General features: G+C 41.8%; 45 protein-coding genes, 11 pseudogenes and 1 other annotated feature (1 of these 57 running past the window's edge). Of the genes and pseudogenes, 27 read left to right on the plus strand and 29 right to left on the minus strand.

Features of this window, described 5'->3' with window-relative positions:
• On the minus strand, positions 1–368 hold a 368-nt coding region (locus H9W84_RS11410), incomplete at its 3' end, for a LysR family transcriptional regulator (protein WP_239743954.1).
• A 135-nt stretch (positions 369–503) separates the two neighbouring features.
• Here H9W84_RS11410 and H9W84_RS11415 point away from each other — a divergent pair.
• The 3 genes from H9W84_RS11415 (at position 504) to H9W84_RS11425 (ending at position 2,620) form a co-directional block, all read left to right on the plus strand.
• Positions 504–1,244, plus strand: coding sequence for an SDR family oxidoreductase (locus H9W84_RS11415; protein WP_239743911.1), 741 nt, complete (start codon positions 504–506; stop codon positions 1,242–1,244).
• A gap of 73 nt (positions 1,245–1,317) precedes the next feature.
• Positions 1,318–2,316, plus strand: a complete 999-nt coding sequence (locus tag H9W84_RS11420; RefSeq protein ID WP_239743913.1) for a zinc-binding alcohol dehydrogenase family protein — start codon at positions 1,318–1,320, stop codon at positions 2,314–2,316.
• A 19-nt stretch (positions 2,317–2,335) separates the two neighbouring features.
• Positions 2,336–2,620, plus strand: coding sequence for a putative quinol monooxygenase (locus H9W84_RS11425; protein ID WP_004281848.1), 285 nt, complete (start codon positions 2,336–2,338; stop codon positions 2,618–2,620).
• On the opposite strand, the pseudogene H9W84_RS11430 reads toward H9W84_RS11425, so the two are convergent.
• Positions 2,610–2,882, minus strand: a pseudogene (locus H9W84_RS11430) (recombination directionality factor); the annotation flags it as partial. The gene H9W84_RS11425 and the pseudogene H9W84_RS11430 sit on opposite strands and share 11 nt — an antisense overlap.
• Positions 2,883–2,932: 50 nt before the next feature.
• Here H9W84_RS11430 and H9W84_RS11435 point away from each other — a divergent pair.
• Positions 2,933–4,222, plus strand: a pseudogene (locus H9W84_RS11435) (IS256 family transposase).
• Between the two features lie 312 nt (positions 4,223–4,534).
• Positions 4,535–4,858: pseudogene (locus H9W84_RS11440) on the plus strand (IS66 family transposase); the annotation flags it as partial.
• A gap of 181 nt (positions 4,859–5,039) precedes the next feature.
• Here H9W84_RS11440 and cynS read toward each other — a convergent pair.
• Positions 5,040–5,489: a cyanase gene (cynS, locus tag H9W84_RS11445; RefSeq protein WP_065253174.1), complete on the minus strand. Its 450-nt coding sequence runs from the start codon at positions 5,487–5,489 to the stop codon at positions 5,040–5,042.
• Between the two features lie 483 nt (positions 5,490–5,972).
• Here cynS and H9W84_RS11450 point away from each other — a divergent pair, with 483 nt between their 5' ends.
• From H9W84_RS11450 to nirD, 3 genes are all read left to right on the plus strand, one after another.
• On the plus strand, positions 5,973–6,833 hold the full coding sequence (locus H9W84_RS11450; protein ID WP_076777066.1) for a formate/nitrite transporter family protein: 861 nt from the start codon (positions 5,973–5,975) through the stop codon (positions 6,831–6,833).
• A 195-nt stretch (positions 6,834–7,028) separates the two neighbouring features.
• Positions 7,029–9,596 (plus strand): nitrite reductase large subunit NirB, encoded by a 2,568-nt coding sequence (nirB, locus tag H9W84_RS11455; RefSeq protein ID WP_239743916.1) that lies wholly within the window; start codon positions 7,029–7,031, stop codon positions 9,594–9,596.
• Positions 9,597–9,666: 70 nt separating this feature from the next.
• Positions 9,667–9,987: a nitrite reductase small subunit NirD gene (nirD, locus tag H9W84_RS11460; protein WP_239743918.1), complete on the plus strand. Its 321-nt coding sequence runs from the start codon at positions 9,667–9,669 to the stop codon at positions 9,985–9,987.
• Positions 9,988–10,145: 158 nt separating this feature from the next.
• Here the strand turns inward: nirD and cobA are convergent, their stop codons facing one another.
• A complete protein-coding gene (gene cobA, locus H9W84_RS11465; protein WP_239743919.1) occupies positions 10,146–11,006 on the minus strand; it encodes a uroporphyrinogen-III C-methyltransferase in 861 nt (286 codons plus the stop codon).
• A 182-nt stretch (positions 11,007–11,188) separates the two neighbouring features.
• Positions 11,189–12,246, minus strand: a pseudogene (locus H9W84_RS11470) (IS3 family transposase).
• 500 nt (positions 12,247–12,746) lie between these two features.
• Here H9W84_RS11470 and H9W84_RS11475 point away from each other — a divergent pair.
• The 4 genes and pseudogenes from H9W84_RS11475 (at position 12,747) to H9W84_RS11490 (ending at position 18,108) form a co-directional block, all read left to right on the plus strand.
• Entirely contained in the window at positions 12,747–14,000 is a 1,254-nt protein-coding gene (locus H9W84_RS11475) for a cation:proton antiporter (RefSeq protein ID WP_065263969.1), read from the plus strand.
• A gap of 10 nt (positions 14,001–14,010) precedes the next feature.
• Complete coding sequence (locus tag H9W84_RS11480) at positions 14,011–14,973, plus strand: mechanosensitive ion channel family protein (protein ID WP_095356893.1); 963 nt, start codon at positions 14,011–14,013, stop codon at positions 14,971–14,973.
• A 148-nt stretch (positions 14,974–15,121) separates the two neighbouring features.
• A pseudogene (locus tag H9W84_RS11485) lies at positions 15,122–16,570 on the plus strand (DUF389 domain-containing protein); the annotation flags it as partial.
• Positions 16,571–16,885: 315 nt separating this feature from the next.
• Positions 16,886–18,108, plus strand: a protein-coding gene (locus H9W84_RS11490; RefSeq protein ID WP_156652133.1) for an IS3 family transposase whose coding sequence is annotated in 2 segments (ribosomal slippage) — positions 16,886–17,162 and positions 17,162–18,108 — 1,224 coding nt in all. Because the reading frame shifts where the segments join, the coding sequence is not laid out codon by codon here.
• Positions 17,161–17,277 (plus strand) — a sequence feature (AL1L pseudoknot). Its footprint overlaps the gene before it by 117 nt.
• Before the next feature lie 253 nt (positions 18,109–18,361).
• On the opposite strand, the gene H9W84_RS11495 is transcribed toward H9W84_RS11490, so the two are convergent.
• The 7 genes from H9W84_RS11495 to H9W84_RS11520 form a co-directional block, all read right to left on the minus strand.
• A complete protein-coding gene (locus H9W84_RS11495) occupies positions 18,362–19,039 on the minus strand; it encodes a response regulator (protein WP_060995274.1) in 678 nt (225 codons plus the stop codon).
• Between the two features lie 11 nt (positions 19,040–19,050).
• Complete coding sequence (locus H9W84_RS11500; RefSeq protein WP_239743921.1) at positions 19,051–21,801, minus strand: DUF4118 domain-containing protein; 2,751 nt, start codon at positions 21,799–21,801, stop codon at positions 19,051–19,053.
• A gap of 20 nt (positions 21,802–21,821) precedes the next feature.
• Positions 21,822–22,445: a potassium-transporting ATPase subunit KdpC gene (kdpC, locus tag H9W84_RS11505; RefSeq protein ID WP_219300742.1), complete on the minus strand. Its 624-nt coding sequence runs from the start codon at positions 22,443–22,445 to the stop codon at positions 21,822–21,824.
• A gap of 16 nt (positions 22,446–22,461) precedes the next feature.
• Positions 22,462–24,510 (minus strand): potassium-transporting ATPase subunit KdpB, encoded by a 2,049-nt coding sequence (gene kdpB, locus H9W84_RS11510; RefSeq protein ID WP_219300750.1) that lies wholly within the window; start codon positions 24,508–24,510, stop codon positions 22,462–22,464.
• A 115-nt stretch (positions 24,511–24,625) separates the two neighbouring features.
• The gene (kdpA, locus tag H9W84_RS11515; protein WP_050325953.1) at positions 24,626–26,335 is read right to left on the minus strand and encodes a potassium-transporting ATPase subunit KdpA; all 1,710 of its coding nucleotides are present in this window, start codon (positions 26,333–26,335) and stop codon (positions 24,626–24,628) included.
• Positions 26,335–26,415, minus strand: coding sequence for a K(+)-transporting ATPase subunit F (kdpF, locus tag H9W84_RS12225; protein WP_072092986.1), 81 nt, complete (start codon positions 26,413–26,415; stop codon positions 26,335–26,337). Before kdpF ends, kdpA begins: the two co-directional genes overlap by 1 nt.
• A gap of 362 nt (positions 26,416–26,777) precedes the next feature.
• Positions 26,778–28,007: a TerD family protein gene (locus H9W84_RS11520; protein ID WP_007117301.1), complete on the minus strand. Its 1,230-nt coding sequence runs from the start codon at positions 28,005–28,007 to the stop codon at positions 26,778–26,780.
• A 99-nt stretch (positions 28,008–28,106) separates the two neighbouring features.
• Here H9W84_RS11520 and H9W84_RS11525 point away from each other — a divergent pair.
• The 4 genes and pseudogenes from H9W84_RS11525 to H9W84_RS11540 all read left to right on the plus strand — a co-directional run bounded on the left by H9W84_RS11525 (position 28,107) and on the right by H9W84_RS11540 (position 33,000).
• A pseudogene (locus H9W84_RS11525) lies at positions 28,107–29,333 on the plus strand (IS3 family transposase).
• Between the two features lie 177 nt (positions 29,334–29,510).
• Positions 29,511–29,600: pseudogene (locus H9W84_RS11530) on the plus strand (IS5/IS1182 family transposase); the annotation flags it as partial.
• A gap of 267 nt (positions 29,601–29,867) precedes the next feature.
• Complete coding sequence (locus H9W84_RS11535; protein WP_239743922.1) at positions 29,868–31,586, plus strand: AMP-binding protein; 1,719 nt, start codon at positions 29,868–29,870, stop codon at positions 31,584–31,586.
• Between the two features lie 95 nt (positions 31,587–31,681).
• Positions 31,682–33,000, plus strand: a pseudogene (locus H9W84_RS11540) (IS256 family transposase).
• A gap of 189 nt (positions 33,001–33,189) precedes the next feature.
• On the opposite strand, the gene H9W84_RS11545 reads toward H9W84_RS11540, so the two are convergent.
• From H9W84_RS11545 to H9W84_RS11590, 9 genes and pseudogenes are all read right to left on the minus strand, one after another.
• Complete coding sequence (locus H9W84_RS11545) at positions 33,190–33,843, minus strand: 3'-5' exonuclease (RefSeq protein WP_239743924.1); 654 nt, start codon at positions 33,841–33,843, stop codon at positions 33,190–33,192.
• A 6-nt stretch (positions 33,844–33,849) separates the two neighbouring features.
• Positions 33,850–34,530, minus strand: a complete 681-nt coding sequence (locus H9W84_RS11550) for an SOS response-associated peptidase (protein WP_239743926.1) — start codon at positions 34,528–34,530, stop codon at positions 33,850–33,852.
• A gap of 20 nt (positions 34,531–34,550) precedes the next feature.
• Positions 34,551–35,870 (minus strand): Y-family DNA polymerase, encoded by a 1,320-nt coding sequence (locus H9W84_RS11555; RefSeq protein WP_239743928.1) that lies wholly within the window; start codon positions 35,868–35,870, stop codon positions 34,551–34,553.
• Between the two features lie 140 nt (positions 35,871–36,010).
• Positions 36,011–36,463, minus strand: coding sequence for a translesion error-prone DNA polymerase V autoproteolytic subunit (umuD, locus tag H9W84_RS11560; RefSeq protein ID WP_239743930.1), 453 nt, complete (start codon positions 36,461–36,463; stop codon positions 36,011–36,013).
• Between the two features lie 58 nt (positions 36,464–36,521).
• On the minus strand, positions 36,522–37,478 hold the full coding sequence (gene repM, locus H9W84_RS11565) for a replication initiation protein RepM (RefSeq protein WP_065252193.1): 957 nt from the start codon (positions 37,476–37,478) through the stop codon (positions 36,522–36,524).
• Positions 37,479–38,061: 583 nt separating this feature from the next.
• A pseudogene (locus H9W84_RS12160) lies at positions 38,062–40,284 on the minus strand (type I restriction endonuclease subunit R); the annotation flags it as partial.
• Between the two features lie 329 nt (positions 40,285–40,613).
• Positions 40,614–41,597: a PDDEXK nuclease domain-containing protein gene (locus H9W84_RS11580; protein WP_239743932.1), complete on the minus strand. Its 984-nt coding sequence runs from the start codon at positions 41,595–41,597 to the stop codon at positions 40,614–40,616.
• A 112-nt stretch (positions 41,598–41,709) separates the two neighbouring features.
• The gene (locus H9W84_RS11585) at positions 41,710–42,636 is read right to left on the minus strand and encodes a ParB/RepB/Spo0J family partition protein (RefSeq protein WP_239743935.1); all 927 of its coding nucleotides are present in this window, start codon (positions 42,634–42,636) and stop codon (positions 41,710–41,712) included.
• The gene (locus H9W84_RS11590) at positions 42,629–43,471 is read right to left on the minus strand and encodes a ParA family protein (protein WP_239743937.1); all 843 of its coding nucleotides are present in this window, start codon (positions 43,469–43,471) and stop codon (positions 42,629–42,631) included. The genes H9W84_RS11585 and H9W84_RS11590 overlap by 8 nt, the downstream gene beginning before the upstream one ends.
• Positions 43,472–43,714: 243 nt before the next feature.
• On the opposite strand from H9W84_RS11590, the gene H9W84_RS11595 reads away from it, so the two are divergent.
• From H9W84_RS11595 to H9W84_RS11610, 4 genes are all read left to right on the plus strand, one after another.
• Positions 43,715–43,906 carry an AAA family ATPase gene (locus H9W84_RS11595; protein WP_239743939.1) on the plus strand — a complete coding sequence of 64 codons (192 nt, stop codon included), beginning with the start codon at positions 43,715–43,717 and terminating at the stop codon, positions 43,904–43,906.
• A 279-nt stretch (positions 43,907–44,185) separates the two neighbouring features.
• Positions 44,186–44,791 carry a recombinase family protein gene (locus H9W84_RS11600; RefSeq protein ID WP_239743810.1) on the plus strand — a complete coding sequence of 202 codons (606 nt, stop codon included), beginning with the start codon at positions 44,186–44,188 and terminating at the stop codon, positions 44,789–44,791.
• Positions 44,792–44,895: 104 nt separating this feature from the next.
• Positions 44,896–45,213: a type II toxin-antitoxin system RelE/ParE family toxin gene (locus tag H9W84_RS11605; RefSeq protein WP_239743807.1), complete on the plus strand. Its 318-nt coding sequence runs from the start codon at positions 44,896–44,898 to the stop codon at positions 45,211–45,213.
• Complete coding sequence (locus H9W84_RS11610) at positions 45,204–45,533, plus strand: helix-turn-helix domain-containing protein (RefSeq protein WP_065263946.1); 330 nt, start codon at positions 45,204–45,206, stop codon at positions 45,531–45,533. Before H9W84_RS11605 ends, H9W84_RS11610 begins: the two co-directional genes overlap by 10 nt.
• A 24-nt stretch (positions 45,534–45,557) precedes the next feature.
• Here the strand turns inward: H9W84_RS11610 and tnpC (H9W84_RS11615) are convergent, their stop codons facing one another.
• From tnpC (H9W84_RS11615) to H9W84_RS11630, 4 genes are all read right to left on the minus strand, one after another.
• A complete protein-coding gene (tnpC, locus tag H9W84_RS11615) occupies positions 45,558–47,297 on the minus strand; it encodes an IS66 family transposase (protein WP_050325882.1) in 1,740 nt (579 codons plus the stop codon).
• Between the two features lie 79 nt (positions 47,298–47,376).
• A complete protein-coding gene (gene tnpB / locus H9W84_RS11620) occupies positions 47,377–47,748 on the minus strand; it encodes an IS66 family insertion sequence element accessory protein TnpB (protein ID WP_050325883.1) in 372 nt (123 codons plus the stop codon).
• A gap of 41 nt (positions 47,749–47,789) precedes the next feature.
• Complete coding sequence (locus H9W84_RS11625) at positions 47,790–48,167, minus strand: transposase (protein WP_239743825.1); 378 nt, start codon at positions 48,165–48,167, stop codon at positions 47,790–47,792.
• Between the two features lie 315 nt (positions 48,168–48,482).
• A complete protein-coding gene (locus tag H9W84_RS11630; RefSeq protein ID WP_239743941.1) occupies positions 48,483–48,746 on the minus strand; it encodes a hypothetical protein in 264 nt (87 codons plus the stop codon).
• Between the two features lie 59 nt (positions 48,747–48,805).
• On the opposite strand from H9W84_RS11630, the gene H9W84_RS11635 reads away from it, so the two are divergent.
• From H9W84_RS11635 to tnpC (H9W84_RS11645), 3 genes are all read left to right on the plus strand, one after another.
• Positions 48,806–49,183 (plus strand): transposase, encoded by a 378-nt coding sequence (locus tag H9W84_RS11635; protein ID WP_239743825.1) that lies wholly within the window; start codon positions 48,806–48,808, stop codon positions 49,181–49,183.
• 41 nt (positions 49,184–49,224) lie between these two features.
• Entirely contained in the window at positions 49,225–49,596 is a 372-nt protein-coding gene (gene tnpB, locus H9W84_RS11640) for an IS66 family insertion sequence element accessory protein TnpB (RefSeq protein WP_050325883.1), read from the plus strand.
• 79 nt (positions 49,597–49,675) lie between these two features.
• Complete coding sequence (tnpC, locus tag H9W84_RS11645) at positions 49,676–51,415, plus strand: IS66 family transposase (protein ID WP_050325882.1); 1,740 nt, start codon at positions 49,676–49,678, stop codon at positions 51,413–51,415.
• 26 nt (positions 51,416–51,441) lie between these two features.
• On the opposite strand, the pseudogene H9W84_RS12240 reads toward tnpC (H9W84_RS11645), so the two are convergent.
• The 3 genes and pseudogenes from H9W84_RS12240 to H9W84_RS11655 all read right to left on the minus strand — a co-directional run.
• Positions 51,442–51,585, minus strand: a pseudogene (locus H9W84_RS12240) (DDE-type integrase/transposase/recombinase); the annotation flags it as partial.
• A 51-nt stretch (positions 51,586–51,636) separates the two neighbouring features.
• Positions 51,637–51,960, minus strand: a pseudogene (locus H9W84_RS12245) (IS3 family transposase); the annotation flags it as partial.
• 45 nt (positions 51,961–52,005) lie between these two features.
• The gene (locus H9W84_RS11655) at positions 52,006–52,281 is read right to left on the minus strand and encodes a transposase (RefSeq protein WP_239743945.1); all 276 of its coding nucleotides are present in this window, start codon (positions 52,279–52,281) and stop codon (positions 52,006–52,008) included.
• Positions 52,282–52,389: 108 nt separating this feature from the next.
• On the opposite strand from H9W84_RS11655, the gene H9W84_RS11660 reads away from it, so the two are divergent.
• Positions 52,390–53,073, plus strand: a complete 684-nt coding sequence (locus H9W84_RS11660; RefSeq protein ID WP_060996395.1) for a DUF421 domain-containing protein — start codon at positions 52,390–52,392, stop codon at positions 53,071–53,073.
• 121 nt (positions 53,074–53,194) lie between these two features.
• Here H9W84_RS11660 and H9W84_RS11665 read toward each other — a convergent pair whose 3' ends face one another.
• On the minus strand, positions 53,195–53,896 hold the full coding sequence (locus tag H9W84_RS11665; protein WP_239743947.1) for an IS1 family transposase: 702 nt from the start codon (positions 53,894–53,896) through the stop codon (positions 53,195–53,197).
• A gap of 14 nt (positions 53,897–53,910) precedes the next feature.
• On the opposite strand from H9W84_RS11665, the gene H9W84_RS11670 reads away from it, so the two are divergent.
• From H9W84_RS11670 to H9W84_RS11680, 3 genes are all read left to right on the plus strand, one after another.
• On the plus strand, positions 53,911–55,518 hold the full coding sequence (locus tag H9W84_RS11670) for a cation:proton antiporter domain-containing protein (RefSeq protein WP_338106488.1): 1,608 nt from the start codon (positions 53,911–53,913) through the stop codon (positions 55,516–55,518).
• Positions 55,519–55,721: 203 nt separating this feature from the next.
• A complete protein-coding gene (locus tag H9W84_RS11675; protein ID WP_239743948.1) occupies positions 55,722–56,717 on the plus strand; it encodes a zinc-dependent alcohol dehydrogenase family protein in 996 nt (331 codons plus the stop codon).
• Positions 56,707–57,671: the 5' portion of a zinc-dependent alcohol dehydrogenase family protein gene (locus tag H9W84_RS11680; RefSeq protein ID WP_239743950.1), read on the plus strand. Its footprint extends 85 nt past the window's final position; the window shows 965 of its 1,050 coding nt (coding positions 1–965); the start codon lies at positions 56,707–56,709; its stop codon lies off the right edge, out of view. The genes H9W84_RS11675 and H9W84_RS11680 overlap by 11 nt, the downstream gene beginning before the upstream one ends.

Genomic DNA, 57,671 nt, shown 5'->3' on the forward strand with positions numbered 1-57,671 from the left:
ATATCTGGATAACGTGTGGCAAATTCTGCTAGTGTAGGTACTACCAATTTACGCCCTAACACAGACGACACAGTAAGACGCACAGTCCCACGCATTTCATCTCGTTTTTCCTTGGTGTCTTTTACAAGCAAAGCATCGATCGATCCCACCGCAAAACGTGCTTGCTTTGCCAGACGCTCACCATCAGCGGTAATTTTAATTTGTCGAGTACTCCTGTAGAACAGAATCTCTCCGCGCTGCTCTTCTAGCTCTTTTATTGCCCGTGTCACTACCTGTGGGGAAATACCCAGCTGAGTTGCTGCCTCTTTAAAATTTCGAGACTCTGCTGCGACACAAAAGATACGTATCATTTCCAATTTGTTCTGCATGTCCAATCCTGTGTTATGGTAATTATTCCGTAAATGGGAATTCTGAAAGATAATATTATTCATTTATTATACCTAACAAGGCTGTAATAATTAACCCATCAAATATGATTGACAAATAGGTTGAAGGTTACTTGTATGAATAATATAGAAAATAAAGTTGTTGTTATCACTGGTGCAAGTAGTGGTTTAGGTGAAGCTACTGCTCGCTTACTTGCTAAAAAAGGTGCAAAGGTTGTAATTGGTGCTAGACGTACTGAAAAATTAGAGGCTATTGTTCACGACATTCGTGCTGAAGGTGGTCAAGCTGAATTTATTGGTATGGATATAACCAAACCACAGGAAGTACAAGCACTTATTGAAAAGGCATTAAGCGCATTTGGTCAAATCGATGTATTGGTAAACAATGCTGGATTAATGTCTATTGCACCATTAAGTGAGCTAAAAGTTGATGAATGGGATCGTATGATCGACATTAATATTAAAGGTGTTCTTTATGGTATAGCCGCTACCCTACCTGTTTTCCAAAAACAAAACTTTGGACACTTTATTAATCTCGCATCTGTTGCAGGGATAAAAGTATTTAGTCCAGGCGGTACTGTTTATAGCGGTACTAAGTTTGCTGTAAGAGCCATCTCTGAAGGACTTCGTCATGAAGTTGGGGGAACAATTAGAACGACGACTATTGAGCCTGGTGCAGTTGAGTCAGAACTAAAATTCGGTTCTTCTCATAAAGAAAGTTCAGAGTTTGTTACTGATTTCTACAGACAAGCCATACCAGCTGACTCAGTCGCTCGAGCAATTGCTTATGCAATTGAACAGCCTGCGGATGTAGATATTAATGAAATTGTTTTGCGCCCAACGAGCCAAGAGTTTTAATTATTGAAAAACATAAAATGGGAGCACTTCGCTCCCATTTTTACTATATTTTTTTAAAGTTGAGGACAAATCTATGAAAGCCGTATCGTATGTTATAAATAACCATGATGATTTTAAAAATTCATTGGTAGATATTGAAAAAGCGAAGCCTACGCTTAAGGAGCGTGATGTACTGGTAAAAGTTCAGGCAATCTCTGTGAATCCAGTTGATACCAAAGTGAGAAAAAATTCGTCTGAAGCAAATAATCGTATTTTAGGTTGGGATGCCGTTGGGGAAATTATCGAAGTTGGCTCAAAAGTTACCTCGTTTAAAGTAGGAGATTCTGTTTGGTATGCTGGCGATTTAACCCGAGATGGTAGTAATGCTGAGTTTCAAGCAGTCGATGAACGAATTATCAGTCTTAAACCCATTACAGTATCTAATGCAGAAGCAGCAGCATTGCCATTAACTGCAATAACGGCATGGGAAATGCTTTTTGATCGGTTTCAAATTTCAGAAACAGACGTTGGCAGTATTTTAATTATTGGTGGTGCAGGCGGTGTAGGATCAATCGCTATCCAACTCCTAAAAGCAAAAACAAATCTGACCGTTATAGCAACAGCTTCACGTGAAGAAACGAAATCTTGGGTGGAATCACTGGGTGCCGACCATGTCATTGATCATAGCAAAGATTTAAATGCACAAATCGAGACACTAGGCATTGAAAAACCAAAATACGTCTTTTCTACCAATCATACAGACACCTATATCAAGCAAATAGTTTCTCTGATTGCACCCCAAGGTAAGCTTGGATTGATCGATGATCCACAAACATTTGATATTATGCCGTTTAAGACTAAATCTATTTCTATCCATTGGGAGTTGATGTTCACCCGTTCAATGTATGAAACCGATGATATTGAAAAGCAAGGTGAACTGTTGCAACAGGTTGCCCAATTAGTTGACCAGCAAAAAATTAGAAGTACGCTTAACCAAAATCTAGGCAAAATTAACGCTGCAAACTTGGAGAAGGCGCATAAGTTGCTTGAATCAGGCAAGTCAAAAGGCAAAATTGTACTAGAAAACTTCTAAACAAATTAATGGTGAAATAATGACTATTTCAGTAATTGCGAACTTTAAGGCAAAGTCAGATCAAAAAGAGACGTTAGAAGCGCTTTTAAAAAGTGTAATAGAGCCTACGCTTCACGAAGAAGGATGCTTGAAATATGAGCTTTATATTAGCGAAAATGACTCGAGTAGATATTTCTTCTTAGAAGAATGGCGTAGCAGAGAGGATTTAGATATCCATATAGCGTCTGATTATATTCAAAGTTTATTTGGTAATATCCAATCGCTCATTGAATCAAGTGATATTGTAGAAATCAAAAAAATATAGCCTTCCTGCTCTGTTCATCAATTTGCTTGGCCTGAGTAATGATATCATTCAGGCCAATACACTCCCGTAAAGTTAGATCCACGTAATACACAGGTTGGCGATAGCTTTGTGTGGTGCTTTTGCCTCCTAAAGTGAGTTGCAATGGTAGGCACGACATTAAGCCTCCTGAAGCTGCACAGTAGTAACTCAATCGTGCAGCCAAGGTTCGAATACTATTAAAGCCAGGGGTTCTAAAGATGAAGGTCCTAAATTCATGAGCCTTTCCCCGAAAATGTGTAACTGCTTATAATCCCCCTAACAAGAGAATAAGCAATGCAAGACCAAGAACTAAACCAACTAGCCACGCAAATGCTTAGCCAACTAAAAAGCATGGACGACTTCAGAGCCATGCACAAACTCATGTTACAGCAATTCATCAATAACAGCTTAGAAGCCGAAATGCGAAATGAGTGAGCATCTCGGCTACGACAAACATCATAAATCGGAACAACCCAACAAACGCAACGATAAAATGCGTAAAACCGTTAGCACAGAACTCGGTGACATCCAAATTGACACCCCACGAGATAGGGACAGCAGTTTTGAACCACAGCTCGTCAAGAAGCATCAAACCCGCGTTACAGGCATTGACGAGCAAATTCTGTACTTCTATGCCAAAGGGCAATCAACCGCACAGATATCGGACACCATCCGTGATATTTACGGCGTTGAAGTCTCCGACAGCGTCATATCACGAGTCATTGATACCGTACTAGCCGACGTTGTAGCCTGGCAGAATCGACCGCTGGATCCTGTTTATCCCATTGTCTAGCTTGATTGTATTGTCGTTAAAATACGCTAGGATAACCGTATTATCAACAAAGCCTTTTACCTAGCATTGGGCGTCAACCTACAAGGTAAAAAAGACTTGCTAGGCATGTGGCTATCGGAAAACCCACTCGAGCATAGCTCTCGCTTTGCACTCGGGCGAAGCAGTGCTTCGCTAATCCTCGTTCAGGTGCAAATTTCTGGCTAACTGTCATGAGCCAACTACACAATCGGGGCGTCAAAGACATTCTTATTGCCTGCGTTGCGAAGCAGTGCTTCTCAGGCTTAAAAGGCTTTACCGAAGCAATTAATACGGTTTACCCTGATACCCAAGTCCAGTTATGTGTCGTGCACATGCTGCGATATTCAATGAAGTTTGTGCCTTATAAAGACCGTAAAGCGATTGCCCATGATTTAAAGCTGATCTATGGTGCCGATATTGAAGCGTTAGCTGTTGCTAATCTTGAGCAGTTTGATAAAACGTGGTCAGACAAATATCCGCAGATAGCTAAGTCATGGCAAGCCAATTGGTCAGGATTATCCGTGTTTTTTAATTACCCAAAGGACATCCGCAAAGCCATTTATACCACCAATGCCATTGAGTCGTTAAACAGTGTGCTACGCTTTGCGGTGAATAAGCGTAAGGTATTCCCATCCGATGATTCAGCGAAAAAAGTGGTGTATTTAGCAATGCTCAATGCGTCTAAAAAATGGACAATGCCAATCCGTGGCTGGAGTTCTGCTTTGAATCGGTTTACGATTGAATTCGGTGACAAAGTTGAACCTTTTCTTTAATCCTAAGGGCAGTTACACAGATTCTGAAAAAGGCTCTATTGACTGATTTAGCACGGTATCGTTCATTAATTGATATCATCTGACCCAAGTTTTTGTTTTAAAGCTAGATGAGTGGGTTTGTTAGACGCTATTTAATAGACAAGTTAATTTACAAAAATAGAGGCGATTTGCCTCTGTTTTTTCGCCTAAATGGAAGTGTCCAAAAAACCGACGTTTTGTAGACAACTTAACAATTATCAATTTTAAAAATACTTGACTAATTTCCTTAACGTACTATTTTCTCTGCATTCTGTGCTGACCCCTAAAAATAATGCTGCTATTACCAAAGCGATTGAGTATTGCCTAAAACGTTGGACAGCGTTAATTCGCTATTTGGATGATGGCAATTTGCCGATTGACAATAATTGGGCAGAAAATCAGATGCGTCCTTGGGCACTCGGGCGTAAGAACTGGTTGTTTGCAGGGTCGCTTGAGAGTGGTCAGCGGGCGGCGATTGTTATGTCGCTCATTCAATCTGCAAGATTGAATGGTCTTGACCCGTATGCGTATTTGGCAGATGTGCTGCTGAGACGTCTGCCGACACATAAAGATAGCCATATTGATGAGCTGCTACCTCATGTCTGGAAAATGGGATGATAGGGGTATGGTCGGGGGCTTACGTAATGTTAGCCAATAGACGTTAATTAACTGTAATTTAGGAGATTTTTATGCCAATTCGGTGGCGTTTTCTATCTTTTAACACCAATTCCAGTTTTTAGTTGAGTTTGAAATTGGTGTCGATAGAAGGTCGCTGGTTTGTGCAAAGGTCTTTAATCAATTAAAAAGTTTTATAAGGTAAAAACTTTCCTGATAACAGGATATTGACGCGGTCTCCTGCAGGATTGTTTTCACGTTGAATGTCCATCGAAAAATCAATCGCACTCATAATCCCATCGCCAAATTCTTCATGAATTAACTCTTTTATGGTTAAGCCATACACACTAACTACTTCATATAAGCGGTAAATCAATGGATCAGAAGGCACCGCTGTTGGCAAGCTACCTTTATAAGGCACAACCTTTAACCACTTTATCTCATTTTCATTTAAATTAAATAAGCCACCTACTTTATTTGCTTGTTCATCATTTAAAGTCATTTGACCTAGGCAAGCGGCAGTAACCCATTCTTTGCTAAGTCCCACTTCTTTAGCAACTTTTTCCCAGGTCAGACCTTTAGAAACTTTGGTGGCAATAATTTTTTCTGTTACTTCTAGGCGATTTTTAATCATCATAGTCTCCTGGTAAATTAGGTAAAGCAATTTATGTCATTTAAATGTATAAGCGATTTATGAAGAAAAAGTCTTCAAATTTAGTTAAGCAAAAGCCATGCCAAATGAGTTTACGTTCTAAATACCGTAATTCTAAACTACAGAAAAGTTATGGGGAAATTATTGAAAATTTGATGAAACATCATTGATAAGTTGCACCAAAAAGATAAGGATGCACAAGATTGGATTGATTATGTTTTAAAAAATCAAGTAATAATTCTAAATATTAATCTTTAAATTAATCCTTTCATATAAATTTTATGAAAACATTAAAAAAATATATTTACTTGTAATTCAATATTTTAATCAATTATTTAATAAATATTCTAGCTATACATTTTAATTTGGCACACCAGTTGCATCCACTGTTTTGTAATTATTAATTAATGATTGCAAAGTGAGTTTAGTGAATTCTATTTTTCTCAGTTATGTTGGAGTTTTGGTATGTCTTATCTATCCCCAAAAGAGTTTGTCACTAAAATGGTTGATTCGGGTGAATCAAAACTAACCATGTCTTTACGCGATACATTGATTCGATCTTACATGGCTGGTGCTATTTTAGCATTGGCAGCAGTATTTGCCGTCACAGTAGCCACACAAACAGGGGTACCTTTATTAGGAGCATTATTATTTCCAGTGGGTTTCTGCATGTTGTATTTAATGGGTTTCGATCTCTTAACGGGCGTATTTATGTTAACTCCTCTAGCCCTACTTGATAAACGTTCAGGCGTCACGGTCAATAAAATCCTTCGAAATTGGGGATGGGTATTCTTGGGCAACTTTGCAGGGGCACTCACAGTCGCAGTAATTATGGCTTTTGTTTTTACCTATGGCTTCAATACACCTGCTGGACCTGTAGGTGACAAGATTGCTCATATTGGTGAAGCTCGAACTCTTGGCTATGCTAAATATGGTATCTCAGGTTGGTTTACTATTTTCCTACGTGGGGTCTTATGTAACTGGATGGTCTCAATGGGCGTAGTTGGTGCCATGGTATCAAGTAGTGTTTCTGGTAAAGTTATTGCCATGTGGATGCCTATTATGTTGTTCTTCTTTATGGGGTTTGAGCATTCAGTGGTAAATATGTTTTTATTCCCCTTTGGTTTAATTATGGGCGGTAACTTCTCTATCATGGATTACTTAGTTTGGAATGAAATCCCAACAGCACTTGGAAACTTGGTTGGTGGTATCACGTTTACTGGCTTAACCCTCTATGCAACTCACTATAAAACAGGTGCAAAACGTAGTTTAGTTGCCATGGATAATACTACAGTGAATAAAAGCTTAACCAAACGCATTGCATAGTTTTTATCACCATTTTTAAGAATGTAATTACCCCTAATAAATCCCTTAGAAGCATTTCGCAAGATTACTTTTAAGGGACTGCTAAATCGAAAGCAACTAACTTCTAATTCACTATTTCCAAAATTTTAATCTATAGCCATTTAATATCATGATGGCTTTATGAAGAATAAACCAGCGTTAAATCAAGGACAAAGCATGAAAAATCTTATCGTCATCGGTAATGGCATGGTCGGGCACCACTTTATCGAAAAAGCGATTGAAAAAAACTTGCACCAAATTTATCAGATTCATGTATTTAGTGCAGAAAAACGCCCGGCCTATGACCGTGTCTATTTATCCAGTTATTTTGAACATAGAGATGCCAGTCAATTAAACTTGGTGGATTTGGCGCACTATAAGCAAGCTGGGATTACCTTGCATTTAGGCGAAGCGGTTAACCACATTGATGCGCAAAGTAAAATCGTCACAACAATCAAGGGTAATGCGCTTGAGTTTGACAAATTGGTACTCGCCACTGGTTCTTATCCTTTTGTCCCACCTGTTAAAGGCAATCAACATGCGCACTGTCATGTCTATCGCACCATTGAAGACTTAGATGCGATTTTAGCAACTGCGGACAATCCACGTGTCCAACGTGGTGTAGTGGTTGGCGGTGGCTTATTGGGATTAGAAGCCGCCAAAGCCTTGGTAACACTGGGTTTAACCACGTATGTAGTCGAGTTCGCCCCCCAACTTATGGGCGTACAGCTAGATGCGGCAGGTGGTGAGCTACTGAAGAAAAAAATCGAAGACTTGGGCGTTACGGTACTAACCGGTAAAAATACTCAGCAAATCATCGATAACCATGACGATGACGCCAGTTTTTTAACCATGCAATTTGCTGATGGTAGCTTGCTTGATACCGATTTGATTCTATTTAGTGCTGGGATTCGCCCTGAAGATACTATGGCACGAGATTCTGGGCTAAAACTTGGCGAACGTGGCGGTATCGTCATTGATGACACATGTCAAACAAGCGAGCCAGATATTTATGCGATTGGAGAATGTGCATTATGGGATAACAAAATTTATGGGCTGGTTGCTCCAGGCTACACCATGGCAAGCGTATGTGCCTCACAAATAGCAGGTGAGCATGACAGTCTATTTGACGGTGCGGACATGAGTACCAAACTTAAACTCATGGGCGTCGATGTCGGCAGTATTGGCGATGCCCATGGCAAAATCAAAGACAGTTTAAGCTTTGTCTACCAAAACCCAAAAACAGGCGTGTATAAAAAGTTAGTTACCTCGGACGATGGCAAACGCTTGCTGGGTGCGGTACTGGTCGGTGATACGGAAGATTATAGCAATCTGCTGCAGTTGTTTTTAAACGGTATTGATTTACCGTTACACCCAGAAAGCTTGATTTTACCAAATGTCGAAAAACCCGTTATGGGCGTTGAAAATCTGCCCGATACCGCTACCCTATGCTCATGTTATAACGTCAGCAAAGGTCAAATCTGCGCAGCCGTGGACAATGGGGCCATGACTTATGAAGACATCAAGATCTGCACTAAGGCCAGCACAGGCTGTGGCGGTTGTGCCCAAATCGTCAAAGATACCTTAGTGTCAGAACTCAAAAAACGTGGTATTGAAGTCAAAAATCACATCTGCGGGCATTTCGCTTACTCTCGCCAAGAGTTGTATCACTTGGTGCGCGTCAGCAATATCCACACCTTTGAAGAGATGATTGAAAGACACGGACACGGCGATGGCTGTGAAATCTGTAAACCAACGATTGGCTCGATTTTGGCGTCTTGCTGGAATGACTATATTCTTGATAAACCACTGGTTGCGCTGCAAGATACCAATGATGCTTTCTTGGGGAATATCCAAAAAGATGGTACTTACTCTGTCGTACCAAGGATTGCAGGGGGTGAAATTACCGCCGAAAAACTCATCGTACTGGGCGAAGTGGCTCGGGATTTTGGACTTTACACCAAAATCACTGGTGGGCAACGTGTGGATTTATTTGGTGCTCGTAGTGACCAATTGCCCGATATTTGGGAACGTTTAATAAATGCAGGTTTTGAAACAGGGCATGCCTATGGCAAGTCTTTGCGTACCGTCAAATCTTGCGTCGGTAGCACATGGTGTCGCTATGGGGTTGATGATAGTGTGGGACTAGCAATTAAACTGGAAAACCGCTACAAAGGCTTACGCTCACCGCATAAAATCAAATTTGGGGTATCGGGGTGTACCCGTGAATGCGCCGAAGCCCAAGGCAAAGACGTTGGTATTATTGCCACTGAAAATGGCTGGAATCTATATGTCTGTGGCAATGGCGGTATGCGGCCTCGTCACGCTGAGCTGTTTGCCAGTGATTTAGACAAAGCAACGTTAATTAAATATATCGATCGTTTCTTAATGTTTTATATCAAAACTGGCGACCGCTTACAACGCACGTCAGTCTGGCGTGAAAAAATGGAAGGCGGGCTTGAGTACATTCAACAGGTGGTCATCAATGATAGCCTGGGTATTGCCGAAGAGCTCGAAGCCCAAATGCAAGCGGACATTGACGCGTACCAATGCGAATGGAAAACCACCCTTTCTGACCCAGAACGTTTAAAACGCTTTAAGCACTTTATCAACAGTGACAAAGTCGATGACAACGTAGTGTTTGTCGAAGAGCGGAGCCAAATTCGCCCTGCAACTGCCGATGAGAAGTCAGTGATTGGCCAAGACGCAACCGAATTCTCAGACCAGACTGCATCACCTGCCTAACGTTAATAACATTCACCAAACTGGGATGTCCCATGGGCATCTCATCGGGTAAAAAATACGGAATCAAATCATGAATGAAATCTGTAAACTAGACGATATCATCCCTGAAACTGGCGTTTGTGCGCTAGTCAACGGCGAACAAGTTGCCATCTTTCGGACCCATCATGACGAAATATATGCCATGCATAACTTTGACCCATTTAGCAAGGCTAACGTCATTTCTAGGGGACTACTTGGTAGTTGCGACATCGATGGGCAAAAAGTGCGTTATGTCGCGTCACCTATGTATAAACAACGTTTTGACTTGGCAACAGGTAAATGTATTGATGATGAGCGAGTTTCGTTAAGATCGTATCCAGTTAAGGTCAATCATGGCGTGGTGATGATTTAATCTTTGCCAAAGATAGAGACGTATTATATGCGCCCAATAAACTAAGCTATCATTTCTTAAAATAAAAAAAAGCATTAAATTTAATGCCTTTTTAATTTGTAAATTTCGATAAAAAAGGGCGTAATCGATACCACTCCCTACAATTCTGAACCTAGAATTTACGCCAACAGGTCCTGATAGGTCTGTTTATTACCATTTAACTCATGATATAAGGGTACTACATCGCCCATTATCATTACTGCCGGCGACAGCAACTGAGCCTTTGCTTGCAAATCTTGAATGGTACCGAGTTCTCCAATTAAAACTTGCTCGTTGTCACGGCTGACATTGGAAATAATGGCAAATGGAGTATCGGCTGATTTACCTGCTTGCAACAAGCCTTGTGTCAGCGATGGCAAGGTATTTAACCCCATATAAAAAATCACCGTTTGATTATCCGCTAACAACTCAGCATATTGCTCATTCGGCGTATCCGTCTTTAAAAACCCTGTCACAAACTTAACGGATTGGGCATAGTCGCGGTGGGTCAATGGGATATTAACGCTATTGGCAACCGCTAATGCTGTGGTAATGCCTGCAATTGACTCACATGCAATGCCGGCGCTCACTACGGTCTGCATTTCTTCACCACCACGACCAAAGATAAACGGATCGCCTGATTTTAGCCGAATGACGATTTTACCTTGCTTAGCAAGCGTTACTAACAAGCCATTAATATCTTGTTGTGGCATACTGTGCTTTGCACATTTTTTTCCAACGTAAATTTTCTCTGCTGTTGGGTTAATCGCCAAAATCTCATCACTAACCAAATTGTCGTAACAAATAACATCTGCTTTTAAGATAGCTTTATATGCTTTAATTGTGAGTAATTCTGGGTCACCTGTACCTGCACCAACAAGATACACTTTCCCTATTTTAGCTCGAAATTTATCATCCTTTGCACCATGTCTATAAAACGTGTATCCGATATCATCAAAAGCACTGACATCTTGGTAAACTGGACTATTAATTGATGGCATAGGCATTCTCGCTGCAATTTATATATTTGAAAATGAATCAATTTTTAATAATTAATCCATAAATATGGGATTGCAAATACCATGCCTTTTACTATTATATCCTATTGAAAAATGCTATATTTAATTATCGGAATACGTAAGTGTAAATACCCCAAACTTAAAACAACATCAAAGTAGAAACATTAAGCCACCTGTTTAAACTCAGCAGGCGTCATATCATTCAATGAATCATGCGGTCGTTCGTGGTTATAAACCTCGATCCATTCATCCGTTAATTGTCTAACCTCATTTAAATTATTGAACAGATAACAATCTAAAACCTCATTTCGGTAGCTACGATTAAATCGTTCAATATACGCATTTTGGTATGGGCAGCCAGGCTTGATATACTCAATCAAGATGTTGTTAGCCGCCGCCCAATCCGTGAAGATACTTGAGGTAAACTCACTGCCATTATCAACACGAATCTTGTTAGGATAGCCATGGCACTGGGCTAACTGATCTAAATAGCGAATCACTCGTAGTGACGGGATGCTGGTACCAATATCAATGCCTAATAGTTCACGGTTATAGTCATCAATTACGTTAAAGGTGCGAAAGCGGCTATTGTTATGCAGCTTGTCACTCATGAAATCCATTGACCAAGTATGGCCTAAGCTATTTGGTACTGTCAGTGGCTCAGGAGCACGTGTAGGCAGTCGCCGTTTGGCCTTGCGACGCAGATTAAGTTTCATCGCTGTATAGACCCGCCAAACATACCCAAGTTTACGTAGCCACTTATAACACTTTGGAAATCCCCAGCGGGTATGCCTTTCGGTGAGCTCGGTAAGCTTATCAACGATAGCCTCGTCATCGATAAGTTTACGTTCATAGTAGTAAGCAGTACGGCTGATACAGACAATCTGACAGCTAACCACGATACTAATATTATGCTGTGCCTGTAGTTGTTGCGCCCAGCCTTTTCGCGCGGCTACAGGCACTACAGCTTTTTTATGATTTCTGCCTGCAGTTGAGATTTTAAGCTGAGTTCAGCATACATTTGGCTGAGTCTGCGGTTTTCTTCTTCGAGTTCTTTTAATCGTTTGACATCGGATGCTTCCATGCCACCGTATTTGGCTTTTCACTTGTAAAACGTCGAGCTCGCTATGCCATGCTGACGACATAGTTCTTTGACGGGTACACCCGCATCGGCTTCTTTTAATATCGCTACAATCTGGCTTTCTGTCATTCGTTTGCTCATGCTAAAACTCCTTATCTTTAGTTTATAAGAAATTCTACCTCTGAGCTGTTTTATTTTAGGGGAGAGTTACAAGAATGTAAGATACTTTGATCCAAAATATGATTTTTTAGAAAATGGAATATGGCAAGGGGTAAGCAATGAGGCTTGATTCAAATTTGTCGACAATAAATTCGATATATTTTTATCTTAAGCGGGTTCAGTACTTAATTCGTGTAAAATAGCATACTAAGGAATTTAGACGAGTTTCTTAAGGTAGTTTATATTTGTCTAAAAAACGCTGGTTTTTTAGACAATTAAAGGATACTTAAAAATACTCGACAAAAGTCGTTAAATCCCTATTTCTCCGTTTTCTGTGCTGACCCCAGGTTAAAGACAAAGAGCCGATGCTTGTCTAAGATTGAACCCTAAGTAATTCACATCAACACCCTTATTGCGATTTTAGCTGAATTATGCATTAGTTTTCGCTACACTGATACAAATTTTATTTTGAGATCAGACGCATGAATGCTTTTGACATTGCTGCTATTTTCTTGACCTTGACTGCCTTACTTGCTTATATCAATCATCGCTTTATCGGTCTACCGACTACCATCGGTGTGATGGTCATCTCGCTGCTGCTGTCACTTATTGCGATTGTTCTCAATGCCTTAGGGTTTGATACACTGATTGATTATGAAAAAATGCTGGTCGGTCAGCTTGATTTCACTGAAATACTCATGGATGGGATGCTCTCCATGTTGTTATTTGCTGGTGCATTGCATATCAACTTGCAAGATTTACGACGCTATAAGCTGCCTATAGCCTTGCTTGCTGTGGTAGGTACGGTGGTATCAACTTTTATTGTCGCAGGATTGACGTATGTCGCCTTACAATGGCTAGGATTTAACCTTGGTTTTATCTGGTGTTTATTGTTTGGGGCGCTCATTTCACCAACCGACCCGATTGCTGTTATGGGGATTTTAGCCAATGCTAATGCCCCTAAAAGCCTTAACACCGTAATTTCGGGCGAGTCATTATTTAATGATGGGGTTGGGGTGGTGATTTTTATGTTGCTACTTGGCGTACTGACAAGCGGCGAGATACCAACAGCAGGGCATATTGGGCATTTATTGTTAATTGAAGCAGGCGGCGGTATTTCATTTGGCTTGTTACTAGGTGCCGTGCTGTATTATTTGTTAAAAAGCATTGATTCGTATCAAGAAGAGGTGTTATTAACCTTGGCTGGGGTATTAGGCGGTTATGCGTTGGCCAGTCACTGGCATTTATCAGCACCACTTGCGATGGTTGTCGTGGGTTTAATGGTCGGCAATCAAGGGCGAAGCTATGCCATGAGCGATAATACTCGTCACTATGTGGATTTGTTTTGGGAACTCGTTGATGAGATTTTAAATGCCATTTTGTTTGTATTGATTGGTCTTGAAATTGTGATGGTGAGTTTGAATAGCAATTTGCTAATAGCGGCGATATTAGCGGTAGCTATTGGTTTACTCGCTCGTTTGATGGTTGTTGGCGGTGTAACGTTTAATCTACAAAAATATTTAGGTTTGCCCAAAGGTGCTTGGAAAGTATTGACTTGGGGTGGACTGCGAGGCGGTATTTCAGTGGCATTAGTATTACAATTACCTGCCGGTGCCGAGCGGGATTTGTTATTAACGTTGACTTATGCGATTGTGGTATTTTCCATTTTAATTCAAGGTCTAACGATTGGCCGAGTGGCAAAAAGTGTGACAGCCAGTCAGCTAAAGGTGCTATAAAGGTATCAATATGTTTGAATTAATCCTATTTTTTATTGATTATTTGCCTACCTATGTCAGTATGGTGAGCCAAGCGGATATGCTAGGCGACAAAGTGAATGAATACCAAACCATTATGACATCAGCGAATCATCTATTACAGCAGATGATAAGCCGCATTCCATATTTGATAGTCGCTTCACTTGTGTTTGTAATATTTTGGGTGTTGTCGATTTTTTTTAAAAAAGCGGTCACTAGAATACTAGGGAGTCGTAAACACCATCAAAATTTAGTTACAGTCTTTAGGCGGGTGGGTAGTGCACTTATTTTATTTTTAGGCTTTATGGTCGCCATGATTATCGCTGTACCAAGCTTCACACCGGGTAAACTCATTGGTGCATTAGGGATAGGGTCGGTTGCGATTGGTTTTGCTTTTAAAGACATCTTCCAAAATCTATTATCAGGCATATTGTTATTATTATCAGAGCCATTTCGTATTGGCGACCAAATTATTTCGGGCAATTTTGAAGGCACGGTCGAAGATATTCAAATACGTGCAACCACAATCCGCACCTATGACGGCAGAAAAGTCGTAATTCCTAATTCTCAACTTTATACCAGCACCATGACCGTCAATACTGCCTATTCACAACGCCGTCTAGAATTCGATGTAGGCATCGGGTATGAAAACAACATCATTGATGCTCAACAAGTGATTTTAAGTGTGTTAAAGGCAGCGCCAACGGTATCGAAACTGGCAGAACCGTCTGTAATTGCTACAGCGTTAGCAGATAGCAGCGTGGTTTTAAGGGTGCGTTGGTTTATCGATGATGGTACACAGACTAATCGAGTAGCTTCTATCAATGAAGTTATTATTTTGGTTAAGGAGGCATTGGAAGAAGCGAATATATCCATTCCTTTTCCGATTACTACATTGGATACCAACCATCCATTATTGGTAAAAATAGAAAATAGTTCAGATATAAAAAACTAACCTTGTCCTTTAATCAAGTAAAATTATTATGATGGATTTAAGCACATTAACGTTTACCAAAATAAAAGATAATCCTAAACTAGTTGATCAATCTTTTAGCTTGTATAAAACCTCAGTTGTCCCCGACAAGGCATCAGTAGAAGTGACCGACGCCCTTGCACTGACGCAAGAGGATATTGAAAATTTAACCGATCAAGGATTTGATGAGAAAACTATCGAAGCTGTTGCCCAAGCGGTAAATGAGCAGCTTAGTAGTAATGCCAATGAAGAGGAAGATAGCGATAAAACTGACAGGAAATCGACCACAGAACCTCATTTAAATGCTAAGCATCAAACTCATAATATTGACGCCTCAAATGAACCAAATAAAACGTTAACCTTTGAGATGATCGACAAGAATATTCATCAAACTGTACAAAAGCAGTTAGAAGAACAGCAAGAAGCTCAGTACGAAGCCTTTAAACAGTATCTTGCTAAAAAAAATAGCGAACAAACCATTGATTATCGTCAAGTGCGTATCAATATCGAATCGGGGGCATTACCCACACGGGCATTTTATTTGTTAAATGGACTGGCGGCAATCATTGCTGGTTTTGGTTTATTGGCCAACTCCCCTGCGGTTGTGATTGGTGCAATGCTGGTTGCGATGCTGATTGGACCTATCAGCGGTATTGCCTTAGGTATTATCGATGCCCGATTTGCTTTGCTCAAAAAATCCTTACTGACGTTATTTTCAGGCGGTGTGCTGATTTATGCGATTGGTATGATATTAGGCTTGCTTTACCCAGAACAGTCACAAAGCCAAGAAATCATCGCCCGTACCGCCCCCAATACTATGGATGTGATGGTAGCACTCGCAGGCGGAACTGCCGGCGCGTATGCCATGATTTCTCGCAATCTATCGGTGGCAGTAGTTGGGGTAGCAGTGGCGACCGCTTTGGTGCCACCGCTGACCGCTAGCGGCATATTGTTAGCAAATGGTAAATACGATTTGGCATTAGGGGCATTGATTTTGACGCTAACCAATATCTTAGCGATTCAGTTTACCAATGCACTTGTGCTCTGGGTTGCAGGGTTTCGAAGGCTTGATACCGATGCGGCAGAAGATGAAAAAGTTAAGGATTCTAAATGGCAGCAAAGCTTGCTATTTATACGTCGCAATGCCGTATCCTTGGTACTGTTAATCGGGATTAGTATTTATTTAACCCTGAATTTTCAGCAAAAACTTAAACAACAAAGTTATGAAGCAGCCGTCAATAAAATTGTTAAACAATCTATTGCAAATCAGCCAAATTATGTGGTGAGTATTAGCTATGATGTGGCAGATAAAACCCCTAAAAAATCGCCTACTGATACGTCTAAACCTTATCTTATTCGCGTATTATTACAAGGTTTAACGCCACCGAAATATAGCGATATCCAATCAATGGAACAAAAAATTATTGCATTATCTAAGGCTCGCTTTCCAAGTCGCCCACAAGCTAAACTGCAAGTACGATTCGTACCAGAACAAGTGATTGAAACAACGCCAATCACTAAAGATGATGTTAAACTTGATGAGGCATCACTTAGTCAGATTAAAGAGAGTAACAAGTAAGACTCAATTATGTTATTTATTGCCAAAAGGGTAAGCAATAGTGTTTATAGTGTGAGTTATCAATAATATCTCTTGTTTTTGTTGAAGAATAGAACCGCTAATTATATGTCAGCGGTTTTTTCATATTAGAAATTCCTAAGTACTAATTCATGGGTGCTTATTGGAATAGCTTTTTAATAAGTCGTCAAACAACATACATATTGTAATTTTATGATAAAGTAAACAATTATCAATATTCTAAAAAGTGTTCGTTTTTTAGACAGATTGAACCGTCCCGGGATTGTCGGAGACCTAAAACTCTGAGACAATGCCCTTATGAAAAGCAAACAATACTCAACTGAAGTCAAGACTCGAGCTGTAGAGTTACTCATCGAATCACAAAAAGATTATCCCTCACTGTGGGCGGCCATCCAAGCCATTGCCCCTAAATTTGGCTGCACACCTGAAACCCTACGTTCATGGCATCAAAAGCACCTAGCTAGGCAAAATCCTGTGACCGTTACTACTCAAAGCCAAGCTGCTCGTATCGCTGAACTTGAGCGAGAAAACCGAGAACTCAAACAAGCGAACGAAATCATTCGCAAGGCAGCCGCTTTTTTCGCCCAGGCGGAGCTCGGCCGCCCACACAAGTGATGGTCAAATTCATCGATGATGAAAGGAAAAAGTATGGGGTCGAGCCGATTTGTAGAATACTGCCAATTGCCCCATCCACCTACTATCGCATCAAAGATGGGCAAGCAAATCCAGACAAGCAAAGTCGACGCAAACAAAGCGACAAACACCTCATGGCGCAAATCAAACAGATTTGGCAAGACAGTGGCTGTCGATACGGCATTCGTAAAGTCTGGCATAAGCTTAAGCAAGATGGTATGCCCAAATTAGGTCGCTGCACGGTTGAACGCCTGATGAAACAGCTTGGCATACAAGGCGTATGGCGGGGTAAAGGCAAAATTACCACTAAGCCGAGAGAGGATCAAGACAAGCCTGCTGATTTGGTCAAACGCAACTTTACTGCTGATGCCCCAAACAAGCTGTGGGTGGCTGACTTTACTTACATCAAGACCAAAACAGGCTGGGTTTATACCGCCTTTGTCATCGATGTGTTCAAACGAGTTATCGTGGGTTGGAAAGTATCTAATCATATGGACACTCAGCTAGTGCTAGATGCTCTAAATCAGGCGCTAGATGTCAGAGACCGTCCTAAAGGGGTGATTCATCATTCCGATAAGGGTAGTCAGTATCTATCGATTAAATACGGTGAACGGCTTAAACAGTCTGGACTTGCTGCCTCAGTCGGCACGACAGGTGATTCTTACGACAATGCCCTAGCTGAAAGCGTCAATGGGCTGTATAAAGCGGAGGTGATCGATTACTTAAAACAAGAATGGGATGGTGTAAATGATGTTGCTCTAGCGACCCTTGATTGGGTACACTGGTACAATCATGAACGATTGCATTCTACCAATGGATATGTGTCACCTATTTATGCGGAAAATATCTACTATTGTTCATTAAATCTGTCAGGTCATGCTGCCTGACTCAAGTAAACCTGTCTCCAATAAAACCAGGACAGTTCAGATGAGATTTAATTAAAAATGTTGCAAAAAATCCCTTAAAGTATTATTTTTCGGTTTTCTGTGCTAACCTCCTTATAAACTTACGTAGTAATCCCGTCAATTAAATATCAAACAAATGTATTCAATATTATATTTGACCCGAATTCTATGCTGATCCTTATCACGCAATATGCTAAGGCTTACACAAAAATTCTTGCAATCTCAATTGTTAAATTTACATTTTAAGCCGATAGCCAACGCCAACCTCTGTTAAGAAATGCTTAGGTCGTGAAGGATTGTCTTCAAGCTTTTGTCGCAAATTTGACATAAAAATTCGCACATAATGCCCTTGGTCTTGGTGCCCTTTACCCCACACTTCATCAAGGATTTGCTCATGGGTGAGCACACGCTGAGAATTGCGAATCAGTACTGAGAGTAAGCGATATTCAATGGGCGTTAAATGCACAACCTCACCATTTTTACTCACCTCACGTTGACTAGTATCAATACAAATATCACCCATTTGAACGATAGCATCATTGTCTTGGTTATTCTGGTAACGACGCAGCAACGCATTCACCCGCGCTAACAACTCCCCCATACTAAAGGGCTTTGTTAGATAATCATCCGCTCCGTAATTAAGCGCTTGTATCTTATCTTGCTCATTACTACGTGCGGATAAGACGATAATGGGCAGTTTTGACCAAGTACGGATATCATTGATAATCTCAAGTCCATCACTGTCTGGCAAGCCTAAATCAAGAATAATTAAATCAGGGCGACGTGTTGCCGCTTCGATAAGGCCTCGTTGCCCAGTTTCTGCGGTATAAACGACCCATGCTTCGTCTTCTAATACTTTTTTAATAAAACGGGCAATATGGGGCTCATCTTCAATGATTAAAATCGTTTTCATAGGTTCGTTATCTAGGTCGGTAAATTCTCATAATCTGAGGGTGAATTAATCGAAATATGCGATTGATTATGTAATTGGCTAGCAAACTGTCGTTGTTCGATTTGGCTAGGTTGAGGTAGTTCTATGGTAAAACATGCCCCATGCGGTACCACATTGGTGACGCTCAGCGTGCCCCCCAAACTTTTTACCAGTTCACGACTTAAGGCTAAACCCAGCCCTAAACCGGTTACTGTGCTTTCTTGATTACCACGAGTAAAGCGTTCAAAAATCTTAGCTTGCATCTCAATGGGTACACCATCACCGGCATCAATAACATTAATTTTAAAATGATTTTGGCTGTCTGATAGTGCTTGAATATGAATGGGTGACCCTAACGGTGAGTAATTAATGGCATTGGTGAGTAAATTATTAAGAATTCTTGCCAATAATAATTCATCGGTATAGATAAATTGTAGGGCGTCTGGAATATCCACAATGATATCTCGAGTGCCAAGAGCAAACTCTAATTGAGTTAATATTCCACCAATCAATTCTTCAAGGCTAATCCATTGTTTATTAACGCTTATACCGCCTGATTGCAGTGACGCATAATCTAAAATATTGACCACCAAACGTCCAATGGCCCTACTTTGCTGTTGGATATCTAATGCTAGTTGATGCTGTTCTTGCTCAGTTTGTGTTAGTTGCAATAAACTTTCAGCGAGCGTGGATAATACCGCAAGCGGTGTGCGAATATCATGGGACAATGCCGATAACAGCGTTCCTCGCAGCTGCTCTGATTTTACTTGAATCACCGCTTCTTGAGCAACTTTTGCCAAATAAATTCGCTCCAATGCCAAAGCAATTTGGGCAACTGCCACATCTAAAAAACGCTGTTGTTCAGGCTGATTAAAATAACTGGTATCTTTGGGCAAGACGGCAATTACCCCTAATACTTGCCCTGAAGCTGCCAGTGGACGGTATTGCATTTTGTTCGCCGTAAGCGTGTTGGTGCCAAATCCTGCAAGCTGATTATGGTCATATACCCACTGCGTCACTGCCCAATCAAATTCTGACGGTACGGCGGTATCACTCACCAAGTTTAACCGACCTTGATTGTTGGGCGTGACAACTAATGCATAACGGGCTAAATGTTGTAATAACCACAGCGTCGCATGGTCAGCAATCTGTTCAGTTTTACGTGCCGCACTTAAGCCTTGGCTTAATTCACTTATCGATTTGGCTTGGAGCTCACGACGACGAGCGGATTGGGCTTGAAACCGTAACCCAACCGCTAAGTTATTAATTAATAAGGAGACGACAATCAACACCCCAAAGGTCAATAGATATTGTACATCGCTTACAGAAAAAGAAAATTTTGGCTCAACAAAGAAAAAATCAAAGCTTAATACGCTAACAATAACCGCAAAAATCCCAGGAAAACGACCGAAACGTACCGAAACAAACACGATTATCAGTAAGTACAGCATTAAAACATTAGCTAAATCCAGCCATTGGGTGAGTTTAGCAAGTGAGGCAGTGACCAACGTACAACCCACGGTTGCGACCAGATAGGCCCTTACGTTATGGTTTGCCCATAACTCTTGATAGTTCGGCGCTTTGCTAATAAGAGAAGCTGATGTATTCGGGGTGGTGTCAGCCACTTGATTAACTATGATTAAGTCAAGCTTGGTGTCTTGTTTACCGATTTGCTCGATCAAAGAATTTCGCCAACACCCCAATTTGGGTCGTTGTTGTCCAATGATAATGCGTCCAATATTAAACTGATGGGCATAGCTCGTCAGTCCTTCAGCAACACTATTGGCGGTAATAATCTGGGTCGTTGCCCCCATGTATTCCGCCAAACGTAGGGCATCTAAGATTTTTTGCTTATTTTTGGAAAGGTTAGATGGGGTTTCCACATGGGTCACATACCATTTGGTATGCAAGCTACCCGCAAGTCTAGCAGCATGGCGAATCAGGCGTTCATTATTACCAGTACTACTTAAGCCGACTAATAGTTGGTCTGTGGTGTTCCATATTGGTGAAATCCGTGCCTGTTTACGATAATTACGCATATCGGTATCAACACGGTCAGCAGTACGACGCAGTGCCAATTCACGTAAGGCTATCAGATTGCCTTTGCGAAAAAAATTTTTTACTGCATTTTTGGCTTGATTGGGCAAATATACCTTGCCTTCCTCTAACCGTGTTAATAGTTCATCGGCAGGCAAATCGACCAACACCACTTCATTGGCAGCATCAAAAAACCAATCCGGTAGTGTCTCTCGCACCGCTATGCCGGTGATTTGATTGACCACATCATTAACACTTTCTAAATGCTGTACATTTAAAGTAGTATAAACATTGATGCCTGCATTGATTAGCTCTTCCACATCTTGCCATCGCTTAGGATGACGGGAAGTCGGCACATTGCTATGGGCCAGTTCATCAACCAACAGAATATCTGGGTGAATCGCTAAAGCGGCATCGATATCAAATTCTTTAAGGGTTTGTCCTCGATAGTCAATTTGCTTGAGTGGTAAAATCGTTAAGCCTTCGAGCAATGCAGCGGTTTCGCTACGTCCATGCGTTTCCACAATGCCGACAAGTACGTTAAAGCCCTGAACTTGGGCTTGTCGTGCTGCCATCAGCATATCGTAAGTTTTACCCACACCTGCTGATGAGCCAAAGAAAATCTTGAGCTTGCCTCGGGTCGTGGTCAACGTCTCTGCCTCAATTTGATTGAGTAGCTCATCAGGGTTGGGGCGGTTATCAGTCATGCCTTGCTCTTATGTTTACTTTATTGTTTTGAATTAGCCAGTTTATCTAAAGCCACGTTAACTGCCAACACATTCACCACTGGCTCACCTAAAACGCCAAATAGTGGGGCTTGGGTATTATCACGAATGGCTTTTTTAACCGTATCTACGCTAATGCCTCGTTGTTTGGCAATACGACCCACTTGCCATTCAGCAGCTGCAGGTGAGATATGGGGGTCAAGACCACTGGCAGAGGTAGTCACCAAATCAAGCGGTATTGGGGCGGTATTGGTGGGGTCGCTTGCTTTTAATTTGCTAACGGCGGCTTGCACATTTTTCGCCAGCTCAGGGTTTAGAGGACCTAAGTTACTGCCCGTTGAAGCTTTAGCATCGTATTTCGCCGCTGACGGGCGTCCCCACAGATATTTAGGGTCATCAAAGTTTTGCCCAATTAGGCGTGAGCCAATCGTTTTACCTTGGCTATCTTTATATAGACTACCATTGGCTTGCGTTGGCATCATCAGTTGCGAGACAGCGGTCATCCCCAGCGGATACAGCACCCCTAGAATCATGCTTAAGATGATAAACAATAGCAATGCCGGTTTTAGCATGGCAAATTGAATGGCAGATTGGTTGTTATTATCGGTATAGATTGTCGTATTCATCGTATTTTCCCTCAGGCTATGCCAAATGTAAGGTGTTTAAAATCACATCAATCACTTTAATCCCAATAAATGGCAGTATTAATCCACCTAAGCCGTAAATTAACAGGTTGGTGCGTAGCAACGTCGCTGCTTTGGCAGCACGGTATTTCACGCCTTTTAACGCCAGTGGAATCAACGCAATGATGATTAACGCATTAAAGATGACGGCAGATAAAATGGCACTGGTTGGGCTACCTAAATGCATGATATCTAAAACTTTTAACGCAGGGTAAGTGCTGGCAAAGGCAGCAGGAATAATGGCAAAATATTTTGCCACGTCGTTGGCAAGGCTAAAAGTCGTTAAAGCACCACGGGTCATTAGCATCTGTTTGCCTGTTTGCACCACTTCAATAAGTTTGGTGGGGTTGGAATCTAAGTCCACCATATTCGCCGCTTCTTTTGCCGCTTGGGTACCACTGTTCATGGCAACAGCCACATCGGCTTGTGCCAAGGCAGGGGCATCATTAGTACCGTCACCAGTCATGGCAACCAGTTTACCTTGCTCTTGGTAACTACGAATACGAGCCAGTTTTTGCTCTGGGGTGGCTTCTGCCATAAAATCATCAACGCCTGCTTCTGCGGCAATCGCAGCGGCGGTTAAGGGATTGTCTCCAGTAATCATCACAGTACTAATGCCCATGCTACGCAGTTCAGCAAATCGCTCTTTAATGCCTGTTTTTACAATGTCTTTTAGCTCAACCACACCCAGTACTTTTTTACCATCGGCAATGACGAGTGGCGTACTACCACGGCGAGCGACTTCTTCGACTTGGTGTTTGACGTTGTTTGAAATGATGCCACCTGCCTGTTCAACCCAGCGAGCAATGGCATCAAAAGCACCTTTACGAATCTGTCGGCCGCCAATATCGGTACCACTCATACGAGTTTGGGCAGTAAATTCAATCGCTTCGTAAGGCCGAGTTTTAAAATTAGCATCAGTCAAATTAAACTGCTGTTCCGCCAGTTTAACAATACTGCGTCCTTCTGGGGTTTCATCGGCCATTGAAGCAAGCATCGCTGTTTCTGCCAATTCACTGGCAGTAATACCTTGTGCTGCCACAAACTGCGACGCTTGGCGATTCCCGTAAGTAATGGTGCCTGTTTTATCGAGCATTAACACATCGACATCGCCTGCGGCTTCGACCGCACGCCCTGAGGTGGCAATCACATTGGCTTGCATCATACGGCTCATCCCAGCGACGCCAATGGCTGATAACAAACCGCCAATCGTGGTCGGGATTAAACAAACCAGCAATGCCACCAAAATCACCAGCGACGTTGGAATACCTTGACCTGACGCTTTGACGGCAAATTGTGAAAAAGGCAGTAACGTGACGCACACCATTAAAAAGATAAACGTTAACGCCACCAATAAAATGGTTAACGCAATCTCATTGGGCGTTTTACTGCGTTTTGCCCCTTCGACGAGTGAAATCATACGGTCTAAAAAGCCTTGTCCAGCCGCTTGGGTAATACGAATGATGAGCCAGTCTGACAATACCCGAGTCCCACCCGTCACCGCATTAAAGTCGCCACCGCTTTCGCGAATCACAGGGGCTGACTCTCCCGTAATCGCTGACTCATCCACCGAGGCTAAGCCTTCAATCACCTCACCATCGGCAGGAATCACTTCACCGGCTTCCACCAATACGATATCGTCCTTATCCAATTCTGTGGCAAGCACGGTCATGGTGGCAGTACGGTCTTCGATATTAAGGAGTTTACGGGCTTTGACGTCTTGACGAGCCTGTTTAAGGCTAGCGGCTTGCGCTTTGCTACGTCCTTCTGCCAAGGCTTCGGCAAAATTGGCAAACAAAATCGTAAACCATAGCCAAAGGGTTACGCTCAAATCAAAGCCAAACTCTGAGCGATGTTCGGGGAAAATTAAGGCTTGAATCGTTAGTAACGTGGTTAAAATACTGCCCACATACACCACAAACATCACCGGATTACGCCACTGTACTTTAGGGTTTAGTTTAGCAAACGTTTCTTTTAACGCAGGTTTGACCAATTCAGGGGCAAACATGCTTTGTGGTGTTTTTTTATGATGAGGTTCATTCGGCTGATGGTTTGTATTTATGGGCTGATTAGGACTAATAGTTTGTGTCATGATAAATTCCTTTAATGTGAGTCTGCGACGGCTACTGGTGCATCCAGATTTGCTCAATAATTGGGCCGAGTGCTAACGCTGGGATAAAAGTCAAAGCCCCAACCAATAACACCGTGCCGATAAGTAGCCCAACAAATAGTGGTGTAGTGGTTGGTAGCGTACCGTTATTGACAGGTAATCGTGGTTTTTTCGCCAGTGAACCTGCCAATGCCAGTACGGGTAAAATAACCCCAAACCGACCTACCAGCATGGCAATCCCCAACATCACATTATAAAAAGGAGTATTGGCACCCAGTCCTGCAAAGGCAGAACCATTGTTGTTTGCCGCCGAACTAAACGCATATAAAATCTCACTAAAGCCATGAGCAGATGGGTTAAATACCCCGGCTTGACCTGTCTCCGTCATCACACTAATCGCTGTACCGATGAGTACTGTCAACGGTGCAGCAAGCAGTCCTAATACCACCATTTTCATCTCATACGGTTCGATTTTTTTGCCCAAATATTCAGGGGTACGACCAATCATCAGTCCTGACACAAACACCGCCAAGATTGCGAACAACAACATGCCATAGAGACCGGCACCGACACCGCCAAATACCACTTCACCTAGCTGCATTTGGAGCATGGGAGCCAGACCGCCCATGGGGGTAAATGAGTCATGCATGGCATTGACGGCACCACACGACGCCGCCGTGGTAATAGTCGCAAACAGGGAAGACGCGACGATGCCAAAACGGGTTTCTTTACCTTCCATATTGCCGCTCATATCAGGCGACACCAGACCACTCACTTGGTTAGCCAACCAAGGGTTGCCTGCCAATTCACTGCTGACAGTGAGCCAATACATGCCTAAAAACAACAGCGTCATCGCCGACAAAATCACAATACCTTGACGCAGATTGCCACTGATTTTTCCTAAGCAGAAACATAACGCTGTTGGAATTAAGAAAATGGCGAGCATCTCAATAAAGTTAGAAAGTGCAGTAGGATTTTCAAACGGATGTGCTGAGTTGGCATTAAAAAAACCGCCACCATTCGTGCCTAACATTTTAATCGCTTCTTGCGAGGCAACAGGTCCTAGGGCAATATTTTGGACTGCCCCTTGTAATGTGCTGACACTGACAGTTGATGATAAGGTTTGAATCACCCCTTGGCTTACTAATAACAACGTAATAACGATGGCAATGGGCAACAAAATATACAGATTGCTTCGCCACAAATCGACCCACGCATTGCCAATACCTTGGGCGTTTTTACGGGTTAACCCACGTATTAACGCGAACGCTACCGCAATCCCGGTTGCTCCTGATAAAAAGTTTTGCAATGACATACCTAGCATTTGGGTCAGGTAGCTCATGGTAGATTCACCACCATAGCTTTGCCAGTTGGTATTGGTCATAAAGCTGACAGCAGTGTTAAACGCTGAATGCCAAGTGGGTGCGGAAAATTTTTCTGGATTGAGCGGTAAAATGCCTTGTAGCAATTGCAACCCGAATAATGCCACTAAACCAATGATATTAAATAGCAAAATTGCTATGGCGTACTGTTTCCAGTTCATCTCACCACTGAGTTTGCCGTGATTGTCCACGCCTAACATCCCAAAAAGGGAAAACCAGCGTTGTTCATTGGCAGATAAAGGGGCTTGCATCCGCTTCACCATAAATCCTGCTAACGGATAGGCAAGCATAAATAATACCCCAAGGTATAAAAGGACTTGAATGAAGGCAGAGGAAGTCATTAAAACTCCTCCGTTTTGATAAGGACGTACACCAGATAGATAAATAACCCGAGTGCCATCAACCCTGCTAACGCTTGCATAGCCAACTCCTTGATAAATTAAGCATAAAATTTGTCAATGCTTATTATTACCAAGAAGCTTGTAAATTTGCCGTTAATTGTTAAAGTGCAGATATAAAGAAAGTGTAAATATAGGGTTTTTAGTTTGCAGATTAGTCTTTACAATTTAATAAGCTTTACCTTGTAAATTTTAAGTCAACTCAACACTTGTTATTATTGAAAATAAAAGACCGACCTTTTAATGCGGTCTTTTGCATTCTGATATTTGGGGTCAGCACAGAATTCGAACCATATTGTACGCTAAAGAATTCAATGTTGATTTCTAGTTGTACGCTAAAGAATTCAATGTTGATTTCTAGTACATCGTTTAATCCAAAAATTGGTCACTTAAACATTGGCTCACCATCAATGGTAGTAGATAGCTTTCCTTGCTGCCAATGGAGTCGTGGTGTATCTTCACTATGCAACTTTGAAGTTTGTCCCGAATGCTCAATGACAATGCCTTGTTGATCGATCACTGCAGTACCAATGACATACGTGTAAACATAGCTACTCTTAGCTTTGGCAGAGACACTAGGATTAAAGACACACTCTACAATTTGGTCGCCATACTGCATACGCATTTTCGGCTGTAGCGAAGCAATTGATACCGCACCATTGCTAATGGCAGAGTATACAGAGAATACGATTCCAACCCGACCACCTATTAATTTTGCAATGTCACTATTAATTTCGACTCTTTCAACACCAGGCTCGCTAGTGCTAGCGCCAGTAACATCACCCAAGTGTCTGATAAAAGGAAATTTTTCCAAAGCGCCCATTTGCTTTGGTGCATGTATATAATGCATTTTTTTCTCACCTTCAATCAAAATGCCTACCCTTAAATCTAAGTCATCGTTATCACTACAGCTATCACCATTATCCACCCAAATTGCTTCGACAATAAATGATGACTGCTGCTTTGTTAGATTCACTCTATGTGGGATATTAGGCTTATCAAGTGTAACCTTTGTTAACGAAACTTTGGTTGGTGTTGCGACATTCTGTGTCTGAGCTTTAGAAGCATCTAATGCAGGCGCTTGGCTCGATTCTGCAACTTCACCGCCATAATACTCAATCAGACTTGGTAAGCCACCATTAAATCCTTGACCAACTGCATTGAAGCGCCAAATACCGTCCTTTTTATAGCATTCCAATAGCATAATAGCGCGCTGCTGTTCAAACATATTGCCATCAAATGCAAAACTGGCTACTACCTGCCCCTGTAAGTTTAAGATGCTTATCTGGCTATTGCCAATTTGCGACATCATACCAGGTCCGTCGATCGCTAATGTCACCATCAGATGCTCAATCTTAGTGTCTAAGGCAGATAAATTAACCTCAAACACTGAGTGTTTGTCACTGTTTTTTGTCAATTTGATAGAGTTACAAGGACTAATGGGCTGATTGTAGAAAATCATATAAGCTTCATCGCTTAATCGATTTGCATGATCTAGACCAAATATTGAGACATCAATCACAAGCGAACTTGTTATATCTACTTGTAAAGAAAATGATGAGGCATTCGGCAATATATCATTGACCTTTAATTTTTGACCGCGAATCAGCTGCATAATTAGTCCTTGTTTTTTTAATTGTTGTATTTTGTAGTGGCATAGTAAACCAAGACAGTTAATAAGAGATTATAATACCTTAAGTAGAGGAATAATCTCATGACAAAAGTTAGAAATCAATACTCAGCAGAATTTAAACTTGAACTCATCAAATTGATTGAAGAACAAGGGCAAAAAGTGCCCGATGTTGCCAGTCAATACAATGTTGGCAAATCAACCTTAGAAAAATGGCTACAACGATACCGTGCAGAACAATCAGGCAAACCATTAGCCACAGGTAGAGCTATCACACCCGAACAACAAGAAATCCAACGACTGAAAAAAGAAGTCGCACAGCTTAAGCTGGAACGAGACATATTAAATAAGGAAGGATAAGCGAAGCGCTGCTTCGCCCCGACGCAAGGCGAGAGCTATGCTCGAGTGGGCCGCGGTGTACTTCGCAAGTCAGTCCAAATGAAGTACGCCTTTATTCGGGACAACCAGAACTTATGGTCTATTCGTCGCCTATGTTCTACTTTAGATGTTCATCACAGTGGGTATTATGCTTGGTTAAAAAAGCCCATTAGCAAAACCGCTAGAGAAAATCAAAAGCTATCAGGATTAATCAAACAGTTTTGGCTAGAATCGGGTGGTGTCTATGGCTATCGCAAGATTCACTATGATTTAAAAGATATTGGTGAAGCTTGTGGTGTCAATCGTGTACATCGACTGATGAAAGCAAATGGTCTTAAATCACAGCGTGGCTATCGTAAACCTCGGTCCTATGCAGGTACACCGTCTGTTGTTGCCGCGAACACGTTAGCCCGACAGTTTAATCCAATTGAGCCAAATCAATCATGGGTCACAGATATTACTTATATCCGTACACATGAAGGATGGCTATATTTAGCAGTGGTAATTGACCTGTTTTCACGTCTTGTGGTTGGCTGGTCTATGAAGTCAAGGATTGCAACAGACCTTATACTAGATGCATTATTGATGGCTTTGCTTAGAAGAAACCCTAAGAATAAAGTGCTGATTCATTCTGACCAAGGCAGTCAATATACTAGTCATGAATGGCAGACGTTTCTTAAGCATCATAATCTTGAAAGCAGTATGAGCAGACGAGGCAACTGCCATGATAATGCGGTTGCTGAAAGCTTTTTTCAGTTGCTAAAGCGTGAAAGAATCAAAAAGAAAATATATCTTTCAAGAGATGAAGCTAAATCAGATATTTTTGAGTATATTGAGATGTTTTATAATTCTAAACGCAGACACGGTTCCATTGGTCAACGTTCTCCGTTAGAGTATGAGAAGAACCATCAACAGATGGTTATGTGTGTCTAGATTTTTGGTGGCTATTCACCCAGTACAGTTTACTTGACCACTACACCAGTTATATTCTAGGTTATTACAGCCAAGTTAGACCACATAGCTTCAATATTTACTTAACACCAGTCGAGAAAGAAAAACAGTTTTTTAATCAAAATCTTTTAAAGGCTGTCTAATTAAACTTGACCACTACAACTTTGGAAAAACGGTGAGCGCTATTTAAATGCCAGCTTGCAGTTTGTACATTTGGCTTTCATTGCATTATTATTGAAAAGATTGTGAACAGGTTATCAGTACAGTTCACTTCATCATTACACTTTTTGTATCTCAAATGTTCAATACAGCTAATTAATATCTCAGATCGAATTAATTTAGCAACATCCACAGTAGAAAACTTTTGTTGGTGAGCCATATTTTTTGGCATTGGTAAAGTAATTTTAAGTGAACGATCGTGCACACAAATGCTAGGTTTAACCTATTTTAATAAAGTATGGACTGATAAAATAGTTATTTAATTTATATAACACTATCAAAGATAATAGGTTTCATATGACTTCAGCCCATGATAACTCTTTTGAAAACAACTTTAATAAACCCTGGTTCGCCACTTATCAGTGCTACGGTATTTCGCCCAATATCCACATGCCTAACAAGGATACCTCTCTCATCGATATCCTTGAAAAAACGATGCAGAATCATCCTAATCGCATCGCAAGTCTCAGTATGGGTCGAGCTTTTACTTACCGCGAACTGGATTTGACCAGTCGAACCGTAGCTGCTTATTTGCAAGAGTTAGGATTAGTCAAAGGGGATAAGGTCGCGATCATGCTGCCGAACGTGATTCAATATGCAATTGTTGCAATCGCTGTATTGCGTGCAGGGCTGATATTAGTCAATGTCAATCCGCTTTATACTAGTCGCGAACTTGAGCATCAACTTCAAGATGCGGAAGCCAAAGCCATTTTTATCTTAGAAAATTTTGCCCATACCTATCAAGCCATATCGCCTACCTTGGTCGAGTATGTGATTATGTGTCGCGTGGGCGATATGCTAGGTAAAGTTAAAGGCACGCTGGTTAATTTTGGAGCAAAATATATCAAAAAAATGGTACCTGATTGGCAGATTAAGCAATTTTCTTGGTTTAGCGACGTGCTTAAATCCAACCCTGCCTTGTATCAGCGTCCTGATCTGACCTTAGAAGATACCGCATTGCTGCAATATACAGGCGGTACCACAGGGGTAGCCAAAGGTGCTATGCTGACTCACGGGAACTTAATTGCTAATATTTTACAAATTGATGCCTTAGTCGACACGAGTTTTAACCAAGAAGAGCGCGAACGAGAACATGTGATATTAACCGCTTTGCCTTTATATCATGTGTTTGCCTTTACCATATGCTGCTTATACGTTTTTAGAATGGGTTACACGCAATTGTTAATTGCCAATCCACGCGATTTAGACGCCATGGTAAAATATATTAATCGCTATTCACTGACCTTTTTTATTGGGATTAACACGTTATTTAATGCCCTGGTACATCACCCGAAATTTAGGGAAGCTGACTTTGCTAAATTAAAGGTTACGATTGCTGGCGGTATGTCAGTCAATAGTAATGTCGCTGAAGAATGGCACAGAATCACGGACACTATCATTGTTGAAGGCTATGGCTTGTCAGAATGTTCCCCTGTGGTGGCGTTTAACCCCATTCGTATTGAACATTTTACGGGCAAAATTGGGATCCCTGCTTCCTCAACGGATGTGGTATTGCTCGATGATGATGAGAGACCTGTGGCACTGGGTGAACGCGGTGAAATTGCCGTTAAAGGCCCTCAAGTCATGAAAGGCTACCACAATGCACCTACTGAAACGCTCACAGCTTTTAGTAAGACAGGCTATTTTAAAACAGGTGATATTGGGGTTATGGATGACAAAGGCTTTATTAAGCTCGTCGACCGTAAAAAAGAGATGATATTGGTTTCAGGTTTTAATGTCTATCCTAATGAAATCGAAGAAGTCATCATGCAACACCCTGATATTCTTGAATGCGGCGTTATTGGGGTGCCGAGTGATTCTAGTGGCGAAGTACCTAAAGTGTTTGCAGTTCGTAAAAATAGCCAATTAACCGAACAAGCCCTACTTAATTATGCCAAAGAGAATCTAACAGGCTACAAACGCCCACGAAAAGTCGAGTTTGTTGACAGTTTGCCCAAATCTGCGGTGGGCAAAGTGCTACGTAAGGAGTTAAGAGCGTTAGAGAAGAAGGAATAAAATAGTAGGTAGCGGTATAGGGGTCAACTAAGATTGGTAGTGTTCAAAAAACTGTGTCATTCCCATAAACTGTCAAATAAAACAGGAATGACAACATGCAAAACTTTGACTTTAACGAAGCCTTAAAAGCTATTCAATCTGGTAAACCCATCACAGGCAGTGATGGTGTCCTTGCCCCGCTCATAAAGCAACTCACCGAAGCGGCACTATCGGCTGAAATAGACAGCTACCTTGAACAAAGTCCCAGTAGCAATCGCCGTAACGGCTACAGCAAAAAGACCGTCAAATCAGCCGTTGGTAGCTTTGAGCTTGAAACGCCACGTGACCGTAATGGGGAATTTGAACCTGAGCGAGGAAATAGCGAAGCATCGCTTCGCCCGAGCGCAAGACGAAGGCTATGCCTGAGTGACTGGTTAAAAAGCATCAAACTAAGCTTACCCCTGAAATTGACAATCGTATCCTGTAGCTATTCTCGCATGGCATGAGCTATACGGCTATCAAAGACCACATTGCTGAGATTTATCAGCTTGAGGTCTCAGAAGCCACCATCAGTAGTATCACAGACCAGCTTATCCCTCAGCTTAAAGCATGGCAATCTCGTCCACTCGATAGCGTTTATCCATTTGTCTGGCTCGATGCCATTCACTACAAAGTCAAAGAAGAAGGACGCTATGTCAATAAAGCGGTTTACACGCTGTTAGCACTCAATACCGAAGGTCGTAAAGAACTCATTGGTTTGTACTGCTCCGAGAGCCCACTCGAGCATAGCTCTCGCCTTGCGCTCGGGCGAAGCGATGCTTCGCTATTTCCTTGCTCAGGAGCAAACTACTGGCTATCGGTGCTCACTGACTTACACAATCGTGGCGTACAGGATATTCTGATTGCCTGTGTCGATGGGCTTAAAGGCTTCCCTGAAGCCATTCAAGCCATATTCCCTAATACTGAGGTGCAACTGTGTGTGATTCATCAAATCCGTAACAGTATTCGCTATGTGGCAAGTCGTGACCAAAAAGCCTTTATGCGGGATTTAAAGCCTGTCTATAAGGCAGTGAATAAGGAATCTGCTGAGTTAGCCCTTGATGAGCTTGATAGGCTTTGGGGTAATAAATATCCTGCTGTGATTGCTTCTTGGCGAGATAAGTGGCACTTGCTATCTGCTTATTTCAAGTACCCCGAAGCGGTCAGAAAGCCAATTTATACAACCAACGCCGCCCCAGCAGTGCATCGCCAATTTCGTAAGTTGACCAAGACTAAGGGAGCGTTCCCAAATGAAACTAGCTTGCTTAAGCTCTTGTATGTTGGTATGTTAAATGCGTCGGAGAAATGGACAATGCCAATTAACAATTGGGGACAAACAATGATGCAGTTGTCTATCCATTTCCCTGGTCGATTAGATGCTGTAATGAGCCTCTAATTTAATTTATCCTGACACAGAATTTTGAACGCCCTCATACATTCAAAAGTAAAGGCTGTCAGATTTGAGCAGTGGCGCTAATATGATAAATTAGTTTCTTGTGAAACGTGTTTTATTAGCCTTTGCAAATACTATGTTTTTTAAAATATACACTATTATTAAAAACTCAAAAATGTTAAATTCGAGCTTTTAATAATCCCAATGATGACTTCCCACCATCCCCTGCCATACCGTCACACACGCGAGCGCATCGGCCGTAGCTCGGTGCGCATTGCTATGTTCTACCCCAAAATGCGAACAAGCCTCGCTTAGGCTAAAATAGCGATTGGCTTTAAAATACGGTGAGTATTGCCCGATAAAATCAGCAAACTGCTTGCACAAGCATTTAACCTCAACTTGCTGCAAGCGAAGCTTATGACCCGATTGGCGCATCATACTAATATCAAAGTTTGCGTTATAGGCATACAGGGTTCTTCCTTTGAGCAACTGTACAATCGCGGGTTGAATATCAATAAAGGTAGGTTTACCTATCAGCTCATGAGGATAAATACCATGCACCTTAAATGCCCCTGTACTTGAAGGTCTATCTGTGTAGATTAGCGTGTCGATAATCAGATTTCTATCACTATCACAAAACGCAATTTCGATGATTTGGTCTTCCCTGCCGCCACCGGTGGTTTCGGTATCAAAGAACAAGGGTTTGCTGGTGTCATGTGTTTGGTTATAGGCAGCTACCCGATCAAAGATGACGGCAATCTGCTCATCTTTGGTCAAATGACTGATGGGTTGTTTATTAGCCAAACCACTCATTTGCTGCTGATGGTTTAAATCGTCTATCCCCATATTTTATTACGACTTAGGCAACAGTAAATCCAATAAATCTTCATTAGGCGCACTGTCATGCGTTTTTGACGGCTTTGGACGGTATTCGGCTGTATATCCCTCTCCCATTGGTAACAAAAGCTCAAATGCGTTCTCATGCGTCATGTTAAGCCAATCCGTTCGATGCTGAGGCTCAATCACCACAATCGAGCGTTTTTCATCTTCAGGTTTATGAAACTGGGACATAAACGGATGCTGATCGGCATTAATAGTGAGCATAGTCATAGAGCGAATCAATTGATCGCCAATTTTTACCATCTCATATAACCCAGCCACGGTAAAAGGCTCATTATCTTCGCGGTGAATGCCATAGCGATGTGCTTTACCGTTAATGTATTTAGGCTCATAGATGGTTTGTACCGGAATTAACGCAAACTGGTTATTGTACCAAGCGTGTTTAAAACTTGGTTTACCGGCAACGGTTTCACTACGCGCATTGTAGGTGTGTTTAGCAAAGCTGGTGTCTTTGGCCCATTTAGGAATCATACCAAACATCGCAGATCGCCACTCTGCTGGGTCACCGATATTGGCAAATAGTATCGGTGCCTCGTAACCCGGATAAATCTCGTCTTTAAAGTCAAAGCTTAACTGCTGATTGGTAAAGCGTGACGCTTGCGCTTGGGTAATCGGTTGAAAGTTGGCACACATACAGGATTCTCTTGGTTAAATTAATGCACAGTTAATAAATCAGACAGTTTGGTGGTATAGCTTGGGCTTAAAAACGCTCGATTCATCTGCCAGTCTTGCTGCTTGGCTATGCCGGTACTGGCAATATACAATCGGCCACCATTGCCTTTAGATGAACCTTTGGCTTGAGCTTTGCTCTGGTACGCCATCTGCTGATTAATCGCATCCATCACTGCCATTAGCTTTTGTGATTGCTGCTGTTTTAAGAGGTCAGGCTTCTCAAACAAATCATCAACGATGGTAGCCTGATCTTGAATCGCACACAGCATGACACCGGCTTTGGCATACTTTAAATTAGGTTTATAAATCCGCTCTAGTACTTGTCTAGCGCCAGCAATCATCACCCGGGTATCACAGGTGGCATTAATAAACTGATATTGACCGCGAATACTTTGGTAAGGCTCATTGGGGTTAAAGGCACTGGTCTTGGCAAACACCACCAGTATCTTACACACGCTTTGCTGCTTACGCAGTTTGACCGCTGCTTTAGACACATGACCCATCACCGCTTGGCTTAAGTCATCAAACTCGGTGATCTTTTTAGAAAAGGAGCGCGATGACACAATTTCTTGTTTAGCCATTGCCGCTTCTAAACCTAAACACATAATGCCATTGAGTTCTAAATTGGTACGCTCCATAACCACATTAAAATGCTGACGCACTAAGCTATGTGACATCGCGGCAAACTGTGCTACTGTGGTAATGCCTAGACTGTGTAGTTTTTTAGTATGCTGACGACCAATCCCCCATACCTCTTCAACCGGTGTAATGGTCATCAACCGCTCAGTCCAGCTGGCTTTATCCAACACACAAATCCCTTGCGTCGCTGGATGCGTTTTAGCAGCGTAATTGGCCAGTTTCGCCAAGGTCTTGGTCTTCCCAACCCCAACCCCTACTGGAATGCCAGTATGACGCTCAACGGTAGTTTTAATGAGCTTGGCGTAAGCTGTTAAATCGTTAAGCGCCGCTGGATAGCGACCTAGGTATAAAAACGCTTCATCAATGGAATACACTTCCACGTCAGGACACAGCTGTTCAAGTGTATTCATCACCCGCGCTGACATATCAGCATACAAGGCGTAATTGGAGCTAAATACTGCAACACGATGCTGCTGTAGAAAGTCTTTAATCTGAAAGTAAGGAACGCCCATTTTAATCCCTAATGCTTTAGCCTCCGCGGATCTAGCAACCACACAGCCATCGTTATTGGATAGCACCACGACCGGTCTATGTGTTAAGTCAGGACGAAACAGCTTTTCGCAAGACGTATAAAAGCTATTGCAATCAATTAAGGCGTACATAAGGGTTCATAACAATGGCAAAAAAAATTAAGACTAGTTTAGGCAAAAAGACAAGTCATCAAAATGACAAATGACGACTAAACGACAATGACCGTCGTGTGAGTTGTAAACAGCGATAAGAAATTAGATGAAATGAAAACTTACTTGTAGATAGGACGTTTAGTGCCGCGACCAATGGGGCGAATGACATTGGTGACCACACCAAATACTTCAAAGTCAACTTCACCGACTAAGGTAATGTCTTCAAAGGATTCGTTATGGGCAATTAAACTTGGATAAGGATAAAGATTGAGCTCTTTAACCGTAAACTCATTAAATAAGCGAGCGACGATAATGTCGCCATGTTGGGTCTCAAGACTCCGATCCACCACCAGCAAGTCATTGGGATAGATACCTGCATCAATCATCGACAACCCATCGACTCTGACTAAGAAAGTGGCATTAGGATGATCGATACACAAGTCATTTAAATCCACACATTCTTCAACATAGCCTTCAGCAGGTGAGGGAAATCCTGCTGGAATGGCTTCTAAAAACAAAGGAATGGGTTGGTAGCTTTGGGCTTCGAGTCGGTGAAGGATGGCGACGGTCATAATAGGTTCGTCATATTGATAATTGGTATGACTATGCTAATTTCATTAATCCTAAATTTCAAATTGATTTTTTAAATCCTACTTGCACTAAGTACTTTTCATAAAACTTAACTCGCTCAGGATCTGAAAGCTCATTGGCAATTTGTTCGGCAAACACGTCATAGTTTCGACCTGCCTCCCCTTTAGCAAGGTAAGATAATTCATGAAGCTTGGATAACTTTTTTGCAAAATGGTAACGCTGACTATCGGTCATTGGCACGAACATATCGAGGGTATTGGTATCACGTTTTACATCCTTTAATGGTGCTTCTTTATTTTTTAAAGTTACCGTAAAAATAAATCCTATGATACTCCGTCCCTCTTTAATTTGTTGGTAGGACACTTTTAAGTCAGTCACTTTATTAATTTCATTAACTGCCATATCTAAGACACGTTTTTTAAAATCAAACATCCTCGCATATTCGTTTTCTTGCAATCCTAACTGCGCTCTAAATGTTTCTAATTCAAATAAAGGGGTCTTTTTTGCCGCTTTCCATTGAACAAGTAATTCATATAGCCGAGTTGAATAAGCGCTATCCAAACCAGATGTTTGTTGTAAAGAATACTGAGTAAAAAAATCAACTGCACCATCAATTCTGCTAATTCCCTTGACTACAGCTGGCGTAAAAGATAATTCAATTTCACCTTGGTTATCTAAATACCGCACTTGAGACAACCAACGACTTTTTACCAGTAGACCATCTTCATCAATAAAGCTAAATCGGCGATTAAACAATGTCTCTTCAGTTTCTTTAATCCTCATATAGGCATTTTGTCGCGTAGTTTCAAATACCTCTACATAGCGTGACGCACTAATTGTTAAAGGCGTAGATGGATCTAGACCTTTTCCACTTTCACGAGCATCTACAATCGCTAATTGGATAATTCGTATTTCAGCTAGGCTTAAATTTTGAAGTGCAGAATTAAGTCTATTAGACTTAACGACTATATCTTTTTGAGTTGAAGATTTAGACATTTGAGTTTATTTTAAAAACTTATTTAAGACGATTATATTTTTTATGTCGTTTAAACGCAACAGATATATTATGCGTTTTATATGAATCATTAGGAATTAAATTGGTAATAAAATGTCGTCTTATAATAAATTTATCTGAATCAATCCTGAGGTAACAATTTGTCGTCCTATTATTTTAAAAATTTTAAGGTAACTAAATGTCGTCTAATAATATATATTTAGATATCTTTATTTAAGGTAACTAAATGTCGTCTAATAATATATATTTAGATATCTTTATTTAAGGTAACTAAACGTCGTCTTATGAGTAATTAAACGTCGTCTTATAGGTAACTAAACGTCGTCTTATAGGTAACTAAACGTCGTCTTATGGGTAACTAAACGTCGTCTTATGGGTAACTAAACGTCGTCTAATATCTTATATAAGCCTTGGTATGGGCGACTTGCGGCTTGTTTAAAAACTATTAAAAGTATTTAAAAACATTAAAAACATTAAAAACCTACTTTTATCATTAAAATAGTGAGGTAATGAAACGTCGTCTTATTTTTTTATCAAAAACAGTAAATAAAATATAAAGCTTTTTTAGCTAACTAATTGTTCAGCAATTACCTCTGCTTGATGTAATACGAGTTCTGTAGCTAAAAGCTCCATATCAGGTGGATAACCATATTTCCTGAGCAAACGTTTTACGACAGTACGAATTTTAGCCCTTGCAGATTCTTTAATAGTCCAATCGACACTAACATTGTTACGAATGGTTGACGTTAATACAATTGCTAGTTCTCGGAGTTTATCTTGACCCATGAGTTCTCTAGCACTGTCATTTTCTGCCACAGCCGAGTAGAAGGCATATTCAAAGTCACTCAGTTTCAGCTCATTAGCCAAACTATCGGATTCCTTGATTTCTTTCGCTAACTTGATAAGCTCTTCAATTACTTCAGCTGCAGTTAAGACTTTGTTTTGGTAGCCTTTGATAGCGTTGTTGAGCATGTCCATGAGTTTTTTGCCTTGGGTAACGCTGTGTTGCTCTCGCACTTTTATTTCATCATTCAGTAGTTTTTTAAGAGTTTCTAGAGCAATGTTTTTGTGTTCATAATCTCGCATTTCTTCCATGAATTCATCAGATAAGATAGAGATGTCGGGTTTTTGAATACCAGCGGCATCAAAGATATCGACGACCTTTTCACTCACTAAGGCCTGGTCAATGGTCTGTTTAACTCTAGTTTCCAATTCGCTGTTGCCGATACCTGCAGAATTGGTCGTCGGTTCATTGAATTTGACCAAACGTGCTTTAACCGCTTGGAAATACGCTACAAGAGGTGCATTTTCCATTGCGGTAGGATGGGGTACGGCTAGGGTGAAAGATTGACTGAGCGAGCTTACAGCACGAATAAAACGGGTCTTTCCTTCCCCTTGCTCAATGCCTAAGATAAAATCTTCGGATTCGAGAATGATTTTGAGTTTTTCAGCGGTGTCTGAGGTAAAGTATTTGTGCTAGTCGTAACCGTGCATAATGCCGTCTAACACTTCCAGTTTTTCTTTCATGATAATGACGGCTTCATATTGCACCACGGCTGGGTCGCCCTTACCGCCAGCATCTGAGTAAAAGCTCAAGGCTTCTTTCAGATCGGCAGCAATACCCAGATAATCAACGATCAAGCCCCCTGCTTTATCCTTGTACACCCGATTGACACGGGCAATCGCTTGCATTAAGTTATGACCTTTCATCGGTTTATCGATGTAAAGCGTGTGCATACTGGGAGCGTCAAAGCCTGTTAGCCACATATCCCGCACGATAACCAGTTTGAGCTTATCCTCTGGGTCTTTCATACGGTTTGCTAAAATTTGGCGGTCTTTTTTCGTTGTATGATGCTTGGCAAGAGCTGCCCCATCGGCTGCCGATGAGGTCATAATCACTTTGATGACACCGTTGTATAAATCCTCACTGCTCCATGCTGGGCATAATGCAATTATCGCATTGTACAAATCCACTGCAAGCCGCCGAGACATGGCAACAATCATGCCTTTACCTTGGTTGGCATTGGCAAATAGGCATTGTTCAAAGTGTTGTACGATGTCGGCAGCGACCGCTTGGATACGGTCATGGCTACCGATTAAGGCTTCGGCTTTGACCCATTTGGCTCGTGCTTGTTGGGTGGCGGTGAGTTCGTCTTCGTTAAATTCTTCATCAAAGTCGGCTATCAATTTTTTGCCTTCGTCACTAACCGCCACTTTGGCAAGCCGTGATTCATAGAAAATCCGCACCGTTGCCCCATCTTCAACGGCTTGGGAGATGTCGTAAATATCAACATAATCACCAAACACCGCTGGGGTGTTGACATCGTTTTTTTCAATCGGTGTGCCTGTAAAGCCTAGATAAGTGGCATTGGGCAAGGCATCACGCAAATATTTGGCAAAACCATAAACCGTGCGTTTGCCTGTCACGTCGCCAGCATCGTTTTTGACATCGACTTCTTTGGCGGCAAAGCCATATTGCGAGCGGTGTGCTTCGTCGGCGATGACGATGATGTTATGGCGTTCGGACAGCGTGTCATAGACATTGCTACCGTCTTCTGGCTGGAATTTTTGAATGGTGGTAAAAATGACACCGCCAGAATTGACTTTAAGTAGTTCTTTGAGCTGCTCTCGATCTCCGGCTTGTTTTGGAGATTGCCTAAGCAATTGAACCGATGCCGAGAATGTAGTAAAAAGCTAGTCGTCTAAGTCGTTACGGTCGGTCAATATAACCACGGTTGGGTTATTCATGGCAAGCACGATTTTGCCTGTGTAGAACACCATTGACATAAGGCTAAATTATTGCTGACATTATTGGGTGTGGTGAGTTGGTTATTTTGGCTGATACGCTAATAGGCTTCAAGTCATTGTTCTGGGGTAAGTTGTGGGTTGATGGTAGCGATAGCTTGCAGGACATTGTCTTGGAGCAAAACTTGGCTATAGGCTCGTAGCGGTTTTATGCCGTAGGGTTCGATATCGACGCCTTAAACGTGGCGATAGCCGATGTCTTGGAGTTGTTCGATAGCTATTTGTTCGATGTCAGATTCGTAGATTTCGCTCATAGGAACATCCGTTTCTGTTTTTTAAGTTTTGGGAAAGTGTGGCAATTTGCCACAGTTTTATTTGTCTAATTCTAACTCATTCAACATTTTTTCTAATTGATAAACTGCAACGCCAATCGGCTGGGGGTTTTGATTGAGTGCATATTCAACCACGACTTCGTTACGACTTTTACAAAGTAACAAGCCTATTGTTGATGTGTCATGTTCGGTTTTGAGTTGCCTATCGACTGCAGTCACGTAGAAATTGAGTTGCCCGATATGCTCAGGTTTAAAATCGCCAGTTTTTAATTCGATGACAACGTAACAGCGAAGTTGCAGATGATAGAAAAGCAAATCGATATAAAAGTCGTCACCACCAACTTCAATATGCCGCTGTTTGCCAACAAACGCAAAACCTGTCCCTAACTCGAGTAAAAATGCCATAATATGCTGGGTTAAAGCGGTTTCCAATTCTCGTTCATGATAGGCTTCGCCAAATCTGAGAAAGTCAAAAATATAAGGATCTTTGAAAGTTTGAGTCGCCAAATCTGACTGTATCTCTGGCAATGTTTGCGAAAAATTATTAGCGGCTTGTCCTGTACGTTCCAGCAAACTGCTTTCTATTTGATGGACTAAGACATTGCGTGACCAACCATGCTTAATGGCTTTTTGGGCGTACCATAGTCTTGTTTCATTGTCAGAAAATTTATCCAATAGTACAAGATTATGACCCCATGGTAATAGTGCAACAGCCTGCTGCACTATTTGCTTATCTTGCCATGCTTCGGCAAACTTGCGCATATATTTTAGGTTGCGAGTAGAAAAGCCTTTGATTTCTGGGAATTCGGCGGATAGGTCTTTGGATAGTCTGTCAACAACTTTTGCACCCCAACCTTGTTGGTTTTGACGTTGTAGGATGTTTTGTCCGATTTGCCAATATAACAGCACCAGTTCTTGATTAACCGCAAGTATGGCGCGTTGTTGAGATGAGCGAATCTGTGTTTTGAGCTGATTGAGCCAGTCTTGGTAGCTCTGTTCGCTGGTTTGCTCGGTTAAAGACATTGATAATTTTCTCTTGTTTGGAAACTGTGGCAATTTGCCACAGTTTCGATTTTTCATGATTAGTTAAAAAGTGTGGCAATTTGCCACAGTTTTTCTTTTTTGGATAGAAAGTTTAAGATGACATATTTTTTGTCATTAACGTTTCGATAAATTGTTCAATCTCAATACGTTGTTGTTCATCTAAATCTCTGGCATTGATTTCGACCACATACTTTTTGCCTTTATGATGAAATTTTCCAATGGGTTTACCTCCTGACAAAATCGGTTTAATGTCAGGTGCAGCAACTGGTGGACAATAAATTTGCGATTTAAGTTCTTTTAAAGACTCGCTTTGAATAAATTCTGCAACTCTGCCTTGCTCCAACTTACCTAACTCTAGTAACTCCCAAACACGACTTAGAACTTCATCAGTTTGTTGTTCAGAAAACTTGAATTGATTCAATACCTGCTTAATGTCATACGCTGCCGAGCGGGATAATAATTTTGGCTTGGTAGCGACTTTATTCAAAAATGATGTTGGTAAGTCGTGATAGGCAAGATAGCGGTACATTTCCTTGCGGTCAAGACCGACAGCTTCAGCAAGACGAGATTTATTGGGAAAATGTTTCTCGATATTACGGAGTGCTTGAGCGATTTCATAATCGCACAAATCTTCACGACTGGCATTTTCGGCGAGTGCTAAAATGGCAATCTCGCTATCGCTTGCTCGTGACACAATCGCATCGATATGGGTTTTGCCAAGAAGTTCGTGAGCCTTAAAACGGCGTTCCCCTGCAATCAGCTCATAATCGCTTAAGCCTGTTTCTCGTACGGTAATGGGTTGTAGCAGTCCCATTTCTTTGATGGATTCTGCAAGATTGGCGATTTCTGTTTCATCAAATACTGTTCTGGGTTGAAAAGGATTAGACTTGATTTTATCAAGTGGTAATCGTTTTAACTCATTACCGACATCTAAATAGGTCGATTGGTTGGCATTGGCATGACGGGCGTTGTTATCAGCTAATTTTTGAGCCAATAATGTTTTTATATCTTTACTCATCATCAACTCCTTTAGTAGCCTGGAGTTCTACATCAGAATTATCTGTTTTGAGGTATAGCTCATTTGCTACCCAAACAGCTAATTTACGAAATTCGCGGGCGACTTTGGAGGAACGGTCGATTTTCTGAATGCTGGTTTGCGCCATGGCGGCTTGGTTAATTTTGGTACTGGTTGGAATCTTAACTGGAATAAGCTTTCCAATTTGTTCTTTGGCTGAGCTTTCAATCAGTTTACAGACGGTTTGACGTTCATCATGACGAATCAGTAATGCACCCAGCAAGTTCAGATTAGGATTTATGCGATGAATCTTTTGTAGATGACGTGTTAAGTCAGTCACGCCATACATACCGTACTGTGATCCCGATTCTATCGGTATAATTAAATCGGTCGCAGCTGATAAAGCATTACTGGTCAAAAGTTTAAGACTGGGTGGACAATCAATAAGAATAACATCATATAAACCTATTAACGGAGATATTTTGTCTCTTAATTCCTCTGAAGGACGTGGCGCTTCTTCTTTCAATTTATCTTCTGCAGCACCTAACGATAATGATCCATAGATGAGTGATACCCCCTCTATATTAGTATCCTCATGAATAGCTAGAGGAAGTTTTTCAGCTTCCGATAGTAATAGTTCAGCGATGGTGACGCTGACTTCGCTAGGGTGGTCTTTGCCAATATGTAGACTGGCATTAGCTTGAGGGTCAAGGTCAATGACTAGGACAGATAGTTCAAGCTTTGCCAGTTCTGCTGCCAGGTTGACCACGGTCGTCGTTTTGCCACAGCCGCCCTTATGGTTAGCAACGGCTATTATCTTAGTGTTTTTATTTATCATTTGTGTTCGATACCATTCAAAAACGTGTATGATAGTATATAAGATTAGGCAACAAATAGCGATTATTTCCAAATAAAAAAGTGTGGCAAATTGCCACAGTCATATTTTTTTATCAAGTCATTTTTAGTTCAATTTCATTTACAATATTAAATTGAACTAAATTTAGAATGATTTCCTTATGTATATCCCAATCATCTTCATTCAATCTTAGCCACACTTATCACTCAATTCCCTACCATTATAGTGACAGGTGCCAGACAATTCGGTAAATTAACCTTGCTCAAGCATATTGCACAGAGTCAAGGTAAATATTATCAATACATCAACTTTGACGACCCACTACAATTGGCACAAGCAAGTGCTGAGCCGATGTTATTCATGCTCAATCATACAGGCAAGACAGAGTTGCTTGCCTTGCCAATCAGCTATCTGTAACTTTTTGTCAAGGTAAACATTTGCGTAAATTTTGAGTTCTTTTCTGATATCGATAAATTATGAAAGTCAATTATTATGCGCAATTTTTATTTTCTAATATTTTGAATTATCATAACTTTAAGTTATGATAAATTTTATTCACGACAACCTATTGTTTTTCGTGATTTTGTAAATCAGCGCCAATTAGGCGCTTATTTATTGTGTTTATTTCACGATAAAGCCAAATAAATCTAGATATGATAAGATATACTAAATATTATTTATCGTGAGAAATTTACTATGAGTTTCATCGGTTATGCCCGAGTGTCAACTTCTGAAGGAAAACAATTGCTTGACCGTCAAGTTGATGCGTTAACAGAAATCGGCTGTGAACGAATTTTTGAAGACAAAGCATCGGGCAGTAATTCCCAACGTAAAGGATTGGATGATTGCCTGAATTATTTGAGAAAAGGTGATGTGCTAGTCGTTTTGGATTTGGATAGGTTAGGGCGGTTAGCCAGTGACTTGATAAAGTTGATTGATGAATTGGCTGAAAAAGACATTGGCTTTAAAGCGATTAATTCACCGATGGATACCACAACCCCTGCAGGTCGAGCCTTTTTGCAGATTCAAGCCGCTTTTGCTGAGATGGAGCGTAATATCATTCGGCAGCGAGTAAAAGAGGGGATTGCGGCTGCAAGGGCTCGTGGTCGAAAAGGTGGCAGGCCTAGAATCATGACCGCTGAGAAACTTCGCTATGCCCAACATCTCATGCAAGACCAAACCAAGAGTATCCCAGCGATTTGCAGGGAACTAGGCGATATTCCCAGTAGTACGCTATATCACTATGTGACGGCGAAAGGGGAGTTAAAAAAGGCAGGGGTAGATTTGCTAAATTCTGAATAACCTTCGTATTACCTGTTTTTTTAAGCCTATAGCATTTAAATTTTGAGGTTAATTTTAAATGCATAGTCTGTTATACTACTACAATGTAGTATGTGAGATTATTTATGTTTACCATTGTTGAAACGCCTTTGTATATAAGAATGGTTGATAGCCTATTAACCAAAGAAGAACAGGGCGAACTCCATACCATGATTAGCCAAAATCCTGATATTGGTGATGTCGTTCCAAAAAGTGGCGGTGTTCGTAAGGTGCGTTTTGCTAGGCAAGGTGGTGGTAAAAGCGGTGGTGTTAGAGTGATTTATTATAATCGCTTAGAAAACGGTAAAATATTTATGCTATTGGTTTATGCCAAGGCGAAAACCGAAAATATTCCTGCTCATATACTAAAAGACTTGGTAAAGGAGTTAAACACATGGCAATAAAAAGCATGAAAGACTTAGATACTATTAACTTGGCTAACCATGAATTTACCGGGGATGAGCTCGGGGCATTATTGCTTGAAAGTGTCCGACAAGCTAAAGCCGGGCAAGGTGTAGTACGTGAGCAACCTATTGTTAACGAAGCCATTGAAGCCAGACAGAATGTGGGACTATCACAACGAGAATTTGCTGAAATTCTAGGTGTGTCAGTCCGAACCTTACAAGCTTGGGAGCAAGGAAAACGCTATCCATCAAAAGCGGCTAGCGTTCTGCTGAAAATCGCAAAAGTTGAACCCCAAGTGCTACTGCGCGTTGCTCATTAAAAACGTAAGCCCCCGACCATACCCCTATTGAGGTGGTATCCAGACATGTGGTAGCAGCTCATCAATCTGGCTATCAGGATGCGTCGGCAGACGACTCAACACATCTGCCAAATACGCATACGGGTCAAGACCATTCAATCTAGCTGACTGGATAAGCGACATAATACTAGCCGCCCGCTGACCGCTCTCAAGCGACCCTGCGAACAACCAATTCTTACGCCCGAGAGCCCAAGGGCGCATCTGATTCTCTGCCCAATTATTATCAATCGGCAAATTGCCATCATCCAAATAGTGAGTTAACGCCGTCCAGCGTTTCAAACAATACTCAATTGCCTTAGTAATACTGGCATTCTTAGTCGTGCCTAAGCGTTTCTGTTGTAACCACGCATAAAGTTTATCCGCAACTGGTTTTGCCTTCTCTTGCCTGACTTGCCTAACTATTTGAGCATCTCTGGGCAGTGGGGTTTGGTTTTTCTCAAACCGCTCATCAATCTCCCGTTCAACGGCATACAGGGTTTGAAACAGTTCTAATGCCTCAATGCTAATAAGACTCTGCCCTGTCACATGAAGCTCATGAAACTTACGCCTAGCATGGGCCATACAACCCACTTCAATCACCCCTCGCCCAAATAATGGCTTATAGCCGTTATAGCCGTCGCAAACAAGCTTGCCCTTAAAGCCCTGCAGAAAAGCATTGGGATACTCACTACCCCGACCTTGGGCAAAATCATACACCACCGCTTTGATTGGGCTGTGCTTTGGGGTCACATACGCCCACACATAGCCTTGCTTTAGTTTGCCTTTCACGTCTTTTACCCCATAGCCATTTAACACCTTTATTGGGGTTTCATCGGCATGCAGAATCGGTTGGGTAAGTATCATCTGGCGTAAGCGATTAACTAAAAACCCAAGCTGTACCCCACAACGTCCCACCCAATCTGCCAAGGTTGAATCAGATAAATACACCCCGCTACGGTGATAAATCAGGCTTTGGCGATACAGGGGTAAATGGTCAGCGTATTTACTGATAAGCACATGAGCCAGTAGCGCAGGCGTGGCAATGCTTTTATCGATGATTTGGGCGTCGGTTTTGGCTTGAACCAGCTTTTCACGGTTACACTCAGCGTTACGGCAAATGTATTTAGGATAAACATGACGCTCTCGGTAAAACTGCTTTGGCTTAAAGCCGAGTTTGTCTTGAACATCTTGACCAATTTGCGTCATTTGACAGCCACATTCACAGGTGGTTGACGGTGGTTCGTGGATGATGGTGTGAATGTCGAGGTTGTCAGGGATAACGAGGCGTTTTTGTCGTTTGGGTTTGGTTGGTGTTTCTGATTGTGTGCCTTTTTCTTGCGTATCAATCGGCTTGCTAGCAACCAGTTTGGCTCGCTCGTCATCGCTAAGATTGGCTAAGAAGTTGTCATGGGCTTGTTCAAGCAAGGCTAGGTCTTCTAGGGCGGTTTCTTTGTTTAGGTGGTCTTGTTTGGGGGTTAAGCCTTCGCTTTTTTGCCCAAACAGCCGATGGATAAGACGTTGCTGTTTGGTGATGGCGTCAGTGAGCTCTTGGTTAATGCGAGCAAGCTTAGCTTCGTATTGCTGCCTTTGAGCGTCCATTTGTTGTTGGTATTGCTGTTTGAGTTGCGCTGCTTGCTGTTGGTAATGTTGTTTTTGTGCGTCAAGCTGCTGTTGAAGCCGAGCGTTTTGGGCTAATAAATCAGCATAGCTTGGCGCAGTTGGGTCGGATGGGTGGGCGGTGGTCATGGTATGAGTTTGCCATAACCGCTCTGCATTGTCAGTAAATAGGCGGTGATAGTTGAGATTTAGCGGCTTTATGCTAAAGTCAGGTAAGCGGGGTGAGTATATCTTTGCCTAGGTTATGCCAAGACAGTCCACTAACCAAGGCGTTAAATTGCTCATGACTAATGGTAAGTCCTGTGGTTGGGTTGGTTAGGCTGTGATGTCGCATGAGACGTTCGCCAAGTCCGTGAAATTTGCCATCATCCAGTGCTCGGGTGCATAGCCATATGCCCAGGCCGTCATGGATGAGTATTTTTAGCCGGGTGCCTGCTTTGTTGTAAAATAGGTAGGCACAGTTTGGGCGGATGCCTGGGTGGTGCTGTAGGATGAAGGCGAGTAGTTTATTACTGCCACTTCGCATGTCCATGGGAGTGGTGGATAGCCAAATTTGTTGGGGGTTGATAAGGGGGTTCATTGTAGCCCCCGCAGTAATTCAATAAGGCTGTAATTGTCAATTTAGTCGATGGTGAGTTTTATGGGCGTCCCGTTATGGCTGGGAATTTGTAGTTCTACGCCTGTGATGGTTTGAGCTAAGGCAGTTGCTTGTGGTGTTTGTTCGTGATGGCTTCTAGATTGCAGGGTGATAGGCAGAAAGACAGGCTCATGTTCAATGAGGTTAATATCGAAGTTTGGGTTGGCTAATGGTTGAGTTGCTGCGATTTTCTCGTCTCTGGCAGCTTTTATCCATTTCTGCAATAAGTTTGGGTTAATGCCATGACCTTGAGCTAGCCTCGCTATCGAGCGTTCGCCTGTTAAGGCTTGTTCTACGAGATAGGCTTTGAGCTCTTTGCTGTACGTTCGTCGCTTCGGTTTGGTTATGTCTATTTGTGCCATTCTAGTGCCCACTTCATTTTTTAGTGGGCACTATCTCGTATTTTTTAGAATGGTGGTAGATGGGATGGTCGGATGCTTACTTAAAAACTTTTGCTGTTAAGAATAGTTAGCATTTGTTTGATTGACAACTTGCTATACAAGAATGGGGGCTAAAAGCTCTTATTTTTTGCCCAGAATGAGATATCTAAAAAACGACCGTTTTTTGGACTATCTAACTCTTATCATTTAAAAAGACTCTCGAAAAATTTTTTAAAATATTACTCCCTGCGAATTCTGGGGTAAATGCTTTATAGTCCAAATTTTGTACTGAACAGTTTATTTAAAGCCATCAGGTAAAATATTGTCCTTATAATATTCACTTGCATAAAATGAATCAGGGTCAAGTCCACCCATTAGAAGTTCAGCTAATCTTAAATATGGCAGTCTAATTTCATTATCTGATAGCTCATCTCCTAGCACTCTACCTGTTTTGCTCATCATATAGCTTATAAAGGAAAAAGGCTGATTAATTTTTCCATTGATTGCTAATAAATAAATTGGTTGAAAAGCGTTTATAACGTAAGCATCCGACCATCCCATCTACCACCATTCTAAAAAATACGAGATAGTGCCCACTAAAAAATGAAGTGGGCACTAGAATGGCACAAATAGACATAACCAAACCGAAGCGACGAACGTACAGCAAAGAGCTCAAAGCCTATCTCGTAGAACAAGCCTTAACAGGCGAACGCTCGATAGCGAGGCTAGCTCAAGGTCATGGCATTAACCCAAACTTATTGCAGAAATGGATAAAAGCTGCCAGAGACGAGAAAATCGCAGCAACTCAACCATTAGCCAACCCAAACTTCGATATTAACCTCATTGAACATGAGCCTGTCTTTCTGCCTATCACCCTGCAATCTAGAAGCCATCACGAACAAACACCACAAGCAACTGCCTTAGCTCAAACCATCACAGGCGTAGAACTACAAATTCCCAGCCATAACGGGACGCCCATAAAACTCACCATCGACTAAATTGACAATTACAGCCTTATTGAATTACTGCGGGGGCTACAATGAACCCCCTTATCAACCCCCAACAAATTTGGCTATCCACCACTCCCATGGACATGCGAAGTGGCAGTAATAAACTACTCGCCTTCATCCTACAGCACCACCCAGGCATCCGCCCAAACTGTGCCTACCTATTTTACAACAAAGCAGGCACCCGGCTAAAAATACTCATCCATGACGGCCTGGGCATATGGCTATGCACCCGAGCACTGGATGATGGCAAATTTCACGGACTTGGCGAACGTCTCATGCGACATCACAGCCTAACCAACCCAACCACAGGACTTACCATTAGTCATGAGCAATTTAACGCCTTGGTTAGTGGACTGTCTTGGCATAACCTAGGCAAAGATATACTCACCCCGCTTACCTGACTTTAGCATAAAGCCGCTAAATCTCAACTATCACCGCCTATTTACTGACAATGCAGAGCGGTTATGGCAAACTCATACCATGACCACCGCCCACCCATCCGACCCAACTGCGCCAAGCTATGCTGATTTATTAGCCCAAAACGCTCGGCTTCAACAGCAGCTTGACGCACAAAAACAACATTACCAACAGCAAGCAGCGCAACTCAAACAGCAATACCAACAACAAATGGACGCTCAAAGGCAGCAATACGAAGCTAAGCTTGCTCGCATTAACCAAGAGCTCACTGACGCCATCACCAAACAGCAACGTCTTATCCATCGGCTGTTTGGGCAAAAAAGCGAAGGCTTAACCCCCAAACAAGACCACCTAAACAAAGAAACCGCCCTAGAAGACCTAGCCTTGCTTGAACAAGCCCATGACAACTTCTTAGCCAATCTTAGCGATGACGAGCGAGCCAAACTGGTTGCTAGCAAGCCGATTGATACGCAAGAAAAAGGCACACAATCAGAAACACCAACCAAACCCAAACGACAAAAACGCCTCGTTATCCCTGACAACCTCGACATTCACACCATCATCCACGAACCACCGTCAACCACCTGTGAATGTGGCTGTCAAATGACGCAAATTGGTCAAGATGTTCAAGACAAACTCGGCTTTAAGCCAAAGCAGTTTTACCGAGAGCGTCATGTTTATCCTAAATACATTTGCCGTAACGCTGAGTGTAACCGTGAAAAGCTGGTTCAAGCCAAAACCGACGCCCAAATCATCGATAAAAGCATTGCCACGCCTGCGCTACTGGCTCATGTGCTTATCAGTAAATACGCTGACCATTTACCCCTGTATCGCCAAAGCCTGATTTATCACCGTAGCGGGGTGTATTTATCTGATTCAACCTTGGCAGATTGGGTGGGACGTTGTGGGGTACAGCTTGGGTTTTTAGTTAATCGCTTACGCCAGATGATACTTACCCAACCGATTCTGCATGCCGATGAAACCCCAATAAAGGTGTTAAATGGCTATGGGGTAAAAGACGTGAAAGGCAAACTAAAGCAAGGCTATGTGTGGGCGTATGTGACCCCAAAGCACAGCCCAATCAAAGCGGTGGTGTATGATTTTGCCCAAGGTCGGGGTAGTGAGTATCCCAATGCTTTTCTGCAGGGCTTTAAGGGCAAGCTTGTTTGCGACGGCTATAACGGCTATAAGCCATTATTTGGGCGAGGGGTGATTGAAGTGGGTTGTATGGCCCATGCTAGGCGTAAGTTTCATGAGCTTCATGTGACAGGGCAGAGTCTTATTAGCATTGAGGCATTAGAACTGTTTCAAACCCTGTATGCCGTTGAACGGGAGATTGATGAGCGGTTTGAGAAAAACCAAACCCCACTGCCCAGAGATGCTCAAATAGTTAGGCAAGTCAGGCAAGAGAAGGCAAAACCAGTTGCGGATAAACTTTATGCGTGGTTACAACAGAAACGCTTAGGCACGACTAAGAATGCCAGTATTACTAAGGCAATTGAGTATTGTTTGAAACGCTGGACGGCGTTAACTCACTATTTGGATGATGGCAATTTGCCGATTGATAATAATTGGGCAGAGAATCAGATGCGCCCTTGGGCTCTCGGGCGTAAGAATTGGTTGTTCGCAGGGTCGCTTGAGAGCGGTCAGCGGGCGGCTAGTATTATGTCGCTTATCCAGTCAGCTAGATTGAATGGTCTTGACCCGTATGCGTATTTGGCAGATGTGTTGAGTCGTCTGCCGACGCATCCTGATAGCCAGATTGATGAGCTGCTACCACATGTCTGGATACCACCTCAATAGGGGTATGGTCGGGGGCTTACATCACTCATGGCAAATCCCACAATATTGCGAAAGAATAGGTCAATCACTACCGCTAGATAACAAAATCCTGCTTGGGTACGGATGTAAGTCACATCGCCTGTCCATACTTGGTTTGACGCAGTTGGGGCAAAGTTACGATTCAGTACATTGTCATAAAGACGATGTGGTTTGTCAGCTTGTTTATAACGATGCTTAGTTCTTTGACGACTGACTAGTCCTTGTTCCTGCATGATTTTCCGAGCTTTGTAGCGACTTAGTTTAATCTGATATTTGCTACTAATAATTTGGGCTATATTTCTAGCACCTGCTGAGCCTTTGGATGCTTCAAAGGCTTGTTTTACCCAGACTCTTAGATTCAGTTGCTCCAAGCTGGGAAGTTTAGGCTTTTTTAGAGCGTAATGGGTGCTCCTTGGGATGTCAAATAACTGACACAGTCTAACTTTACTAATTTTGGGTTCAGATTTGGCGGTTTGCTCTATTAACGAAATCCGAGACTGTCTTGTGCCAATAGAGCGGATGCCCACTCGAGTATAACTCTCGCCTTGCGTCGGGGCGAAGCAGTGCTTCGCTTATCCCTCCTCATTTAAAATATCTCGTTCTAGTTTGAGTTGAGCTACTTCTTTTTTTAGTCGCTGGATTTCTTGTTGTTCGGGTGTGATAGCTCTACCTGTGATGAGTGGTTTGCCTGATTGTTCTGCAAGGTATCGTTGTAGCCATTTTTCTAAGGTTGATTTGCCAACATTGTATTGTCCTGCAACATCGGGCACTTTTTGCCCTTGTTCTTCAATTAATTTAATGAGTTCAAGTTTAGATTCTGCTGAGTATTGATTTCTAACTTTTGTCATGAGATTATTCCTCTACTGAAGGTATTATAATCTCTTATTAGCTGTCTTGGTTTATTATGCCACTACAGGACAACTTTTTTAAGCATTTACTTTGTAGGAAAAGAACCTATGGATTGGGCCAATATATTTATTCTCGATACGACGTGGGCATTTGCTGCTGAAATTGCTGTGCGTGTCACTGTTATGTTTATCATGATCATTTTATTTCTACGGTTCACTGGGAAGCGTGGTGTTAGGCAGCTCTCTATATTCGAGTTAACTATCATTCTATCATTAGGATCCATCGCAGGGGACCCTATGTTTACTAAGGATTTACCACTAATTCAGGCATTGCTTATTATGAGCATTGTAGTATGTCTCTATCGATTATGTACTTGGCTTATGATGAAATACCAACCATTTGAAGACCTTTTAGAAGGTACTTCGCTTTATATCGTAGAAGATGGTCTATTGGTCCTTGAGAAAATTGAAGGAGGTGAGATGTCACATGATGAATTTTTTTCTGAAATGCGTATGCAAGGTGTTGAACATTTAGGTCAAGTTCGAGTTGGTTTGTTAGAGACCACTGGAGATTTTAGCCTATTATTATACCCTCACGACCAGGTACGTTATGGTTTACCACTTTTTCCTAAACAATATAAATTAGTCGATCAGATAAATGCAAATGAGTATTATGCTTGTATGTATTGCGGCTATGTTGATAAGCCTTTGAAGGTAGATCAACCTTGTGGGCGATGTCAAAATAAGTGCATAGGATGGGCTAAAGCCATTAATAACAAGATTGTAAGGTAACCAAGTTTTAAAAAACCATACTTCGTTGTAGCTAGAAGGGGCAGGCACCTCCAATCTGTAGTGGCATAATAAGTTAAGACAGGTAATAAGAGATTAGGCTGTGGTATAAAAAGAATGCTCACTATACCCAGCCATAATTGACATAGTGGAACAATAAATCAAACGCTTTAAAATGATTTGCTAGCTTTTTCGAAAAACAACACGTCTTTCGAAATACCCACCTAAGCCTTTGCCTAAAGCGATTGTTGTTCCCTTCAATATCAACTGTATGGCGTTTACCCACCTTTTTAAGGTCGAAGTCAAAGGCAGTTAAAAAGCTATCCCAGTTATCACAGCAGACATAGCCAAAATCAACACCTAATGCATCAAGCTTGGCTCTTAGCTCTCTAGCCGTCTTTAGATTACGTTTACCCCATACGAAGGCAACAATCTCACTGGTATCTGAGTCGTATGCATACACTAGCCATACCTTGTTCTTCTTATGCCCTACATACGTCCAAAACTCATCCACTTGCAGTTTTCGATAATAGCGTCGTTTAGGTCTTATCTCGTAATTGGAATTAACCAAAACGCTTAATACCTTGCATTTGCTAACTTTCTCAATGACTACAATATCAGCAATGCTACAGCCTCGAACTAGCATTAAACGTATCTTGTCATCAATATCGCTTTTACAGCCTTGGTAACTTAGCTCCGTTTCATGAATGAATTGTCGATGACAGTCTTTGCATTGATAGTTATGCTTGCCATAGATTTTCCAGCCGTTTTTCTTTATACTTAAGCCCAGACAGCTTGGGCATCTGATTGTAATTTGTGTCTTCATAACCTCAAATTAGCATCTTTTTCTCAAGCTGTCTTTTTTATTTCTACTTCAGCATACTTTTCAAACCACTACCAGAAATTTTTGGATTAGGCACATTACAGATTAGTGCCTGTTCATTGGGGTTAATGCCGGTAGGCTTGGTCTATGGCTATTCTTGGCAAGTGAGTTTTGTGTGTGCTGCAGGCTTTGTACTCACCTCGACTGCAATTGTTATGCAACTTTTGGGAGATCGTGGAGACATTGCTCAACCACGAGGACAAAAAATTGTCTCGATCCTGCTTTTTGAAGATTTATTGATTGTCCCTTTATTGGCAATTGTCGCTTTTATCGCACCGAATCATGTTGTTGAAAGTACTTCTACGCGTTTGCAGAGCATCGGAATTGGTTTAATTTCAATTGCAGGTTTAATCGCTGCAGGCTATTGGTTGCTTAATCCTTTATTTCGCTTATTAGCTGCAGCCAAAGCCCGTGAAGTCATGACTGCAGCAGCACTCTTGGTGGTGCTCGGCGCAGCATTACTGATGCAAGTCACTGGCTTATCGATGGCAATGGGGGCATTCCTTGCAGGGGTATTACTCTCTGAATCCACTTTTCGCCATCAGATTGAAGCAGATATTGAACCGTTTCGTGGCATATTGCTCGGATTATTTTTTCTAGGTGTAGGCATGTCACTAGACCTTAACGTCGTAAAAAATAACTGGGTGTTAATCTTAAGTGCTGTACTTCTGCTGATGTTTGTCAAAGCATCCATGATTTACCTAATTGCACGCATGACCAAAAGTTCACACTCCGAAGCACTCGATCGCGCATTACTGATGGCTCAAGGAGGTGAGTTTGCTTTTGTACTCTTTACTGCCGCCATGAGTGCTCAAGTCATTAGTGCTGTTGAACGCTCAAACCTGACTGCGATTGTAGTCTTGTCGATGATTTTGACCCCGATTATTGGCTTTTTATTTAAACGTTTTACCCAAACTACAGAACAAATTTCTTTAGAAAATATCCGTATTGCCGAAGGACTTTCTGGAAAAGTATTGATGATTGGTTTCGGTCGTTTTGGACAAGTCTCCAGTCAATTACTGCTTGCTCGAGGGATTGATGTGACCATCATTGATAATGATATCGACATGATTCAAAATGCTGAAAGATTTGGATTTAAAATTTACTATGGCGATGGTTCTCGTTTAGATATTTTACATGCCTCGGGAGCAGATACGGCTGAAGCAATTGTTGTTTGCGTAGACCACAAAGAAACGACGAATAAGATTGTAGAGTTGGTGCAACATGAATTTCCTTTAACCAAGTTACTGGTTCGCTCTTATGACCGTGAGCATGCGCTGCATTTAGCAAAACAAAATGTGGATTATATGATTCGAGAAACCTTCGAGTCGGCAATGCTATTTGGCGGTGCGATTTTAGAAGAATTGGGTGTTGACCAGAGGAATATTGAAGAAATTAGCCAAGAAATCCGAGCACTAGACAAAGAACGTTTTGGAACTGAAATTGCAGCAGATGATGTCTATGCTGGTATCGGCTTGCAATATATAGGACCGCGTCCGACTGCACCTTTAATTAAACCAAAGCACACAGGGCAAATTCTGAATGAAGATGGCACTCAGCAATAATTTCACGTATTAAACCCAAATAAAAAAGAGGTCTGTGTAGATCTCTTTTTTGGTAAGCATCTGCTGAACCCCACTTCTTTAGTGAGCAGATGATATTTATTATTCATTATTTAGGAATTATTAAATCCTATAAATATCATTTATTGGATTAATCTACTTTGGTACTATGCATATCATCCCCCAGTTAAGAATAAGGAACAACTATGAATAAGATGATGAATGCTCTTATCCTAGAAAATTTTGGTGATCATGAATTTAAACGTGTAGAACTGCCTATACCTCAACCAGAGGCTGGGCAAGTTCTAGTACGTATTCATGCTAGTGGTGTAAACCCTATTGATTATAAAATTCGTCTTGGTGAAGCACCATATGCTATGCCAGAGCTTCCTGCCGTGTTGGGAACAGATATGGCTGGGGTTGTAACTGCTATTGGTGAAGGTGTCACTCACTTCAACGTCGGAGATGAAGTTTACGGTCTGATTGGTGGCGTTCGTAATCTTCAAGGATCTTTAGCAGAATATGTTGTAGCAGATGCTGATCTGATCGCATTAAAGCCACGGAATATCTCTATGCGCGAGGCAGCAGTACTACCATTGACGTTCCTCACCGCTTGGGAAGGTTTAGTGGATAATGCGAAGGTCCAACCAGGGCAAACTGTACTGGTTCAAGGTGGTGCTGGTGGCGTTGGTTATATGGTGGTTCAGCTTGCAAAAGCACTTGATGCAAATGTTTGGGCGACTGGTCGTACAGCTGATCAATCACTGATTTCAGAACTCGGTGCAACACCTCTCGATTACACAACAGCATCTTCCGATGACATTATTGCTGCAAGCCCTGAGGGTCAAGGTTTTAACATTGTTTACGACACTGTGGGTGGTCCAGTACTCGAAGCTTCACTTTCCATGACAACTCACTATGGCCACATTACCAGCTGTGCTGCATTTGGTAATCATAATTTAGCGAGTTCATCTCTACGGTGTGCCACAGTGTCTGGCGTATTCGTCCTAATGCCGATGTTAACAGGCAATCGCCGCGCTCATCATGGTGATATCCTTAAGATCGCGACTCGTCTCGTTGAGGAAGGTAAACTGCGTCCTATTGTTGATCCTCGTCATTTTACTCTAGACCAAGCGATTGAGGCTCATGATGCTGTTCAAGATCGCTCTGCCAATATTAAGGTAGTGATTGATGTCATTTAACGCACTTCAGGCCAAGACTTGGCGCTTCAATAGTATTGGAGATACAGATGTTCTGACATTAGAAACACTTCCTGTTGCTTTACCAGCAGCAGGAGAAGTTCTAATCCAGATGAAAACGATCGGACTCAACCGGGCTGATGTAATGTTTCGGCGTGGTACTTATATTCAAAAGGCAGTATTCCCTTCTCGTCTGGGATATGAGGGAGCAGGCATAGTTCTTGCGATAGGTGAAGATGTACGCCAATTTTCTCCAGGAGATGCAGTATCGATTCTTCCGACTGACAATCTAGCCAAATATGGGACATATACGGACAAGCTTCTGATTCCAGAAACTTTTTTAGTTCACAAACCTGATAGTTTAAGCTGGGAAGAAGCTTCTTCAATCTGGATGCAGTATTTGACGGCTTGGGGTGGTGTAATCCATGCTGGTGGAGTTTCGAAAGGAAAAACGATCTTGATCACAGCAGCTTCAAGTAGTGTAGGACTAGCTGCGATACAGATCGCTGAAGCAGCGGGTGCTAAGGTCATTGCAAGTACACAAACGATAGAGAAAAAGCAACGTTTACTGGATCTCGGTGTTAAAAATGTTATAGCCAGTGAAGATGAACCCGATTTGTATGAGGCGCTTGTTTCACGTTTGGGTGGAGAATATCTTGATGTCGCCTTTGATGCTGTAGGAGGGCCACATATTGAACAGATTGCAAAAGCGATGTCTGTGGGAGGAACTATGGTTATGCATGGTGCACTTAGCCCTGAGATCACACCATTTCCCCTTAAAGTTGCATTACGCAAGAGCTTAACCATGCGAGGTTTTTTGTTCCTTGAGGTTCTGCATGACCCTGTTCTAAGGGAGCAAGCCAGACGATTTATTCTTAGCAGTATAGGTGCTGGATATCTTCGTCCAGTGATCGACCGTTGCTTTAACTTTGAGGACATGCATGACGCTCAGCGCTA

This window comes from Moraxella tetraodonis (genome assembly GCF_022359095.1).
Taxonomy (GTDB): Bacteria; Pseudomonadota; Gammaproteobacteria; order Pseudomonadales; family Moraxellaceae; genus Faucicola; species Faucicola tetraodonis.

Excerpts from the sequence above, each read along its gene's own strand:
- H9W84_RS11415 (WP_239743911.1), top strand. The coding sequence starts at position 504 with ATGAATAATATAGAAAATAAAGTTGTTGTTATCACTGGTGCAAGTAGT.
- H9W84_RS11420 (WP_239743913.1), top strand. The coding sequence starts at position 1,318 with ATGAAAGCCGTATCGTATGTTATAAATAACCATGATGATTTTAAAAAT.
- H9W84_RS11425 (WP_004281848.1), top strand. The coding sequence starts at position 2,336 with ATGACTATTTCAGTAATTGCGAACTTTAAGGCAAAGTCAGATCAAAAA.
- cynS (WP_065253174.1), bottom strand. The coding sequence starts at position 5,489 with ATGATTAAAAATCGCCTAGAAGTAACAGAAAAAATTATTGCCACCAAA.
- H9W84_RS11450 (WP_076777066.1), top strand. The coding sequence starts at position 5,973 with ATGTCTTATCTATCCCCAAAAGAGTTTGTCACTAAAATGGTTGATTCG.
- nirB (WP_239743916.1), top strand. The coding sequence starts at position 7,029 with ATGAAAAATCTTATCGTCATCGGTAATGGCATGGTCGGGCACCACTTT.
- nirD (WP_239743918.1), top strand. The coding sequence starts at position 9,667 with ATGAATGAAATCTGTAAACTAGACGATATCATCCCTGAAACTGGCGTT.
- cobA (WP_239743919.1), bottom strand. The coding sequence starts at position 11,006 with ATGCCATCAATTAATAGTCCAGTTTACCAAGATGTCAGTGCTTTTGAT.
- H9W84_RS11475 (WP_065263969.1), top strand. The coding sequence starts at position 12,747 with ATGAATGCTTTTGACATTGCTGCTATTTTCTTGACCTTGACTGCCTTA.
- H9W84_RS11480 (WP_095356893.1), top strand. The coding sequence starts at position 14,011 with ATGTTTGAATTAATCCTATTTTTTATTGATTATTTGCCTACCTATGTC.
- H9W84_RS11495 (WP_060995274.1), bottom strand. The coding sequence starts at position 19,039 with ATGAAAACGATTTTAATCATTGAAGATGAGCCCCATATTGCCCGTTTT.
- H9W84_RS11500 (WP_239743921.1), bottom strand. The coding sequence starts at position 21,801 with ATGACTGATAACCGCCCCAACCCTGATGAGCTACTCAATCAAATTGAG.
- kdpC (WP_219300742.1), bottom strand. The coding sequence starts at position 22,445 with ATGAATACGACAATCTATACCGATAATAACAACCAATCTGCCATTCAA.
- kdpB (WP_219300750.1), bottom strand. The coding sequence starts at position 24,510 with ATGTTTGCCCCTGAATTGGTCAAACCTGCGTTAAAAGAAACGTTTGCT.
- kdpA (WP_050325953.1), bottom strand. The coding sequence starts at position 26,335 with ATGACTTCCTCTGCCTTCATTCAAGTCCTTTTATACCTTGGGGTATTA.
- kdpF (WP_072092986.1), bottom strand. The coding sequence starts at position 26,415 with ATGCAAGCGTTAGCAGGGTTGATGGCACTCGGGTTATTTATCTATCTG.
- H9W84_RS11520 (WP_007117301.1), bottom strand. The coding sequence starts at position 28,007 with ATGCAGCTGATTCGCGGTCAAAAATTAAAGGTCAATGATATATTGCCG.
- H9W84_RS11535 (WP_239743922.1), top strand. The coding sequence starts at position 29,868 with ATGACTTCAGCCCATGATAACTCTTTTGAAAACAACTTTAATAAACCC.
- H9W84_RS11545 (WP_239743924.1), bottom strand. The coding sequence starts at position 33,843 with ATGGGGATAGACGATTTAAACCATCAGCAGCAAATGAGTGGTTTGGCT.
- H9W84_RS11550 (WP_239743926.1), bottom strand. The coding sequence starts at position 34,530 with ATGTGTGCCAACTTTCAACCGATTACCCAAGCGCAAGCGTCACGCTTT.
- H9W84_RS11555 (WP_239743928.1), bottom strand. The coding sequence starts at position 35,870 with ATGTACGCCTTAATTGATTGCAATAGCTTTTATACGTCTTGCGAAAAG.
- umuD (WP_239743930.1), bottom strand. The coding sequence starts at position 36,463 with ATGACCGTCGCCATCCTTCACCGACTCGAAGCCCAAAGCTACCAACCC.
- repM (WP_065252193.1), bottom strand. The coding sequence starts at position 37,478 with ATGTCTAAATCTTCAACTCAAAAAGATATAGTCGTTAAGTCTAATAGA.
- H9W84_RS11580 (WP_239743932.1), bottom strand. The coding sequence starts at position 41,597 with ATGTCTTTAACCGAGCAAACCAGCGAACAGAGCTACCAAGACTGGCTC.
- H9W84_RS11585 (WP_239743935.1), bottom strand. The coding sequence starts at position 42,636 with ATGAGTAAAGATATAAAAACATTATTGGCTCAAAAATTAGCTGATAAC.
- H9W84_RS11590 (WP_239743937.1), bottom strand. The coding sequence starts at position 43,471 with ATGATAAATAAAAACACTAAGATAATAGCCGTTGCTAACCATAAGGGC.
- H9W84_RS11600 (WP_239743810.1), top strand. The coding sequence starts at position 44,186 with ATGAGTTTCATCGGTTATGCCCGAGTGTCAACTTCTGAAGGAAAACAA.
- H9W84_RS11605 (WP_239743807.1), top strand. The coding sequence starts at position 44,896 with ATGTTTACCATTGTTGAAACGCCTTTGTATATAAGAATGGTTGATAGC.
- H9W84_RS11610 (WP_065263946.1), top strand. The coding sequence starts at position 45,204 with ATGGCAATAAAAAGCATGAAAGACTTAGATACTATTAACTTGGCTAAC.
- tnpC (WP_050325882.1), bottom strand. The coding sequence starts at position 47,297 with ATGACCACCGCCCACCCATCCGACCCAACTGCGCCAAGCTATGCTGAT.
- tnpB (WP_050325883.1), bottom strand. The coding sequence starts at position 47,748 with ATGAACCCCCTTATCAACCCCCAACAAATTTGGCTATCCACCACTCCC.
- H9W84_RS11625 (WP_239743825.1), bottom strand. The coding sequence starts at position 48,167 with ATGGCACAAATAGACATAACCAAACCGAAGCGACGAACGTACAGCAAA.
- H9W84_RS11630 (WP_239743941.1), bottom strand. The coding sequence starts at position 48,746 with ATGGGATGGTCGGATGCTTACGTTATAAACGCTTTTCAACCAATTTAT.
- H9W84_RS11635 (WP_239743825.1), top strand. The coding sequence starts at position 48,806 with ATGGCACAAATAGACATAACCAAACCGAAGCGACGAACGTACAGCAAA.
- tnpB (WP_050325883.1), top strand. The coding sequence starts at position 49,225 with ATGAACCCCCTTATCAACCCCCAACAAATTTGGCTATCCACCACTCCC.
- tnpC (WP_050325882.1), top strand. The coding sequence starts at position 49,676 with ATGACCACCGCCCACCCATCCGACCCAACTGCGCCAAGCTATGCTGAT.
- H9W84_RS11655 (WP_239743945.1), bottom strand. The coding sequence starts at position 52,281 with ATGACAAAAGTTAGAAATCAATACTCAGCAGAATCTAAACTTGAACTC.
- H9W84_RS11660 (WP_060996395.1), top strand. The coding sequence starts at position 52,390 with ATGGATTGGGCCAATATATTTATTCTCGATACGACGTGGGCATTTGCT.
- H9W84_RS11665 (WP_239743947.1), bottom strand. The coding sequence starts at position 53,896 with ATGAAGACACAAATTACAATCAGATGCCCAAGCTGTCTGGGCTTAAGT.
- H9W84_RS11675 (WP_239743948.1), top strand. The coding sequence starts at position 55,722 with ATGAATAAGATGATGAATGCTCTTATCCTAGAAAATTTTGGTGATCAT.